54 protein-coding genes and 1 riboswitch (1 of these 55 running past the window's edge) are annotated in these 55,034 nt (G+C 68.2%); of the genes, 32 read left to right on the forward strand and 22 right to left on the reverse strand.

Annotated elements, in window-relative coordinates; genetic code table 11:
* The first annotated feature begins 139 nt into the window (after positions 1-139).
* From AC1DVA_RS04800 to AC1DVA_RS04810, 3 genes are read left to right on the forward strand one after another with little or no spacing between them, the layout of a single operon-like run.
* A complete protein-coding gene (locus tag AC1DVA_RS04800; RefSeq protein WP_265051609.1) occupies positions 140-1,099 on the forward strand; it encodes an ABC transporter permease in 960 nt (319 codons plus the stop codon).
* Positions 1,065-2,006: an ABC transporter permease gene (locus AC1DVA_RS04805; protein WP_265051608.1), complete on the forward strand. Its 942-nt coding sequence runs from the start codon at positions 1,065-1,067 to the stop codon at positions 2,004-2,006. Before AC1DVA_RS04800 ends, AC1DVA_RS04805 begins: the two co-directional genes overlap by 35 nt.
* 18 nt (positions 2,007-2,024) lie before the next feature.
* A complete protein-coding gene (locus AC1DVA_RS04810) occupies positions 2,025-3,875 on the forward strand; it encodes an ABC transporter ATP-binding protein (protein ID WP_265051607.1) in 1,851 nt (616 codons plus the stop codon).
* Positions 3,876-4,221: 346 nt separating this feature from the next.
* Here the strand turns inward: AC1DVA_RS04810 and AC1DVA_RS04815 are convergent, their stop codons facing one another.
* Positions 4,222-4,368 carry a hypothetical protein gene (locus tag AC1DVA_RS04815; RefSeq protein WP_265051605.1) on the reverse strand — a complete coding sequence of 49 codons (147 nt, stop codon included), beginning with the start codon at positions 4,366-4,368 and terminating at the stop codon, positions 4,222-4,224.
* A gap of 305 nt (positions 4,369-4,673) precedes the next feature.
* Here AC1DVA_RS04815 and motA point away from each other — a divergent pair, with 305 nt between their 5' ends.
* Positions 4,674-5,531 (forward strand): flagellar motor stator protein MotA, encoded by an 858-nt coding sequence (gene motA, locus AC1DVA_RS04820; RefSeq protein ID WP_265051604.1) that lies wholly within the window; start codon positions 4,674-4,676, stop codon positions 5,529-5,531.
* Positions 5,532-5,559: 28 nt separating this feature from the next.
* Positions 5,560-6,432 carry a flagellar motor protein MotB gene (locus tag AC1DVA_RS04825; RefSeq protein ID WP_476805161.1) on the forward strand — a complete coding sequence of 291 codons (873 nt, stop codon included), beginning with the start codon at positions 5,560-5,562 and terminating at the stop codon, positions 6,430-6,432.
* Positions 6,433-6,572: 140 nt separating this feature from the next.
* Here AC1DVA_RS04825 and AC1DVA_RS04830 read toward each other — a convergent pair whose 3' ends face one another.
* Complete coding sequence (locus AC1DVA_RS04830) at positions 6,573-8,612, reverse strand: NAD(+) synthase (RefSeq protein ID WP_476805162.1); 2,040 nt, start codon at positions 8,610-8,612, stop codon at positions 6,573-6,575.
* 261 nt (positions 8,613-8,873) lie between these two features.
* Here AC1DVA_RS04830 and AC1DVA_RS04835 point away from each other — a divergent pair, with 261 nt between their 5' ends.
* Together AC1DVA_RS04835 and AC1DVA_RS04840 are read left to right on the forward strand one after the other, a co-directional pair.
* Positions 8,874-10,538 carry a GMC family oxidoreductase gene (locus tag AC1DVA_RS04835; protein ID WP_476805163.1) on the forward strand — a complete coding sequence of 555 codons (1,665 nt, stop codon included), beginning with the start codon at positions 8,874-8,876 and terminating at the stop codon, positions 10,536-10,538.
* Between the two features lie 257 nt (positions 10,539-10,795).
* On the forward strand, positions 10,796-11,308 hold the full coding sequence (locus AC1DVA_RS04840) for a hypothetical protein (RefSeq protein WP_476805164.1): 513 nt from the start codon (positions 10,796-10,798) through the stop codon (positions 11,306-11,308).
* Positions 11,309-11,312: 4 nt separating this feature from the next.
* Here AC1DVA_RS04840 and AC1DVA_RS04845 read toward each other — a convergent pair whose 3' ends face one another.
* From AC1DVA_RS04845 to cobD, 3 genes are all read right to left on the reverse strand, one after another.
* Positions 11,313-12,530: an MFS transporter gene (locus AC1DVA_RS04845; protein ID WP_265051599.1), complete on the reverse strand. Its 1,218-nt coding sequence runs from the start codon at positions 12,528-12,530 to the stop codon at positions 11,313-11,315.
* A gap of 18 nt (positions 12,531-12,548) precedes the next feature.
* Entirely contained in the window at positions 12,549-13,520 is a 972-nt protein-coding gene (locus tag AC1DVA_RS04850) for a D-2-hydroxyacid dehydrogenase (RefSeq protein ID WP_476805165.1), read from the reverse strand.
* A 79-nt stretch (positions 13,521-13,599) separates the two neighbouring features.
* Positions 13,600-14,628: a threonine-phosphate decarboxylase CobD gene (gene cobD, locus AC1DVA_RS04855; RefSeq protein WP_265051597.1), complete on the reverse strand. Its 1,029-nt coding sequence runs from the start codon at positions 14,626-14,628 to the stop codon at positions 13,600-13,602.
* Between cobD and cbiB the strand changes: the two genes are divergently transcribed.
* Entirely contained in the window at positions 14,627-15,604 is a 978-nt protein-coding gene (cbiB, locus tag AC1DVA_RS04860) for an adenosylcobinamide-phosphate synthase CbiB (RefSeq protein ID WP_476805166.1), read from the forward strand. The two genes, cobD and cbiB, sit on opposite strands and share 2 nt — an antisense overlap.
* A gap of 231 nt (positions 15,605-15,835) precedes the next feature.
* Here cbiB and AC1DVA_RS04865 read toward each other — a convergent pair whose 3' ends face one another.
* From AC1DVA_RS04865 to cobU, 4 genes are all read right to left on the reverse strand, one after another.
* Complete coding sequence (locus tag AC1DVA_RS04865; RefSeq protein ID WP_476805167.1) at positions 15,836-17,491, reverse strand: acyl-CoA dehydrogenase family protein; 1,656 nt, start codon at positions 17,489-17,491, stop codon at positions 15,836-15,838.
* On the reverse strand, positions 17,488-18,108 hold the full coding sequence (locus tag AC1DVA_RS04870) for a TetR/AcrR family transcriptional regulator (RefSeq protein WP_265051594.1): 621 nt from the start codon (positions 18,106-18,108) through the stop codon (positions 17,488-17,490). The genes AC1DVA_RS04865 and AC1DVA_RS04870 overlap by 4 nt, the downstream gene beginning before the upstream one ends.
* A 344-nt stretch (positions 18,109-18,452) precedes the next feature.
* Entirely contained in the window at positions 18,453-19,070 is a 618-nt protein-coding gene (gene cobO, locus AC1DVA_RS04875; protein ID WP_265051593.1) for a cob(I)yrinic acid a,c-diamide adenosyltransferase, read from the reverse strand.
* Between the two features lie 9 nt (positions 19,071-19,079).
* Positions 19,080-19,592 carry a bifunctional adenosylcobinamide kinase/adenosylcobinamide-phosphate guanylyltransferase gene (gene cobU / locus AC1DVA_RS04880; protein ID WP_476805168.1) on the reverse strand — a complete coding sequence of 171 codons (513 nt, stop codon included), beginning with the start codon at positions 19,590-19,592 and terminating at the stop codon, positions 19,080-19,082.
* 165 nt (positions 19,593-19,757) lie between these two features.
* Positions 19,758-19,957: riboswitch (cobalamin riboswitch) on the forward strand.
* Positions 19,958-19,993: 36 nt separating this feature from the next.
* Here cobU and AC1DVA_RS04885 point away from each other — a divergent pair.
* From AC1DVA_RS04885 to cobJ, 9 genes are all read left to right on the forward strand, one after another.
* Positions 19,994-20,170 (forward strand): CbtB domain-containing protein, encoded by a 177-nt coding sequence (locus AC1DVA_RS04885; RefSeq protein ID WP_061968845.1) that lies wholly within the window; start codon positions 19,994-19,996, stop codon positions 20,168-20,170.
* Positions 20,171-20,182: 12 nt separating this feature from the next.
* Entirely contained in the window at positions 20,183-20,923 is a 741-nt protein-coding gene (locus AC1DVA_RS04890) for a CbtA family protein (RefSeq protein ID WP_476805169.1), read from the forward strand.
* Between the two features lie 41 nt (positions 20,924-20,964).
* Entirely contained in the window at positions 20,965-21,354 is a 390-nt protein-coding gene (locus AC1DVA_RS04895) for a DUF1636 family protein (RefSeq protein ID WP_476805170.1), read from the forward strand.
* Between the two features lie 4 nt (positions 21,355-21,358).
* Positions 21,359-22,414 carry a cobalamin biosynthesis protein CobW gene (gene cobW, locus AC1DVA_RS04900; protein ID WP_476805171.1) on the forward strand — a complete coding sequence of 352 codons (1,056 nt, stop codon included), beginning with the start codon at positions 21,359-21,361 and terminating at the stop codon, positions 22,412-22,414.
* A 9-nt stretch (positions 22,415-22,423) separates the two neighbouring features.
* Entirely contained in the window at positions 22,424-25,939 is a 3,516-nt protein-coding gene (locus tag AC1DVA_RS04905) for a cobaltochelatase subunit CobN (RefSeq protein WP_476805172.1), read from the forward strand.
* Positions 25,936-27,372 (forward strand): hypothetical protein, encoded by a 1,437-nt coding sequence (locus AC1DVA_RS04910; protein ID WP_476805173.1) that lies wholly within the window; start codon positions 25,936-25,938, stop codon positions 27,370-27,372. The genes AC1DVA_RS04905 and AC1DVA_RS04910 overlap by 4 nt, the downstream gene beginning before the upstream one ends.
* Positions 27,369-28,001, forward strand: coding sequence for a precorrin-8X methylmutase (locus AC1DVA_RS04915; RefSeq protein ID WP_476805174.1), 633 nt, complete (start codon positions 27,369-27,371; stop codon positions 27,999-28,001). The genes AC1DVA_RS04910 and AC1DVA_RS04915 overlap by 4 nt, the downstream gene beginning before the upstream one ends.
* The gene (locus tag AC1DVA_RS04920; RefSeq protein ID WP_265051584.1) at positions 27,976-28,746 is read left to right on the forward strand and encodes a precorrin-2 C(20)-methyltransferase; all 771 of its coding nucleotides are present in this window, start codon (positions 27,976-27,978) and stop codon (positions 28,744-28,746) included. Before AC1DVA_RS04915 ends, AC1DVA_RS04920 begins: the two co-directional genes overlap by 26 nt.
* 134 nt (positions 28,747-28,880) lie before the next feature.
* Positions 28,881-29,654 carry a precorrin-3B C(17)-methyltransferase gene (cobJ, locus tag AC1DVA_RS04925; RefSeq protein ID WP_442865051.1) on the forward strand — a complete coding sequence of 258 codons (774 nt, stop codon included), beginning with the start codon at positions 28,881-28,883 and terminating at the stop codon, positions 29,652-29,654.
* Here cobJ and AC1DVA_RS04930 read toward each other — a convergent pair.
* The gene (locus AC1DVA_RS04930; protein WP_265051583.1) at positions 29,597-30,361 is read right to left on the reverse strand and encodes a cobalt-precorrin-6A reductase; all 765 of its coding nucleotides are present in this window, start codon (positions 30,359-30,361) and stop codon (positions 29,597-29,599) included. The genes cobJ and AC1DVA_RS04930 overlap by 58 nt on opposite strands.
* On the opposite strand from AC1DVA_RS04930, the gene cbiE reads away from it, so the two are divergent.
* From cbiE to bluB, 5 genes are read left to right on the forward strand one after another with little or no spacing between them, the layout of a single operon-like run.
* On the forward strand, positions 30,360-31,610 hold the full coding sequence (cbiE, locus tag AC1DVA_RS04935) for a precorrin-6y C5,15-methyltransferase (decarboxylating) subunit CbiE (protein ID WP_476805175.1): 1,251 nt from the start codon (positions 30,360-30,362) through the stop codon (positions 31,608-31,610). The genes AC1DVA_RS04930 and cbiE overlap by 2 nt on opposite strands.
* Positions 31,607-31,999, forward strand: a complete 393-nt coding sequence (locus tag AC1DVA_RS04940) for a cobalamin biosynthesis protein (RefSeq protein WP_476805176.1) — start codon at positions 31,607-31,609, stop codon at positions 31,997-31,999. The genes cbiE and AC1DVA_RS04940 overlap by 4 nt, the downstream gene beginning before the upstream one ends.
* Complete coding sequence (cobM, locus tag AC1DVA_RS04945) at positions 31,996-32,760, forward strand: precorrin-4 C(11)-methyltransferase (protein WP_476805177.1); 765 nt, start codon at positions 31,996-31,998, stop codon at positions 32,758-32,760. The genes AC1DVA_RS04940 and cobM overlap by 4 nt, the downstream gene beginning before the upstream one ends.
* Positions 32,757-34,079: a cobyrinate a,c-diamide synthase gene (locus AC1DVA_RS04950; protein WP_476805178.1), complete on the forward strand. Its 1,323-nt coding sequence runs from the start codon at positions 32,757-32,759 to the stop codon at positions 34,077-34,079. The genes cobM and AC1DVA_RS04950 overlap by 4 nt, the downstream gene beginning before the upstream one ends.
* Positions 34,076-34,687 (forward strand): 5,6-dimethylbenzimidazole synthase, encoded by a 612-nt coding sequence (gene bluB / locus AC1DVA_RS04955; protein ID WP_476805179.1) that lies wholly within the window; start codon positions 34,076-34,078, stop codon positions 34,685-34,687. Before AC1DVA_RS04950 ends, bluB begins: the two co-directional genes overlap by 4 nt.
* A gap of 3 nt (positions 34,688-34,690) precedes the next feature.
* Here bluB and AC1DVA_RS04960 read toward each other — a convergent pair whose 3' ends face one another.
* On the reverse strand, positions 34,691-35,932 hold the full coding sequence (locus tag AC1DVA_RS04960; protein ID WP_476805180.1) for an MFS transporter: 1,242 nt from the start codon (positions 35,930-35,932) through the stop codon (positions 34,691-34,693).
* A gap of 98 nt (positions 35,933-36,030) precedes the next feature.
* On the opposite strand from AC1DVA_RS04960, the gene AC1DVA_RS04965 reads away from it, so the two are divergent.
* Positions 36,031-36,936, forward strand: a complete 906-nt coding sequence (locus tag AC1DVA_RS04965; RefSeq protein WP_476805181.1) for a LysR family transcriptional regulator — start codon at positions 36,031-36,033, stop codon at positions 36,934-36,936.
* Between the two features lie 85 nt (positions 36,937-37,021).
* On the opposite strand, the gene AC1DVA_RS04970 is transcribed toward AC1DVA_RS04965, so the two are convergent.
* On the reverse strand, positions 37,022-38,665 hold the full coding sequence (locus tag AC1DVA_RS04970) for a caspase family protein (RefSeq protein ID WP_476805182.1): 1,644 nt from the start codon (positions 38,663-38,665) through the stop codon (positions 37,022-37,024).
* Positions 38,666-39,073: 408 nt separating this feature from the next.
* Between AC1DVA_RS04970 and AC1DVA_RS04975 the strand changes: the two genes are divergently transcribed.
* The 5 genes from AC1DVA_RS04975 to AC1DVA_RS04995 all read left to right on the forward strand — a co-directional run bounded on the left by AC1DVA_RS04975 (position 39,074) and on the right by AC1DVA_RS04995 (position 43,925).
* Entirely contained in the window at positions 39,074-39,841 is a 768-nt protein-coding gene (locus tag AC1DVA_RS04975; RefSeq protein ID WP_476805183.1) for an ABC transporter ATP-binding protein, read from the forward strand.
* Positions 39,828-40,574, forward strand: a complete 747-nt coding sequence (locus AC1DVA_RS04980; protein WP_476805184.1) for an ABC transporter ATP-binding protein — start codon at positions 39,828-39,830, stop codon at positions 40,572-40,574. The genes AC1DVA_RS04975 and AC1DVA_RS04980 overlap by 14 nt, the downstream gene beginning before the upstream one ends.
* 79 nt (positions 40,575-40,653) lie before the next feature.
* Positions 40,654-41,859, forward strand: coding sequence for an ABC transporter substrate-binding protein (locus AC1DVA_RS04985; RefSeq protein WP_476805185.1), 1,206 nt, complete (start codon positions 40,654-40,656; stop codon positions 41,857-41,859).
* A gap of 167 nt (positions 41,860-42,026) precedes the next feature.
* On the forward strand, positions 42,027-42,914 hold the full coding sequence (locus AC1DVA_RS04990) for a branched-chain amino acid ABC transporter permease (RefSeq protein ID WP_265051571.1): 888 nt from the start codon (positions 42,027-42,029) through the stop codon (positions 42,912-42,914).
* Positions 42,915-42,935: 21 nt separating this feature from the next.
* A complete protein-coding gene (locus tag AC1DVA_RS04995; protein ID WP_476805186.1) occupies positions 42,936-43,925 on the forward strand; it encodes a branched-chain amino acid ABC transporter permease in 990 nt (329 codons plus the stop codon).
* Between the two features lie 14 nt (positions 43,926-43,939).
* Here the strand turns inward: AC1DVA_RS04995 and AC1DVA_RS05000 are convergent, their stop codons facing one another.
* A complete protein-coding gene (locus tag AC1DVA_RS05000; RefSeq protein ID WP_476805187.1) occupies positions 43,940-44,470 on the reverse strand; it encodes a hydrolase in 531 nt (176 codons plus the stop codon).
* A gap of 194 nt (positions 44,471-44,664) precedes the next feature.
* Here AC1DVA_RS05000 and AC1DVA_RS05005 point away from each other — a divergent pair, with 194 nt between their 5' ends.
* Together AC1DVA_RS05005 and AC1DVA_RS05010 are read left to right on the forward strand one after the other, a co-directional pair.
* Positions 44,665-46,158, forward strand: coding sequence for an MDR family MFS transporter (locus AC1DVA_RS05005; RefSeq protein WP_265051568.1), 1,494 nt, complete (start codon positions 44,665-44,667; stop codon positions 46,156-46,158).
* A 96-nt stretch (positions 46,159-46,254) separates the two neighbouring features.
* Positions 46,255-46,818, forward strand: coding sequence for a DUF1269 domain-containing protein (locus AC1DVA_RS05010; RefSeq protein ID WP_265051567.1), 564 nt, complete (start codon positions 46,255-46,257; stop codon positions 46,816-46,818).
* Between the two features lie 94 nt (positions 46,819-46,912).
* On the opposite strand, the gene dapD is transcribed toward AC1DVA_RS05010, so the two are convergent.
* The 7 genes from dapD to AC1DVA_RS05045 all read right to left on the reverse strand — a co-directional run bounded on the left by dapD (position 46,913) and on the right by AC1DVA_RS05045 (position 51,818).
* Positions 46,913-47,755 carry a 2,3,4,5-tetrahydropyridine-2,6-dicarboxylate N-succinyltransferase gene (gene dapD / locus AC1DVA_RS05015; protein ID WP_476805188.1) on the reverse strand — a complete coding sequence of 281 codons (843 nt, stop codon included), beginning with the start codon at positions 47,753-47,755 and terminating at the stop codon, positions 46,913-46,915.
* Between the two features lie 61 nt (positions 47,756-47,816).
* Entirely contained in the window at positions 47,817-48,575 is a 759-nt protein-coding gene (cobF, locus tag AC1DVA_RS05020; protein ID WP_476805189.1) for a precorrin-6A synthase (deacetylating), read from the reverse strand.
* Between the two features lie 53 nt (positions 48,576-48,628).
* The gene (locus AC1DVA_RS05025) at positions 48,629-48,880 is read right to left on the reverse strand and encodes a hypothetical protein (protein ID WP_476805297.1); all 252 of its coding nucleotides are present in this window, start codon (positions 48,878-48,880) and stop codon (positions 48,629-48,631) included.
* Positions 48,881-48,935: 55 nt separating this feature from the next.
* A complete protein-coding gene (locus AC1DVA_RS05030) occupies positions 48,936-49,202 on the reverse strand; it encodes a hypothetical protein (protein ID WP_265051563.1) in 267 nt (88 codons plus the stop codon).
* A 155-nt stretch (positions 49,203-49,357) separates the two neighbouring features.
* Positions 49,358-50,137, reverse strand: coding sequence for a VOC family protein (locus AC1DVA_RS05035; RefSeq protein ID WP_476805190.1), 780 nt, complete (start codon positions 50,135-50,137; stop codon positions 49,358-49,360).
* A 27-nt stretch (positions 50,138-50,164) separates the two neighbouring features.
* Positions 50,165-51,148 carry a TRAP transporter substrate-binding protein gene (locus AC1DVA_RS05040; protein ID WP_476805191.1) on the reverse strand — a complete coding sequence of 328 codons (984 nt, stop codon included), beginning with the start codon at positions 51,146-51,148 and terminating at the stop codon, positions 50,165-50,167.
* Positions 51,149-51,218: 70 nt separating this feature from the next.
* Positions 51,219-51,818 (reverse strand): nitroreductase family protein, encoded by a 600-nt coding sequence (locus tag AC1DVA_RS05045; RefSeq protein ID WP_265051561.1) that lies wholly within the window; start codon positions 51,816-51,818, stop codon positions 51,219-51,221.
* A gap of 44 nt (positions 51,819-51,862) precedes the next feature.
* Here AC1DVA_RS05045 and AC1DVA_RS05050 point away from each other — a divergent pair, with 44 nt between their 5' ends.
* Together AC1DVA_RS05050 and AC1DVA_RS05055 are read left to right on the forward strand one after the other, a co-directional pair.
* Positions 51,863-52,036 carry a hypothetical protein gene (locus AC1DVA_RS05050; protein ID WP_476805192.1) on the forward strand — a complete coding sequence of 58 codons (174 nt, stop codon included), beginning with the start codon at positions 51,863-51,865 and terminating at the stop codon, positions 52,034-52,036.
* Positions 52,037-52,138: 102 nt separating this feature from the next.
* Positions 52,139-53,014 (forward strand): aldose 1-epimerase family protein, encoded by an 876-nt coding sequence (locus tag AC1DVA_RS05055; RefSeq protein ID WP_476805193.1) that lies wholly within the window; start codon positions 52,139-52,141, stop codon positions 53,012-53,014.
* A gap of 3 nt (positions 53,015-53,017) precedes the next feature.
* On the opposite strand, the gene AC1DVA_RS05060 is transcribed toward AC1DVA_RS05055, so the two are convergent.
* Both AC1DVA_RS05060 and AC1DVA_RS05065 read right to left on the reverse strand, forming a co-directional pair.
* On the reverse strand, positions 53,018-54,607 hold the full coding sequence (locus AC1DVA_RS05060) for an ABC transporter substrate-binding protein (RefSeq protein ID WP_476805194.1): 1,590 nt from the start codon (positions 54,605-54,607) through the stop codon (positions 53,018-53,020).
* Between the two features lie 51 nt (positions 54,608-54,658).
* On the reverse strand, positions 54,659-55,034 hold the 3' portion of the coding sequence (locus tag AC1DVA_RS05065) for a serine hydrolase domain-containing protein (protein WP_476805195.1). Its footprint extends 1,133 nt past the window's final position; only the last 376 of its 1,509 coding nucleotides appear in the window; its start codon lies beyond the right edge, outside the window; it ends in the stop codon at positions 54,659-54,661.

A 55,034-nucleotide genomic window follows, 5' to 3' on the forward strand; every position in this document is an offset into this window, starting at 1 on the left:
GAGATTCGAGATTCGTCTCCGCGAGGGGCCGCTTTTGTACCCGGCCCATCCTTTCGGCTGCGGCAAGCCGCAAGGATGGGCCGGTTGCAATCGGCGTTCAGTCCGCGGCGGTGCCGCGCACGCAAAGAGAAGAAACTATATGGCGACCTATCTCATACGGCGGCTGTTGATCGCCATTCCAAGTCTTCTCGGAATCAGCGTGATCCTGTTCACGGTGCTTGCATTGGCGCCGGGCGATCCGTTCTCCGAAATGGCGACCAATCCCAACGTGCCGCCCGAGGTGCGCGAAGCCATCCGCGCCAGCTTCGGCCTGAACGACCCGATCATGGTGCGCTATCTGCGCTGGCTCGGCGCCATGGCCCAGGGCGACTGGGGCTTCTCCTTCGCCAGCCGCATCAATGTCGACAAGCTCATCCTGCAGCGCGTGCCGACGACGCTGTTCGTGGTCGGCTCCTCGCAGATCCTGGCGCTATGCATCGCCCTGCCGGTCGGCATCTACGCGGCGACGCGGCCCTATTCGATCTTCGACCAGATCGCCAACACGCTGGCATTCGTCGGCTTCTCTCTGCCGACCTTCTTCACCGGCCTGCTCTTCATCCTGATCTTCTCGGTCTCGCTAGACTGGTTCCCCTTCGTCTATCGTTCCGACGTCGCCGCGACCGGCTGGCGCTGGTACTGGGAGATGTTCCGCCAGGCGATCATGCCGATCATGGTGCTCGGCCTGTTCCAGGCGGCCTCCTATACGCGCTATGTCCGCTCGGCCGTGCTCGACGTCATCCGGCTCGACTATGTCACCACCGCGCGCGCCAAGGGCCTCAGCGAGCGCAAGGTCACGCTGCGGCACATCACGCGCAACGCGCTGATCCCGGTGGTGACGCTGGTCGCGCTGCAGATGCCCGCCGTGTTCGGCGGCGCCATCGTGACCGAGCAGATCTTCCGAATCCCCGGCATCGGCTCGCTTCTGATCGACGCGATCCTCGCCAACGACACACCTGTGATCATGGCGGTGACCTTCGTCTTCGCTTGCCTGGTGGTCATGTTCAATCTCATTGCGGATGTCCTTTATGGCTGGCTCGACCCTCGCATCTCCTTCAGCTGATCCGATCGTGACGGCCGCAGCCGCCACCGTCGCGGTCTCGCCGGGGCGCGAGACGTGGCGCCGGTTCCGCCGGCACAAGCTCGCCATGGCCAGCGCCGTCGTGCTCGCCTTCCTGATCCTCAGCGTCGTCGTCGGCCCGTGGTTCTGGCCGGTCGCGATCAACGACATCGACTTCTCGGCACAGTTGCAGGGGCCGTCCTGGGCGCACCCGCTCGGCACCGACGACCTCGGCCAGGATATTCTGGCGCGCATGATGTATGGCGGGCGCATCTCGCTCGCCGTCGGCCTTGCCGCGATGATCGTCGCGACGACCGTCGGCGTCATCATCGGCGCCTTCGCCGGCATGTCGCGCAAGGTCGCCGACCCCGTGCTGATGTGGGTGACGGACCTGTTCCTGTCGCTGCCGCAGCTGCCGCTGCTGCTGCTGATCATCTACCTGTTCCGCGAGCAGCTGAAGGCCTTGTTCGGGGTGGAGGGCGGCGTCTTCGTGCTGATCGTCGTCGTCATCGGCGGGTTGCGCTGGATGCCGGTGGCCCGGCTGGTGCGCGCGCAGTTCCTCTCGCTGCGCGAGAAGGAGTTCGTCGAGGCCGCCCGCGCACAGGGCGCGACCAAGCTGCGCCAGATGACCCGCCACATCCTGCCGAACGCGCTCGGCCCGGTGATCGTCGCCTCCACCATCGAGGTGTCCTCGGCCATCATCGCGGAATCGACGCTCTCCTTCCTCGGCCTCGGCTTCCCGCCGGATATCCCGACCTGGGGTCGCCTGCTGTTCGACGCCAAGGACCATCTCGACTCCGCGCCGCACTGGGCACTGTTCCCCGGCGCTGCAATCTTCCTCACCGTGTTGTCGATCAACTTCATCGGCGACGGCCTGCGCGATGCGCTCGACCCGCGCCGCGTGATCTGATCCAGAGAAGGACCTGAGATGACCTCCCCGATCCTGTCCGTTTCGAACCTCACGACCTCCTTCCGAGTGGAAGGCCATTGGAAATCGGTCGTCCGCAACATCTCCTTCGACATCAAGCCGAAGGAAACGCTGGCGGTCGTCGGTGAATCCGGCTCCGGCAAGAGCGTGACCGCGCTCTCGATCATGCGGCTGACCCCGCCCGGCTCGAGCAAGATCGAAGGCTCGATCAAGCTCAACGGCAAGGAGCTGCTGACGCTGCCGGATTCCGACATGCGGCACATCCGCGGCAACGAGATCGCGATGATCTTCCAGGAGCCGATGACCTCGCTGAACCCGGTGCTGACCATCGGCTTCCAGATCGCCGAAGCGCTGATCCTGCATCGCGGCCTGTCGCGCTCCGAGGCCGAGGCCGAGACCATCCGCCTGCTGGAGAAGGTCCGCATTCCCGCCGCGAAGTCGCGCTTCCACGAGTACCCGCACCGCTTCTCGGGCGGCATGCGCCAGCGCGTGATGATCGCGATGGCGCTGGCCTGCAAGCCGAAGCTGCTGATCGCCGACGAGCCGACAACCGCCCTCGACGTGACGATCCAGGCGCAGATCCTCGAACTGATCAAGACGCTGCAGGACGAGGAGGGCATGTCCGTCCTCTTCATCACCCACGACATGGGCGTCGTCGCCGAGATCGCCGACCGCACGGTCGTCATGTACAATGGCGACGAGATCGAGACCGGCAACACCGAGGACATCTTCGCCAGGCCGCAGAAGCCCTACACCAAGTCGCTGCTCTCGGCCGTGCCGAAGCTCGGCTCGATGGAAGGCCGCCGCCGGCCGATGCGCTTCCCGGTCGTCGACCGCGCCACCGGCGATTCCGACGTGCCGACCGAAGTGCCCGATACCGTCCAGGCGGCCGAGCGCCCGGTGCTCGAGGTCTCCGGCCTGACCACGCGCTTCGAGATCCGCGGCGGCCTGCTCAGCTCCGTCAGGGGCCGGGTGCATGCGGTCGAGAACGTCTCCTTCAGCCTCAAAGCCGGCGAGACGCTGGCGCTGGTCGGCGAATCCGGCTGCGGCAAGTCCACCACCGGCCGCTCGGTGATGCGCCTGATCGAGCCGCTGGCGGGCTCCGTGCTGCTCGACGGCGTCGACGTGCTCAAGCTCAACCAGCATGACCTGCGCGAACAGCGCAAGCGCATGCAGATGATCTTCCAGGACCCGTTCGCGTCGCTCAACCCGCGCATGAACATCGGCACCGCCGTCGCCGAGCCGCTCCTGATCAACAATCTCGCCACCCGTTCGGAAGCCCGTGACAAGGTCGCCGACCTGCTCAAGCGCGTCGGCCTGCTGCCGGAAATGGCGAACCGCTTCCCGCACGAGTTCTCGGGCGGCCAGCGCCAGCGCATCTGCATCGCGCGGGCGCTCGCGGTCGAGCCGCGGCTGATCGTGGCGGACGAGGCCGTCTCGGCGCTCGACGTCTCGGTCAAGGCGCAGGTGGTGAACCTGATGCTCGACCTGCAGGCCCGCATGGGGCTGGGCTATCTCTTCATCTCGCACGACATGGCGGTGGTGGAGCGCGTCAGCCATCGCGTCGCCGTGATGTATCTCGGCGAGATCGTCGAGATCGGCCCGCGCGAGGCGATCTTCGGCAATCCGCAGCACCCCTACACCAAGCGGCTGCTGGCGGCGGTACCGATCGCCGATCCGACCCGGCGCTCCGAGAAGCGCCCCGTCACCAACGACGAGATCAAGAGCCCAGTGCGGGCGCCCGATTACGTCGTGCCGGTGCGCCAGTATCGCGAGGTCTCCCCCGGCCATGCCGTGATGATCTGGGGCGAGGAATGGGAGAAGAAGGAGCCGGCCGCCGTCGCGGCCTGAGGCCTTCGAAGCGTAAAACGATCAGCCCGCGGCTCGCGCCGCGGGCTTTTTGTTGGGCTGCAGGGAATGCTCTATTTGGGTGGATAGCCGAACTTCGCGACCGGCGCCGCAAACGACCTGATCGCGCCACAACCGGACATTGGGAGATCGCCCAAATCCGGACACTCCTCGTTCCGCCTCGTTACGCCAGTGCTGGCTGCGCCCCCAAGCGGAGTGACAGTTCTGTTCTGCGGCACTCAGCAAGCATCGGCTAAAAGTCCGATATGCGGTCAACCTTCTTGGTCAGCTTTCCAGCGACTCGATACGTTGTCCGGAGGGTTGGATTGGCGCCGGCGAGAGAACGCAATCAGAGCATGCCAGATGGTCCACGGAACCGAGGGGGAGCCGTCGCCTTGGCGTGCGTGACGTAGCGTTCGGCAAGCCTGGCGTTCGGCTCCTTGTAGCTTGCGAAGCGCTGCGTCGGCGCGAGGAAGCGCTTGCACACGTTGCCCACCTGGCTCTCACCCGCGTCATCCTCAGCCTCGCCGCGCCACAGCAAAGCGGCGCAGCGTAGACCGCGGGAAACGGTCCCCTATTGGACGCCGATCACCGGGATTGGCGGAGGCTCATCGCACCCCGATTTCCTCCCGTGGGCCGGCCCTGCCGCCCCAAGCCTCAAAGCCGTGGCCGGAGGACGACGACGCTTACAAGCCCGCGTGCCAATGGCTGTAAACTCGCCATTAACCTTGATCGGTCATTTCGTCGGACCAGTAGTGGCTTCGCGTGGCTGTACCTGCTGCGGTGCGAGGGTAGCAAACCATGCGGCTGATCGTCGGCACAATCATCGTCTTCGTCTGCGTCTTCGGCAGCTACGCGGCGATGGGTGGCCACCTTGAGGTCCTTTGGCAGCCGTTCGAGTTCGTCATCATCCTCGGTGCAGCGATCGGTGCCTTCGTCATCGGCAACCCCGCGCCGGTGCTCAAGGCCGTGCCCGCCATGCTCGGCACGCTCATGAAGGGCCCCAAGTACAAGCAGGAATGCTATGTCGAACTGCTGGGGATGCAGTATTCATTGTACAAATTCGTGAAGCAGAAGGGCATGCTCGCGGTCGAGGAGCACATCGATAATCCGAGCGAGTCCACGCTGTTCAACGCCTTCCCGACTTTTGCAGCGAACCATCATGCGGTCGAGTTCGTCTGCGACTACATGCGGATGTTGACGATGGGCGCCAACAACGTCCACGAGATGGACGCTCTCATGGACGAGGAACTGGAGACGCACCACCAGGAGCAGGAGCGTGTCGTTGCGGCCATGCAGTCGCTCGCCGACGGAACACCGGCGCTCGGCATCGTCGCCGCCGTGCTCGGCGTGATCAAGACGATGGGGGCGATCACCGAGCCGCCGGAGGTGCTGGGACATCTGATCGGCGGCGCGCTCGTCGGCACCTTCTTCGGCGTCTTCGTCGCCTACGGCTTCTTCGGGCCCATGGCGCAGTCGCTCAAGGGCATCTACGAGGCGGAATCCAAATACTACCTTTCACTCAAGGCGGGTCTCCTCGCCCATATCAGCGGCCAGCCGCCGGTGATGGCGGTAGAATTTGCCCGCAAGGCTCTGATGAGCGACGTCCGCCCGACCTTCAGCGAAGTGGAAGCGGCAACCGCCGATCTGCCCGCCTAGATCTGACCCAATCTCCAATAGGGACTCGATGGCCAAGCCCCCCCAGCCGATTATCATCAAGAAGGTCAAGAAGGCCGCTCATGCGCACCATGGCGGGGCCTGGAAGATCGCCTATGCGGACTTCGTGACCGCCATGATGGCGTTCTTTCTGCTGATGTGGCTGATTAGCATGACGACGCAGGAGCAGAAGATCGGCTTGGCGGAATACTTCGCGCCGGCGGCTCCGAGTCCTACAACCAGTGGCGCTGGCGGCGTCCTGATGGGCACCGTCCTAGACAAGGCAGGCAACAAGCCGTCGGCGCCCCGCGACGCGGCGAGGGGCACTACCGGGCAGGACGACAAAGCGCGCCCAACAAATTCGGGCCGCGCCAGCGACCGCGAGGTCAGCCGCCCGGCCGCCGGCGTGCAGGCCAACTACAGCGCCATAGCCAGCCTCCGGCAGGCGCTCCAGAAGATGCCCGAAATTGCCGAGCTGTCGCGCAACATCGTGATCGAGCCGACCAAGGAGGGGTTGAACGTTTCCCTCGTGGACGAGTACGGCCGCACCATGTTCCCCGAGGGCTCGGTCCAGCCCTACGAGCGCACTCGTCTCGTGCTGGAGGCGCTCGCGCCCACCCTGCGCCGGCTGCCCAACCAACTGTCTGTCGCCGGCCATACGACCGCCGCGCGCCCGGGCTCGGTGCAGGCCGTCGATTCCTGGAGCCTCACCGCCGGGCGAGCGCTCGCCGTGCGCGAGATACTGTCGGGCGCCGGGCTCTCCAGCAACCGCTTCGTTTCCGTGGTGGGACGCGCGGACACCGAGCCGCTCTTCGTCGACAATCCCTACACCCCGCCGAACCGACGGGTGACGATCACGCTGCTCAATGCGGAGCCGCCGCTACCCCCGGGCGTCATTCCCTGACGACAGGGCGCCTCGGCGGCCTCAGAGTCGTTTGAGAATGAGCTCAATGGCTGACACGACGTAAGAGGGTGACCATTGCGACGACGTACCGAAATCCGTCGTTTGCGCCGGGATCGAACCCAATAACCTAAGCCCTCCCTTCAATCCGGAATCCTCTCCCAATCCTTCAACCACGGCGCAGCCGAAGCGTCGCTCGGGGCGCGCCAGTCGCCGCGGGGCGAGAGCGAGCCGCCGGAGGAGACCTTGGGACCGTTCGGCATGGCCGAGCGCTTGAACTGGCTGGTCTCGAAGAAGCGCCGGATGAAGACGCCGAGCCAGCGCTTGATCACCGGTAAATCATAGGCGACGCGCTTGGCCGCCTCCATGTTCGGCGGCCAGTCGCCGGCGGTCGCGTCGCGCCAGGCATGCTCGGCCAGGAAGGCGATCTTGCTGGGCTTGAAGCCGTAGCGCGTGGTGTAAAACAGGTTGAAGTCCTGCAGCGCATAGGGGCCGACGAAATCCTCGGTCTTCTGGGCCGGCTTGTCGCCATCGCCCGGCACCAGCTCGGGGGAAATCTCGGTGGCGAGGATGTCGAGCATCACAGCCGAGGCTTCCGCACCGAAGCGGCCGGATTGCGCCACCCAGCGGATGAGATGCTGGATCAGCGTCTTCGGCACTGAGCCGTTGACGTTGTAATGCGACATGTGATCGCCGACGCCATAGGTGCACCAGCCGAGCGCCAGCTCCGAAAGGTCGCCGGTGCCCATCACCAGCGCGTTGTGCCGGTTGGCGAGGCGGAACAGCACGGAGGTGCGGGCGCCCGCCTGCACGTTCTCGAAGGTGATGTCGTAGACCGGCTCGCCCTTGGCGAAGGGATGGCCGATATCGATCAGCATCTGCCGGCAGGCCGGCGTCATGTCGATCTCCTCGGCGCTGACACCGAGCGATCTCATCAGCCGCCAGGCGTTGTCCTTGGTGTCCTTGCTCGTGGCGAAGGCCGGCAGGGTGTAGGCGAGGATGTTCTGCCGGGGGAGGCCGAGCGCATCGAAGGTATGGGCCGCGACGATCAGCGCCTGCGTCGAATCGAGGCCGCCGGAGACGCCGATCACCACCTTGTCGAGCCGCGTGCTCTCCAGCCGCTTGCGCAGCCCGTGCGACTGGATGTTGTAGGCCTCGAAGCAAAGCTCGTTCAGCCGGGCATCGTCATTCGGCACGAAGGGGAAGCGCTCGATCGTGCGGGCGAGGCCCAGATCCGAGCCGCGATCCGGATCGAGCGTGAAGTCGATACGGCGGAAGCCGAGCCTGTCGCGATGCATGTCGGCGCTGTCGCCGAAGGTGTTCTGGCGGATGCGGTCCATCGCCAGCCGCTCGAGGTCGATATCGGCGAGGATGAGCTGCGGCTCGGCGGCGAAGCGCTCGGCCTCGGCCAGCAGCTCGCCGTTCTCGTAGATCATCGCCTGCCCGTCCCAGGCGAGATCGGTGGTCGATTCGCCGGTGCCGGCGGCGGAGTAGGCATAGGCGGCGATGCAGCGCCCTGAATGCGCCTTGCAAAGAGAGTGGCGCCAGTCCGACTTGCCGATGGTGACGTTTGAAGCCGAGAGGTTGAGCAGCACGGTCGCGCCGGCGAGCGCGGCGAAGGAGCTCGGCGGGATCGGCGTCCAGACGTCCTCGCAGATCTCCATATGGACGACGAGATCGGGGATGTCGGAAGCGGCGAGCAGGATGTCCGTGCCGAAAGGCACCTCCTGGCCGCAGAGATCGATATAGAGCGCACCGGCGCGCTCGCCCGAGGCGAACTGCCGGCGCTCGTAGAATTCGCGGTAGTTCGGCAGATAGGTCTTCGGCACGGCGGCGAGGATGCGGCCGCGATGGATCGTGACGGCGCAGTTGAACAGCCGCCCCTCGACGCGCAGGGGCGCACCGACGACCGCGACGCAGCGCAGGCTCCGGCTTTCCTCGACGAGCCGCGACAGGGCCTCACGCACCGCGTCGAGCAGCGCGTTCTGCTGCAGCAGGTCGTCGATCGCATAGGCGCTGATGCCGAGTTCCGGAAACAAGCAGAGCGAGGCGGCGCCTTCATCGGCTCGGCGCAGCAGCGCGATGGTCTCCGCCACATTGAAGGCGGGATCGGCAACCTTCAGCCGCGGCGCGGCGCATGCGATCCGGACGAGGCCGTGGGCGTGAATGTTGCGGAAGCTCATCGTCACTCCGTCGGGCCGACAGGCAGCGAGCCGGCCTGCACCGCTTATCGCGCAGGCGCGAGGCGGTAAGCAAGCCGGGCGCCGGCAGGGCTGCGCCGATGCGGCGACATGGACGGCCGAACGCGCCGAACCGGGCGCTCCGTCCCATCCGCAGATGGGCCGAACGTCGCAAGCCCGTGCGATTGCCGGCCGGCATGGCGCACAGTATCCCTCAGGGATCGAAGAGCGGACATCGCAGCCGCCGCACCCCCGGGAAACGCCATGTCCGACGCCGTGCCTTCCGACCGCCGCCTGATCGGCAGCTTCGACTACGTCGTCATCGGCGCAGGATCGGCCGGCTGCGTCGTCGCCAACCGCCTCGCGGCCGATCCGGACACCAAGGTCCTCGTGCTGGAAGCGGGCGGGCTGGACGACTGGATTTGGCTCCACATTCCGGTCGGCTATCTCTTCGCAATCGGCAATCCCCGCGCCGACTGGCTGTTCCAGACCGAGCCCCAGCCCGGCCTCGGCGGGCGGGCGCTGGCCTATCCGCGCGGCAAGGTCGTAGGCGGCTCCTCGGCGATCAACGCCATGGTCTATATGCGCGGCCAGGCGGCCGATTATGACGGCTGGCGCCAGCTCGGGCTGACCGGCTGGGGCTGGGACGAGGTGCTGCCCTATTTCCTCAGGCATGAGGACCATATCGCGCCGCCGCCCGGCGGGCTGCACAAGGCCGGCGGGGAATGGCGCGTCGAGCATCCGCGCGTGCGCTGGGCGATCCTCGACGCCATCCGCGACGCGGCCGAGGCTGCCGGCATCGCCAAGATCCCGGATTTCAACACCGGCGACAACGAGGGATCATCCTATTTCCAGGTGAACCAGCGGCGCGGGCGCCGCTTGAGCGCCTATCGCGCCTTCTTGAAGCCGCTGCTGGAACAGCGCGACCGCACCAACCTGCGGCTGGAGACGCGCGTCCATGTCGAGCGCATCGTCTTCGAGAACGGCCGGGCCAAGGCGGTCGAATTCACCCATGGCCTGGGAACACCCAGCGAGGAGAAGCTGAGGGTCGAGGTCAGCGGCGAGGTCGTGCTCTCGGCCGGCGCTATCGCCTCCCCGCTGCTGCTCGAACGCTCCGGTATCGGCAATGGCACGCGCCTGCAGAGCCTCGGGCTGGAGACCTTGGTGGATGCGCCCGGCGTCGGCGAGAACCTGCAGGACCATCTCCAGATCCGGCCGGTCTACAAGGTCCAGGGGGTCAAGACGCTGAACAGCGACTACGCCAAGGTCTGGCGGCGCCCGCTGATGGCGTTGCAATGGGCGGCGCTGCGCTCCGGCCCGCTGACGATGGCGCCCTCGCAGGTCGGCGCCTTCGCCAAATCCGCGCCGCATTATGCGACGGCAAACCTGCAATACCATTTCCAGCCGCTCTCGCTCGACAGCTGGGGCTCGGGCTTGCACCCCTTCGACGCGTTCACGGCGAGTGTCTGCAATCTCAGGCCGACCAGCCGCGGCAGCGTCCATCTCCGTTCCGCCGACGTGCACGACACGCCGGTGATCTCCCCTAACTATTTCGACACCGAGGAGGACCGGCAGGTCGCGATCGACGCGCTGAAGCTGACCCGGCGGATCGTGGCGCAGGCGCCGCTGGCACGCTTCCAGCCGGAGGAATACCTGCCGGGCGCGGAGGCCGACTCGGACGAAGCGCTGCTGGACGCTGCCGCCAAGCTCGGCACCACGATCTTCCACCCGGTCGGCACGGCGAGGATGGGGCGCGACGACGATCCCGGCGCCGTGCTGGACGAGCGCTTGAGAGTGCGAGGCGTCACGGGCCTGCGCGTCATCGACGCCTCGGTGATGCCGGCCATCACCTCGGGAAACACGGCCAACCCGACCATGATGATCGCCGAGAAGGGCGTGGCGATGCTCAAGGAGGACGCGCGCAGCTGAGTTGCACCGCAAAGATTTGCTGATTTCTACAGACCCGCGACGTCATCCCGGGCTTGACCCGGGATCCATGCCAGAGCGTGTCCAACAATCGTCAGGCATGGATCCCGGATCTGCGCTTCGCTCCGTCCGGGATGACTCGCGTTTCCACGAAAACGCAGCACGCTTCAAAGCGTGAGAGGCTCTCGCGATCTTCGTTTCGGGCTTCGAAACGCCATAAAGACCGGCCTATTAAGGACGGCTTCACGCCGGATCACGCCATGCCCCCAGTTTCGAACGACAGGAGCCTGCCCAAGCGGCTCGCGCTCGGGATCGTCCGCGCGGTCCTGACGGTATTCATCATCATCGACGAGGTCGCGCGGCCGCTCTACCGGCCGCTCATCCGCTGGTTTTCATCGCTGCGGCTGGTTCATCGCCTCGAGGAAGCCGTGGCCGGGCTGCCGCGCCCGCTCGTGCTGCTGGCGCTCGCCGTGCCCTTCGCCATCGCCGAGCCGCTGAAGCTGCTCGGCCTCGTCATGATGGCACGCGGCGCCTTCTGGCCGGGGCTGATCGTGCTCGGCCTCGCCCATCTCGCCAGCTTCCTGATCGTCGAGCGCATCTATCATGCCGGGCGCGAGAAGCTGATGAGCTATGGCTGGTTCGCAGGGATCATGGGGATCGTGATCCGCATACGCGACCAGGTTCTGAGCTGGGTGCGGGCATCGGCCGCCTATGCCTTCGCCATCCGCACGCGCGATGCCGCCCGGCGCTGGTGGCAGGGGCTGCTGGCCTGAAAGCTCAGCGCCGGCTGCGTGCCAGCAGGAAGAGCGCGACGGCAGCCAGGGCCGAGAAGGCGATCAGCAGCAGCGTCGAGACCGTCACGCCGCCGCGCTCCAGCGCCACGGCGAAGGCCAGCGGCGCCGCCGCCTTGATGACGAGGCCGGGCGCCGAGAGCTTGCCCATCGTCGCGCCGAAGCCGACCGGCCCGAACAGTTGCAACGGCACCGTGCCGCGCACGATCGAACTCAGCCCCATGCTGATGCCGAAGGCAACGGCAAAGAGGCCGGCGACCACCGGCAGCGATCCGCCGACCAGCAGCAGCGCAAGACCAAGCGGCATCAGGCAGGCGGAAACCCAGGCGGTGGTGACCGGCGAGACGGCGCGGCCGAACAGCATCTCGACCAATCGCCCCGCCACCTGAGAGGGCCCGAGCATCGCGCCGATGCCGACCGCGACCGCAGCGCCGAGGCCGAAGCCGCGCAGCAGCGTCAGCAGGTGGATCGCCATGGCCGAGACGACGAAGCCCTGCAGCGAAAAGGCCAGCGCCAGCCACAGGAAGGCGCGGCGGCGGGCATCGCCCGTGAGATAGGCCGTTTCGGGTTCCGCCGGGGCCGATGCGGCTGCGCCAGAGGCATGCGCCGCCACCGGACGCTTCACCCGCCCCGGCAGGAAGAGGAGGTGCAACGGCATGCAGACCAGGATCTGCGACAGGCCGTAGAGCCTGTAGACGCCGCGCCAGTCGAGGACCGCCAGCAGGCTGCTGGTCAATGGCCAGAACAGGGTCGAGGCGAAGCCGCCGATCAGGGTGAGCTGGCTGATGGCGCGCCGTGCCTGGCCGCCGCGCGCCTGCGTCAGCGCAGCGAAGGCCGCATCGTAGAAGACCGCGGTGGTCACCGCCTGCAGCGCGACCATGGCCGCGACGTAGCTGACGATGCCCCGCGCCTCCGCCAGCGCCAGCAGGGACAGCCCGGCCAAGGCCGATCCCACCGTCATCACCAGCCGCGTGCCGTAGCGGTCTATCAGGCTGCCGGTCACCGGGGCGACGGCGCCGCCGAGGAAGAGCCCGGCCGCCAGACCGCCATAGGTCCATTCCGGCGGCCAGCCGAAGCTTTCGGTGATGCGCGGCGCCAGCACGGTGAAGGCGTAGTAGAGCGCGCCATAGCCGAAGACCTGCGTGACGCCGAGCGCGACGATGAGCGACGGCCCGCCGGGCCGAAGAAATCTGGGCGAAGCCATGGCCGTCATCTGCCCCGGTCAGACGATCTGGTTGCGCAGGCCTGCGTCGCCGCGTGCGAGACGATCCAGATTGTCGATGAGGATATCGATGACATTGCTCTCATAGGCGCGGGTCTCGCCGGCGCTGTGCGGGGTGACGATGACCTGCGGCAGGCGCCAGAACGGCGACGCCGCCGGCAGCGGCTCGTCATGGAAGCAATCGAGCCCGGCACCGGCGATCCCGCCATTGCCGAGGGCATCCAACAACGCGGCTTCGTCGACCACGCGGCCACGCGCGACATTGATCAGGTAGGCGGAGGGCTTCATCGCCGCGAGGATGCGGGCGTCGACCAGCCCTTCCGTCTCGGGGGTCAGCGGGCAGGTCAGCGCGACGAAATCGGCCTGCGCCACTGTTTCCGCAAGCTTGTCGGGATGGACGATCGCTTCGACATGCGGCTGCGGCTCGGGGCTGCGGCGCACGCCGATGACGCGCATGTCGAAGGCCGCCGCGAGCTTCGCCAGCCTCAGGCCGATGCGGCCGAGCCCGACGACGACCAGCGTCTTGCCGCCGAGCTCATCCTCGCGGCGCGCGCGATCGCCGATCATCGGCCGCCAGGACTGCTTTGCCTGATTGTCCCGGGCGAAATGGATTTGCCGGGTCAGCGCCAGGATCAGCGACATCGCATGCTCGGCCACGGCGCGCTCGTTGCCGCCCTGTGCACTGGCGAGACGGACACCGGCTGCGCCGAGCGCCGCCTTGTCGAACTGCTCGGTGCCGGCGCTGACCGACTGGATGAAGCGCAGCTTCGGCAGCCTCGGCAACAGATCGTTACGCCACATGCCGGAGACGACGATGATATCCGCCTCCGGCCCGCGCTCGCGCAATTCGTCGAGGCTGCGGACCTCGAAGCTGCGGGCGGCGCGATTGCGGCGGGCGAATTCGTCCCTGAGCTGATAGGCGGCGTGCGCGAAGCCTATCGTCAATTCGCCTTCCGGCGGCAGCAATGCCATGCGTCGTCTCTCCCCGAATCCGTCAGTGGACGTTAGCCGCCGCGCCGGCTTCTGTCCCCGCGCTCGCCGCATGCAAGCTTCACGCTGGTGGCGATGTTTCGGGCGCATCAATGAGCGCCGCCTGCAAGCGCGACCACGCGGCCTCGTCGCCGGGCAGGCCGAAGCGCAAACGGTCGGGTGCGCTCTGAAAGCGGCGGACATAGATGCCGTGGCGGCCGAGGCGGACGAAGAGTGCCGATGCAGTCGGCGTCTCCAACAGGCGGAACAGGCTGGTGCCGCCCACGATGCGGCCATACGGCGCGAGCAGCGCGTCCAGGCGTGCGGCATCACGGCTGCGATCTGCGCCGGCCCTGGCGAGCCAATCGCGATCCGCGAGGGCCTGCGCGCCGACGTGCAAGGCAGGTCCCGCCACCGACCAGGGCCCGAGCGATGCTCGGAGCCGCGCCATCAGATCGGCAGCGCCGATGGCGAAGCCGAGACGCAGGCCTGCGAGCCCATAGGTCTTGCCGAAGGAGCGCAGGACGAGCGCGCCAGCGGGCAAATCCCGCACGAGGCTCGTCTCCGGCGTGAAATCGGCGAAGGCCTCGTCGACGACGAGCAGGCCGCCGCGCGCGGCACAGCGGACGGCGAGGCCGGCGAGTTCCGTTCGCGAGAGCATGCGGCCATCGGGGTTGTTGGGATTGACCACGACGACGGTCGCAGCCGCCTCGGTGGGCGATGCCGCCTCCATCACCGTGAAGCCCGCCTTGCGCCAGGCATGGGCGTGTTCCGCATAGGTCGGACCGAGGATGGCGACGGGCCCGGCCGGCGCGAGATGCGGCAGCAGCTCGATCAGGATTTGCGTGCCGGGCGCCGCGACGATGCCTGCGCCGTCCGGCACCCGGTAGGCCGCGCGGGCGGCGGCGATGAGCGCGGCCTCGTCATCGGCGCCGGGCAGGCGCGTCCAGAGGCTTAACGGCAGCGCCGGAAGCGGATAGGGGATCGGATTGATCCCGGTGGAGAGATCGATCCACGGTTGCGGCGCATCCGGAAAGAGCGCGCGGGCCGTGGCGAGATCGCCGCCATGCCAGATGTCGTCCTCAGCCACGATCGCGCCCGCGCCCCGCATGAACCTCTCCGCCAGCCTGCCGCTGCTCGTGCTCGCGCTTACGATCGAGGCGGCGTTCGGCTATCCCGAGCGCTTCTATGCCGCAATCGGCCATCCCGTCACCTGGATCGGGCGATTGATTGGAGCGCTGGACCGGGCGCTGAACCGCGAGGCCTCGTCCTTCGTCACCCGCAAGGCCATGGGCGTGCTGGCGCTGGCGCTGCTGCTCGCGGCCACGATCGCTCCCGCGTTGCTGCTCCAGCGCTTCTGCCTGGCCTTCTGGCCGCTCGGCCTCATCCCGCTCGCGCTCGTCGCCTCGACGCTGATCGCCCAGCGCAGCCTTTACGAACACGTCGCCCGCGTGGCCGAGGGGCTGGAGCGCGAGGGCCTGGAAGGCGGCCGGAAGGCCGTCTCGATGATCGTCGGGCGCAATCCGAACACGCTGGACGAGGCCGGGGTGGCGCGCGCCGCCATCGAGAGTCTCGCGGAGAACTTCTCCGACGGCATCACCGCGCCGGCCTTCTGGCTCGGCATCGGAGGCCTGCCGGGTATCGCCGCCTACAAGGCGATCAACACGGCCGATTCGATGATCGGCCATCGCACGCCGCGTCACCTCGCCTTCGGCTGGGCCGCGGCGCGGCTCGACGACCTCGTCAACCTGCCGGCCTCGCGATTGACGGCGCTGCTGCTGATCGTTGCGGCGGCACTTGACCGGACGGTGGATGCCGGCGGTGCCTGGCGAGCCCTGCGGCGCGACGCCGGCAAGCACCGCTCGCCCAATGCCGGCTGGCCGGAGGCGGCCATGGCCGGTGCGCTCGGGCTGCGGCTGGCGGGCCCGCGCGTCTATGGCGATACCCGCATCGACGATCACTGGATGGGCGATGGTCGGGCGGAAGCAAACGCCGCTGACATCCGGCGCGCGCTTGCGCTGTACCGACGCGCCTGCGGCCTGCTGTGGGCGCTCGCGGCGCTGCTGGCGGCTATCGCGCTGCTTTGACTCCGACGATCAACTTGCTCCGGAAACACACCGTCATTCCGGGGCATCGCGCAGCGATAAGCCTGGAACCCATGGACACAGGGTTTTCGGGAGAAGGCGCCGACACTCCGGCATGACGTCCATCGGACGGTGTTCATGGGTTCCGGGCTCGGGCCTTCGGCCCGCCCCGGAATGACGGGCGCGGTTCTCGTAAAACCCGTTAGCGGCGAGTGCCGTTCGTCGCCCCGGACTTCACTCCGGCAACGGCACGGCGCGGCGCGCTATCGCCTGAAGATCGGCTCCCACGGGCAGCGAGCCGAAATGGCCCGACCAGCCGCCTGCCAGCCGCGAGGCGACGAAAGCGTCCGCCACCGCATGCGGCGCGTGGCGGATCAGCAGCGAGGCCGACAAGCCAAGCGCCATGCGCTCGACGAAGCGCCGCGCCAGATGCTCGTGGCGGAGCACGTCGACGAGATCGGTCTCCAATTCGGCCAGGAAGGCATCGTAGCGCGGATCGTTGCCGCGCGCGGCGCGCAATTCGTCGAGCAGGGCCGGCACGCAATCCGGATAGCGGCGGATCGAGCGGAGAACGTCGAGGCAGACGACGTTGCCCGTGCCCTCCCAGATGCCGTTGAGCGGCGCCTCGCGATAGAGCCGCGCCATCAGATGGTCCTCGATGAAGCCGTTGCCGCCATGGCATTCCAGCGCCTCGACCACCACCGGCGTGGCGCGCTTGCAGTTCCAGTATTTGGCGATCGGCGCGCCGATGCGGCCGATCAGCTTTTCCGCCTCGCTCCCGCCCTCGCGATCGAGCGCATGGACGAAGCGGAAGGCGATCCAGGCGGCGGCTTCGGCCTCCAGAGCGAGGTCGGCGATCACATTGGTCATGATCGGCTGGTCGATCAGCGCCTTCTGGAAGGCGCGGCGATGGGCGGTGTGATGCGCCGCCTGCGCGACCGCATGGCGCATCAGCCCGGCCGAGCCGACGGCGAAATCGAGCCTCGTGTAGTGGTTCATCTCCAGCCCGGCGCGGATGCCATGGCCGGGCTCGCCGATGAGATGAGCGATGACGCCGCGGAATTCGACCTCGGAGGAGGCGTTCGACTTGTTGCCGCACTTGTCCTTGAGCCGCTGAATCTGCAGCCGGTTGCGCGAACCGTCCGGCAGCCAGCCCGGCACGACGAAGCAGGAGACGCCCTCCTCGGTCCGCGCCAGCGTCAGGAACACATCCGAATGCGGGACGGAGAAGAACCATTTATGCCCGGTGAGAGAATAGGTGCCGTCGGCGTTGCGCGTGGCGACGGTCTGGGTCTGGCGCAGGTCGGAGCCGCCCTGCTTCTCGGTCATCGCCATGCCGACCGTGCCGCCGCGCTTCTGCGCTGCCGGCAGCGGACGCTGATCGTAGTCGGAGGAGGTGATCAGCTTGCCGAACTCGGCCCAGCGCGCGGGGTCGCGCTGCAGGACGGGGATCGCCGAATAGGTCATGCCGAGCGGGCAGCAGATGCCGTTCTCGCCCTGGTTCCAGAGATAGGAGACCGCGGCGCGCGCCACCTGCGCGCCGGAGCGCGGCTTGGTCCAGCAGAGCGAATGGAACTCGTCGCGCATGGCGAGCCCCATCAGCTCATGCCAGGCGGGGTGGAATTCGATCTGGTCGACGCGCCGGCCCCAGCGATCATGCGTCCGCAGTTCCGGCAGGCTGCGATTGGCCTGCCGCGCCAGATCCTGCACGCGTTGCGAGCCGACATGGCCGCCGACCACGCTCGCCTGCTCGCGGAACCAGCCGGCGCCGAACATGTCGAGGATGCGTCCGAGCGCGGGGTCCGCCGCGTAGGCGTCGTAATCCGCCAGCGCCGGGGCCTGGTTCAGCACCTCGTGGGTGTCGTAGCCGTATGCATCGAGAGCGGTCATGCGGCCTGTCCTTCACGGGAGATCAGCGCGGCGAGGGAGAGATCGGCGAGCGCGGCAGCGATCTCGCGGCCGCGTTCGGCGGTGATCGGCCGCTCGGGCGAAAGCGGGCCGATCAGCGCTTCCATGAAGCCGCCGACGATCATCGCCGCGGCGGCGTCGGGATCGACGGGACGGAAAGCGCCCTGCCCTTCGCCTTCCACGACAAGTGCGCGGAAGATGCCGGCGATCTCACGGCGATAGTCGAGCCGCGTCGCATCGACGGCCGGATCGGCGGGTTCGGCGATCATCGACCAGGCGAGACGGCGATTGGCGAAGGCGCGCCGGGCGAAAGCTTCGACTGCCGACGTCAGGCGCTCGGTGACCGGCGCATCGCTCGCGGCGATCTCGCGCAGCACGGCGAGTTCTCGCGAGGACACCGCCGCGACGATCTGGGCCATCAGCTCGGCCTTGGAGGAGAAATACGAATAGACGCTGCCGGTGGAGACGCCGCTGGCGGAGGCCACTGCGGCAATCGATGTTTCCTGGAAGCCGACCTCCGAGACGATCCGGCGCGCGGCGGAGAGGATCGCCTCACGCTTGCCCGCCTTGCGCGGTTGTTTCGGGGTTCCATCGACCATGCACGATCTCGAAATTGAATCTGAATTCAAATTCAATATGAAGAGGAACCCCATTCCGTCAAGTGTCCGCCAGCAAGGGTAATCGATCGGGCAATGGAGGCGCGGGAACCCTCTCCTGGAAGGAGCGGGCAGGATGAGGTGGAGGCCGCTGGACCAGGGACGCGAGTGCTCACGGCGCGGTTGGGCTCGGGCTAGCGATGCCCCTCCAAACAGCTCACCCCTCCGCTCTCCTTACAGGAGAGGGGTTCCCGCGCTCTCCTACCCGTCTTCGTCTGCTGGAATGGGTTGGGTCGATTTACCCCGAGAAAGACGGCAAGCTTCTTTCTGCGCCCCCCGAAAGAGGCTCAGAACTCGATACCTTGCTGCGCCTTCACGCCGGCGGCGAAGTGATGCTTCACCAGCGTCATCTCGGTGACGAGGTCGGCGGCCTCGATCAGTTCCGGCTTGGCGTTGCGACCGGTGACGACGACGTGGAGGTCGGGCCGGCGAGCCTTGAGCGTCGCCACGACATCGGCGAGCGGCAGGTAATCGTAGCGCAAGGCGATATTGAGCTCGTCCAGCACCAGCAGCCTGATCTCCGGATCGGCCATCAATTCCCTCGCCTTGGCGAAGGCCCGCTCGGCGGCGGCGATGTCGCGGGCCTTGTCCTGCGTTTCCCAGGTGAAGCCCTCGCCCATGCTGTGCCAGCTGACCTGATCGCCGAAGGCTTCGAGCGCCTTGCGCTCGCCGGTCGACCAGGCGCCCTTGATGAACTGCACCACGCCGATGCGCCAGCCATGGCCGAGCGCCCTCAGGATCAGGCCGAAGGCCGCCGTCGACTTGCCCTTGCCGGGACCGGTATTGACGATGAGCAGGCCCTTCTCGACCGTCTTGGAGGCGATTTCGGCGTCCTGAACCGCCTTGCGCTTCTCCATCTTCGCCTTGTGGCGGGCGGCTTCGTCAGCGTCGATATCCCGCGTCATGTCTTCGGCTCACTTCACTCGCATCGGCAATCCGGCGACCATGAAGACCACGCGGCCGGCGCGTGCCGCAAGCGCCTGATGCAGCCGCCCGGCCTCGTCGCGGAAGCGCCGGGCGAGCGCGTTCTCGGGCACGATGCCGAGGCCGACTTCGTTGGAGACCAGCACGATGGGGCCGGAAGCCTGCTCGCATGCACTGATAAGCGCGGCCCCGGCAACAGCGGTATCGCGTTCGGCGAGGATCAGGTTGGTCAGCCAAAGCGTCAGGCAATCCACGAGGATCGGCTGCCCGGCCGGCTGTTCGGCGATCGCTTCCGCCAGATCGAGCGGCGCATCGACCGTCAGCCAGCCCGGGGGCCGGCGCATCCGATGCTCGGCGATGCGCTCGCGCATCTCGTCGTCATAGCCCTGGGCGGTCGCGATGTAGGTCCAGGGCGCCGGCAAAGCCTCGATCAGCGACTCGGCATGGCGGCTCTTGCCGGAGCGGGCGCCACCGAGGATGAGGGAGAGATGGGGCAAGTCCATGGGCAGGTCCTTCGGCGCCGCCCCCTGTCGTCATGCCCGGGCTTGACCCGGGCATCCCACCCCGAAGGAGGCGCGCGAGCCTCTTCCTGCATGAGATTCTCGGGTCAAGGCCGAGAATGACGCGCTTGCGGCGCACCCTGCATTGCACAGCAGCATCCCGAAGGCTAATGATCGTCGCTGACGGTGCCTCCGCGAGGAGGTGAAAAGGGAACGCGGTGCGGGCTTGCTCTGCCCAATGCCGCGGCTGCCCCCGCAACTGTAAGCGGGTGTCCTTCGCCATCGGCCACTGGAGCCAACGCTCCGGGAAGGCGGCGCAGGACGTCTAACCCGCGAGCCAGGAGACCTGCCGTCGACCCGCAAAGATCCAACCAGCTGCCGGCGGGGCGGCTACGGAGAGCATGATGAACACGGTTTCGGTTTCCACTCCCACACTCAGCGTTTCCGAACGCGTCAAGGCGGTTGCCGCCGCGCTCGTGATCGGCGTCGCGCTGATCTATACGACCGGCTTCGCGGCCTCGACCAATGTCCATAACGCCGCGCACGATACCCGTCACGGCCTCGCCTTTCCCTGCCACTGAGGGAAAGCCATCATGGTCACGCGTGTTCTCACGGTCAGCATCCTGGCCGGGCTTCTGGCTGGCTTGATCGTCGCCGCCCTGCAGCATGTCACCACCACCCCGCTTATCCTCAAGGCCGAGACCTATGAGGCGGCGCTCGCGCTGAAAGCGCCGACGCTCGCCGCTTTCGACGGCGAGGCGAAAATCATCCTCGCGCATGGCCCGGCGGGCGATGCGCCCGGCCATGAGCATGCCGAATGGAAGCCGGCGGACGGCCTCCAGCGCACGCTCTTCACCAGCTCGGTCACGATCGCGACCGCGATCGGCTTCGCCGCGCTGCTGCTCGCCGGCATGATCGCGGCCGGGGAGACCATCGATCAGCGCCGTGCCCTGATCTGGGGCGCCTGCGGCTTCCTCGCCTTCGGCCTCGTGCCGGCGATGGGGCTGGCGCCGGAGCTGCCGGGTGCGGCATCCGCCGCGCTGGAACAGCGCCAGCTCTGGTGGCTCGCAACCGCGATCGCCACGGCCATCGGGTTGTTCGTGTTCCTGCGCTTCGACGCGCCCTGGCTCAAGCTGCTCGCCGTTGTCGTGATCCTGCTGCCGCACATCGTCGGTGCGCCGCATCCGGCCGCGCCGGAGAGCAAGGTCCCGGCCGAGGTCGCGGCGCATTTCGCGGCGCTCTCGCTCGGCATCCAGGCCGCGCTCTGGCTCGCGACCGGCTTCATGGTCGGCGTGCTCTGGCCCTGGGTGAGCCGCCGCGCCGCCGCGGCCTGAGGATAGCGGCGCCTTCGGGCGCCGCGCGAAAGGCAAGCCACATGTCCGAGGGCGACCTCACCATCCATGTCTGCACGGTTTGCAGACGGGCGCGCGCCGACCTCCCGGAGGGTTACGACCAGCCGGGGCTGGCGCTCGCCGAAGCGCTGGCCGCGCAGCTCGCAGCCAAGGGCAGTGCCATTCCGGTGGTGCCCGTCGAATGCCTCGCCGTCTGCAAGCGGCCCTGCACCGTCGCCTTCGCGGCCGACGGCAAATGGACCTATCTGATCGGCGACCTGGATACAGAAACCCATCTCGACGAGATCGTCGGCGCGGCGGAGGCCTATGCCGCCAGCACCAACGGCATCGTTCCCTGGAAAGAGCGGCCCCAGTCCTTCCGCAAGGGCGTGGTCGCACGCGTGCCGCCCATGCCGGCGCGCCAGCAAGGATAAACCCATGAACGCTCCGCAGACCGCCACCCTCGGCAAGACGCCCTGCACGATCATCACCGGCTTCCTCGGCGCCGGAAAGACCACGCTGGTGCGCCATCTCCTCGAGAACGCGCAGGGCAAGAAGCTCGCCGTGCTCGTCAACGAATTCGGCGATCTCGGCTTCGACGGCGAATTCCTGAAAGGCTGCGGCATCGCCGGCTGCAGCGACGAGGACGTGGTCGAGCTGCCGAACGGCTGCATCTGCTGCACCGTCGCCGATGATTTCGTGCCGGCGCTGGAAAAGCTGCTGAACCGGCCGAACCCGCCCGAGCACATCCTGATCGAGACCTCCGGCCTCGCCTTGCCGAAGCCGCTGGTGCAGGCCTTCAACTGGCCGGCGATCCGCGCCCGCGTCACGGTCGACGGCGTCATCGCCGTGGTCGACGGCCCGGCGGTGGCCGAGGGCCAGTTCGCTGATGATCCGGAGGCGCTGGCGGCGCAGAAGGCGGCCGATGCGTCCGTCGAGCACGACAATCCGCTGGAAGAGGTGTTCGAGGACCAGATCCTCTGTGCCGACCTGATCCTGCTCAACAAGAGCGACCTCGTCGACGAAGCCGGCCGCGCCCGCGTCAAGGCCGAAATCGCCGAGCATCTGCCGAAGGCGATCAAAATCGTCGAGACCATCAATGGCAAGGTCGAGCCGGCGCTGATCGTGGGCTTGAGCGCCGCCGCCGAGAGCGATCTCGCCGCCCGCCCCTCGCATCACGGCGAGGGCGAGCACGATCACGACCATGACGATTTCGACTCGGTCGCCGTGCCGCTGCCGGCGGGGCTCACGCCGGAAGAGCTGACGGCGCGCGTCGCGAGGGCGGCAGAGGCCGAGGGCGTGCTGCGCCTCAAGGGCTTCACCGCCGTGCCGGGCAAGCCCATGCGCCTCGTCGTGCAGGGCGTCGGCCGGCGCGTCGGCCATCATTTCGACCGGCCCTGGGGCGCTGGCGAGGCCCGCGACGGGCGGCTGACCGTGATCGGGCTCAAGGGCTTCGATCTCAAGGCCGTGGAAGCGGCCCTCGCGGGGGCGTAACATCGGGCGATGCACCTCCTCCCGACCAGCGAGATCAGGCTCGACGACGGCGGGGACGCCGTCGATCTCGCCCTGCCGCCGGGAGATTTGCTCGTGCTCTCCTTCACCGACAGCGACCTTTCGGCGCTGGCGGTGGCGGCAGGTGACAGCAACCTGTCGCTGCGGCTCGCGCCGCTGCGGCGGCTGAAGCACCCGCTCTCCGTCGATTTCCTGATCGAGAAGACCGCGGCGCAGTGCCGCTTCGTGCTGGTGCGCTGCCTCGGCGGGCTCGATTACTGGCGTTACGGTATCGAGCGGCTGGGCGCGGCCTGCCGCGAGCAAGACATTCCGCTCGCGATCCTGCCGGGCGACGAGCGTGCCGATCCGCGGCTGACCGAGTATGCGACGGTGCCGGCGGAGCTTGCGGCAGGGCTTCTGGCCTATTTCCAGGCCGGCGGCGGCGCCGAGAACATGCGCCGGCTGCTGAGGCGGATCGAAGGATATCTGACGGCGCTTCGACCCTCATCCGACCCGGCTTCGCCGGGCCACCTTCTCCCCCGGGGGGAGAAGGATGAAGCGGCGGCAATCGCGCCCTTCTCCCCTCGGGGGAGAAGGTGCCGGCAGGCGGATGAGGGCCGGCGGGACGCCGCCGACCTTGCACCCATCGCCCTGCCATCCTTCTTCGCATTGAGCGAAGGCGGTGCGCCCCTGCCTTGGCGGGACGCGCTCGCCGCAATCCCGGCCGACCGGCCGCTGGTCCCGATCCTGCTCTACCGCTCCGGCGTCGCGGCGGGCGACACCGCCATGGGCGAGGCCATCGCCGCTGAACTGGCCGGCCGCGGCCTGGCGGCACTGCCGCTCGCGCTGACGAGCCTGAAGGACCCGGCCGTTACAGCCGAGCTCGCGGCACTGATCGCACTGCGCAAGCCGGCGCTGATCGTCACCACCACAGCCTTCTCGGCGCGCGAGGGCGACGACTTCGTGCTCGATGCCGCCGCCTGTCCGATCCTGCAGGCCGTGCCGGTCGGCAGCCCACGCGAGGCCTGGGACGCATCGCCGCGTGGCCTCTCGGCTGCCGATCTCGCCATGCAGGTGGCGCTAACGGAATTCGACGGCCGCATCGGCGCTATCCCCGTCGCCTTTAAGGCGGAGGCGACCGATCCGGCGACCGGCCTCGCCACGCGCCGGCTCGAGCCCCACGCGGAGGGCATCGCCGCGCTCGCCGATCTCGCTGCCGGCTGGGTTGCGCTGGCACGGAAGCCACCGGCAGAGCGCAGGCTGGCGTTGGTGATGTCCGATTATCCTGCTCGCGGCGGGCGGGCCGGCTTCGCCGTCGGCCTGGACACGCCCGCCAGCGTGACGGCGATCCGGAAGCTGCTGGCCGGAGCGGGGTATTCCGTCGATATCCCCTCCTCGGTCATCCCGGGCGACCAGAGGGAGACCCGGAATCCCGGATCGGCGCCGCTATCGCGGCTTGTCCGGGATGACAGCGCAGATTTGGATGAGGGGGCCAGCTTGATGGCAGCCCTTACCGCAGGCCCGGCCGAGCTGAGCCTCTCGCTTGCCGGCTATCGCGACTGGCTCGCCACCATCCCCGCCACAGCGCGCGAGGCTCTTCTGGCGAGCCATGGCGCGCCCGAGGCCGATCCGACCTGCCGCGACGGCGCTTTCCGCTTCCGCGCCGTGCGCTACGGCAAGCTCACTGTCGCATTGCAGCCGCCGCGCGACGCCACGCCAGACCGCAAGGCGCGCTATCACGACCCCGACGCACCGCCCGGCCATGGCTATCTCGCCTTCTACCTCGCACTCCGCCAAGCCGAGGCCGTCGACGCGCTGATCCATCTCGGCACCCACGGCACCACGGAATGGCTGCCGGGCAAGGCGGTCGCGCTCTCCGCCGGCTGCTGGCCGCGCCTTGCCGTCGGCGGGCTGCCGGTGATCTACCCCTATGTCGTCGACGATCCCGGCGAAGCCGCGCCGGCCAGGCGGCGGCTCTCGGCCATCACCCTCGGCCATCTGCCACCACCGCTGGCGGATTCCAAGCCCGAAGGGGAAGTCGCCCTGCTGCGCGATCTCGTCGAGGAATTCTCGCAGGCGCAGGTGCTCGACCCGCGTCGCGCCGACATCGTCGCTGCCGAGATTCGCGCCCGTGCCGAGGCGAGCGGACTGGCAGCCTCCTGCGGCGTCATGCCCGACATGGAGATGAACGAGGCGCTGACGCGGCTCGACGCGCATCTCTGCGACATCGCCGAATTGCCCTTCCGCGACGGCTTGCATGTCTTCGGGCAATCCGAGATCGACCCAGCTTCGGCCCGCAACGAGCGCGAGAACCTGCTCGCCGCCCTCGACGGCCGCTTCGTGCCGCCCGGCCCGGCCGGCGCGCCGCATCGCGGCCGGCCCGACGTGCTGCCGACCGGGCGCAATCTCTCGACGCTCGATCCGCGCGCCATTCCGACGCGCGCCGCAGCAAGGCTCGGCAAGGTGGCCGCGCAGGCGGTGGTGTCGCGCCACCTGCAGGATCACGGCGACTATCCGCGCCGGATCGTGATGGATCTCTGGGCCTCGCCGACATTGCGCTCGGGCGGAGAGGATATCGCCCATGCGCTGGCGCTGATGGGCGTGGAGCCGCTCTGGGACAATGCCTCCACCCGCGTCACCGGCTTCAGCATCGTGCCGCAGCCGAAGCTCGCATTCCCGCGTCTGGATGTGACCGTGCGGATATCCGGCACCTTCCGCGACACCTTTCCAGGCCAGATCGCCTTGATCGATCAGGCGACGCGAGCGGTGGCCGCGCTGGACGAGCCCGACGACTGGAACGAGCCCGCCGCCGCCCGCCGGCGCGGTGAGCACGGCGCGCGCATCTACGGCGCCGCGCCCAGCCGCTACGGCGCGGCGATGGCCGACCGCGCGTTGGATGGCGACTGGACGCATCGCGAAGAGCTGGGCGCCGCCTATCTCGCGGCTTCCGACCATGCCTATGGCGGGCCTGAGGGCCTCGCGACGGCCGATTCCGGCTTTGCCAACCGCATCCGCAGCTCCGATGCCTTCATCCATGTCAGCGACACCGCGGGGCGCGATATCCTGGAAGCGAGCAGCGCGGCCGATGTCATCGGCGGTCTCGCAGCCGCAGCCAAGGCGCTCGGCGCCGACCCGGTGCTCTACAGCCTCGACAGCGCGAACCCAAAAGCACCGAAGGTGCGCACGCTGGCCGAGGATATCGCCCGCATCGTCCATGGCCGGCTGACGCATCCGCGCTGGATCGCTTCGCAGCTCGCCCATGGCTGGCGCGGCGCGGCCGAGCTGGCCGAGGCGGTCGATACGCTCTTCGTCTTCGCGGCGAGTACGGATGCGGTCGCGGACGGGCTGTTCGATGCGGTGTTCCAGGCCTATTGCGCCGATCCGCAAATCTGGACGGCGCTGGAAGCCGCCAATGCCCCGGCGGCCGCCTCGATCCGCGCGCGCCTCGCCGAGGCGGCGCGGCGCGGCCTGTGGACCAGCCGGCGCAATTCGGTCGGGGCCTTCCTGGCGCGGGAGGCGGCGGAATGACCGCGCTCCCGAAAGAGGCGCTGCGGCGCGGCTGGTGCCCGAGCACGCTGAGGCCGATGGAGACCGGCGATGGCTGGCTGGTGCGCCTGCATCCGCCCGGCGCGCAACTGACGCCCCCGCAATTGCGGCGGATCGCGGCGCTGGCGGCGGAGCACGGCAACGGGCTCGTCGAAATCTCGGCTCGGGCCAATCTGCAGATCAGGGGCGTGACGCCGGCAAGCCATCCGATGCTGGTCGAGCGGCTGCTGGCGGAACGCCTCGTCGACGAGCATGAGGGCGACGGCCCGCAGCGGCTGACGCTGGTTTCGCCGCTGGCAGGCGCCTGCCGTCATTCCGGGGCTTCGCGCAGCGAAGAGCCCGGAATCCATGAACACAGCCGGGATCGACGAAGCGCGGGCGATTCCAGCGCCCCGACGATTGGCGACGAAGTTCAAGGTTTGCAGGCTCTCGGCGTTGCCGCGCCCCGGAATGACGGACAGGGCTTGATCGACGCCGCGGCTTTATCGGCGGCGATCGAGGAACGGGTGCGAAGCATTGCCGGCCTGCCAGCAAAGCTCTGCGTCATCGTCGATGATGGCGGTCGACAGGCGCTGGACGGCTTTGCCTGCGACATACGGCTCGTCGCCGTCGAATCCGGCCGGGTGGTCGTCGGGCTCGCCGACACGATCTGGCGCGGCCCGGTTTCGGAGCTCGATGCGCCCGCCATCGTGGAAACCGTCCTGCGCGGGTTCGCACGGGCACGCAGCGCCGCTCCGGAGCGCATCCGCCGCCTGCGCGACCTCTCCGCCGCGGCATTGTCCGGCCTCGGCGGACTGGCTGAAACGGCTGCCCCAGCGCCCCGCCCGGCCCCTCGACGCGCCGGGCTTTTCGCCTTGGCGGGTGATCGCTTCGCGGCGCTCGTCAACCTGCCATTTGGCCGCTGCGATGCGGCGACGCTCGATAGGCTCGGTGCCGGCGTTGGAACGCAGCAGGCCGACATCCGGTTCTCGCCCTGGCGGGGTTTGGCCTTCCGCAATCTCAGCCATGTCGATGCCGAGGCCATGCTTGCCCTCGCAAACAACCTCGGATTGATCACGCGCGATGACGATCCGCGCCTGTCGGTGCAGGCCTGTGCCGGGAGCCCGGCCTGCTCGCGGGCGGAAGCTCCGGCCATGGCGGACGCCGCGAAACTGGCCGAAGCCGCCAGCGACTTGCTCGCTCAGGGTGCCACATTGCATGTCTCGGGCTGCATAAAATCCTGCGCGCATCCGGCCGCGGCCGACCTCACCCTGGTCGGTCGAGACGGACGTTACGACGTCGTGCTCGGCGGCACGGCGCGGGACAAGCCGCTCGCGACGCTTGACCTTTCGACGCTCATGGCGCGATTGCAGCCCGGAGAAGAGATTCACGCGCGGCTCACCAATGCGGCGCGTATAACGGGACCGCGCGGTTGAGCAGGGCTTACGATTACATCCAGGACGGCGCGGCGATCTACGAGCGCTCCTTCGCGATCATCCGTGCGGAAGCTGATCTTGCCCGCTTCAGCGGCGCGGCCGAGCGCGTCGTCGTGCGCATGATCCATGCCTGCGGCATGACCGACCTGCCCGGTGACGTCGAGATGTCCGTCGACTTCGCCGAAGCCGCCCGCACCGCGCTCAAGAGCGGCGCGCCGATCCTGTGCGACGCCAAGATGGTCGCCAACGGCGTGACGCGCGCCCGGCTGCCAGCCGGCAACGAGGTGATCTGCACGCTGGACGACGCGCAGGTCCCGGCGCTCGCGGCCAGTATGGGCACGACCCGCTCCGCCGCCGCGATGGAATTGTGGAAGCCACGGCTCGCTGGCTCCATCGTCGTGATCGGCAATGCGCCGACCTCGCTGTTCCGGCTGCTGGAAACGCTCGATGCCGGGGCGCCGAAGCCCGCTGCGGTGATCGGCATCCCCGTCGGCTTCGTCGGCGCGGCGGAATCCAAGGCGGCTCTGGCGAAGGACGGACGCGTGCCCTTCCTCGTCGTCCATGGCCGGCGCGGCGGCTCGGCCATGGCGGCTGCCGCCGTCAATGCGCTGGCGCAGGACAAGGAATAGCGGCGTGAGCGGGACAGAAAAGACCCTGCTCTACGGCGTCGGCCTCGGCCCCGGCGCGCCGGATTTGATGACCGTCCGGGCGCGGGACATCATCCTCTCGGCCGACCGTCTCGTGCATTTCTGCAAGCGTGGCCGGCGCGGCAACGCCCGCTCCACGGCCGACGCCATCATCGCGCCCGACTCGGCCCGCGAGATCGAACTCGCCTTCCCCGTCACGACCGAGGCCAGCGTCGGCGAACCCGATTATGACGGGCCGATCGCGGCCTTCTACGAGGAAGCCGCCGAGCGCCTCGCAGCGGAGATGCAGGCCGGGCGCAGCCTCGCCGTACTCTGCGACGGAGATCCATTCTTCTATGGCTCCTTCATGCATCTGTGGCGGCGCCTGAGCCAGCGCTTCCCGACCGAAATCGTGCCCGGCGTCACCGGCATGACCGGCGCCTGGGCCGAGGCCGGCGCGCCGATCACCTGGGGCGACGACGTGATGACCGTTCTGCCCGGCACGCTGCCGGAGGCGGAGCTGGCGCGGCGTTTGGCCGACACGGATGCCGCCGTCATCATGAAGCTCGGCCGCAACCTGCCGAAGGTGCGCCGCGCGCTCGTGGCGGCCGGGCTGGAAGGGCGCGCGATCTATGTCGAGCGCGCGACCATGGAGCGGCAGGTGGTGGCCCGCCTCGTCGACAAGGCCGATGACGAGGCGCCCTATTTCGCCATGGTGCTGGTGCCCGGCGAGGGGCGCCGGCTGTGAGCGACGGTCCTTCGCATTCTGTTTCACCGCCGCCGTCATCCCGGACAAGCGGCGCAGCCGCGCCGATCCGGGATGACGGCGCGGAGCGGGACAAGGCAGAGAAAAAGGCCACGACCGCGACAGGCTCGCTCACCATCGTCGGCCTCGGCCCCGGCACGCCCGAATGGATCACTCCGGCCGCGCAGGCGGCGCTCGATGCCGCCAGCGATCTCATCGGCTACGGCCCCTATCTCGACCGCGTGCCGGAACGGAGCGGCCGGACCAAGCATGCCTCCGATAATCGCGTCGAAGTCGAGCGCGCCGCCCACGCGCTGAAGCTGGCTGCTGAGGGCCGCAAGGTCGTGGTCGTCTCCGGTGGCGATCCCGGCGTCTTCGCCATGGCGGCGGCGGTGTTCGAGGCGTTGGAAGCCGGGCCGGCGGAGTGGCTGGTCATCCCGATCACGGTGGAGCCCGGCATCACCGCGATGCTGGCGGCGGCGGCGCGGGCTGGAGCACCGCTCGGCGGCGACTTCTGCGCGCTCTCGCTCTCGGACAACCTGAAGCCTTGGGAAGTTGTGACGGCGCGCCTGACGGCGGCCCTCGCCGCCGATTTCGTGATCTGCCTGTACAACCCGATCTCGAAGGCGCGGCCCTGGCAGCTCGGCGCGGCGCTGGACCTGGCGGCGGAGCATCGCGCGGCTGAAACGCCGGTGCTCTTCGCCCGTGCCGTCGGGCGGCCGGACGAGATCCTGCGCGTTCTCACGCTCGCTGAGGCGATCGCGACAGCCGGCACGGCCGACATGGCGACGCTGGTGATGATCGGGGCATCGAGCACGCGGCTGATCGCCCGCGAGGGCGCCGCGCCTTACGTCTACACGCCGCGCTCGGTGACGAAGAGCCCCTGCGCCACCAGCCAGGGCAGGACCTGATCGATATGATCGACGGTCTCGACATCGGGCTTGGGCGGCCGCTCCACCATCACCACCGGCAGGGAGAGCCGGCGCGCCGCCGCGAGCTTGCCGACCGTCGCAGGGCCACCGGAATTCTTGCTGACCAGGATCTCCACACCCTCGCGGCGCATCAGATCCTCCTCGTCGTCAGTGTCGAACGGCCCGCGCTGCTGGATGACGTCGACATGCGGCACCGGCAGCCGGTCGCCGATCGGCTCGATGACGCGCACGAGGTAGCGGTGCTGGGGAGCATCGGCGAAGGCCGGCAGTTCGAGGCGGCCCACGGTGAGGAAGACCCGGCGCGACGCCTCGCCGAGGGCCTGCACGGCGGCATCGATATCCGGCACCGATTTCCAGCGGTCGCCGGCGCGCGGCGCCCAGGATTCGCGCCGGATCGCCAACAGCGGCACGCCCTCCGCCTTGCAGGCATGCTCGGCGTTGAAGGGCATGATCGCGGCGAAGGGATGGGTCGCATCGACGACGGCGACGATGCCCTGCTCGACGAGATATTGTCTCAAGCCGTCGATGCCGCCGAAGCCGCCGACGCGCACCGGCAGATTCGTCGGCCGGGGATCGACGGTGTGCCCCGCCAGCGAGATAATGGCACGGATTTCCGGAGCTTGATCAGCCAGAAGCTGATCAAGCGCAGCAGCTTCGCTCGTTCCGCCAAGGATGAGGACGGTCATGTCGGCAGTCTTACGTGAATCGGATGCCCTGTCGAGCCGCGAGGCGCCAACGCCCTGGCTCTCGCTGGTCGGGCTGGGGGAAGACGGCCCCGCAGGCCTGAGCCGCGAGGCACTCGCCGCGCTGAACGAGGCCGAGATCGTCTTTGGTGGCGAGCGGCACATCGCGCTCGTCGGCTCCGTGCGGGGCGAGCTCAGGCCCTGGCCGCAGCCCTTCCGCAACGCGCTGCCGCAGATCCTGGCCGAGCGCGGCCGCAAGGTCTGCGTGCTCGCGACCAGCGACCCCTTTCATTACGGCATCGGCAACAGCCTGAGCCGCGCCATCCCGGCCGCGGAAATGCGGATCATTCCGCAGCTCTCCTCCTTTTCGATGGCCTGCACGCGGATGCGCTGGCCGCAGGAGGAATGCGCGCTGGTCTCGCTGCATGGGCGCACGCTCTATCGGATCGTGCCGCATCTGCAGCCCGGCGCGCGCATCCTCGCCCTGTCGTGGGACGAGACGACGCCGCGCGCCGTCGCCGAACTGATGCGGGCGCGCGGCCTCGGCGCCAGCCGTCTCGTCGTGATGGAGCAGCTTGGCGGCCCGCAGGAGCGCGTGCGCGAGACGCGGGCCGATGCCTTCGCCTTCGACGACATCGTGCCGCTGAACATGATCGCGGTCGATGTCGTGGCCGGGCGCGATGCCCATATTCTGCCGCTCACGCCCGGTCTCGACGAGGATTGGTTCGCCCATGACGGGCAGATCACCAAATCGGAAATCCGCGCCATCACCCTCTCTGCCCTGGCGCCGCGCGCCGGGGAACTGCTCTGGGATGTCGGAGCGGGCTCCGGTTCCATCGCCGTCGAATGGTGCCAGCGCCATGTCCGCAACCGGGCGGTCGCCTTCGAGGCGAAGCCGGAACGCGCCGAGCGGATCGCGCGCAACAAGCTCGAACTCGGCGGGCTCTCCGTCGATGTCTTCGGCGAAGCGCCGGCAGGCTTCGTCGGGCGCGAGGCGCCGGATGCGATCTTCATCGGCGGCGGGCTGACGGAGGACGGGCTGTTCGACGCCGCCTGGGCGGCGCTGAAGCCCGGCGGCCGGCTCGTCGCCAATGTCGTGACGATCGAGGGCGAGGCGAAACTCGCCGCGCTGCATGCCGAGCATGGCGGCTCGCTCAGGCGCATTTCGATAGACCGGCTGGCACCCGTCGGCGGCAAGCATGGCTGGCGGCCGGCGATGCCGGTGACGCAATGGCGGGTCGAGAAGCCTTGAGCGGCGGCCGCCTCGTCGCCGGCATCGGCATCCGGCCCGGAACGGGGGCTGCCGACATCCTCGCCTGCCTCGACGAGGCGCTGGCGATCGCCGGCCTTGCGGGCAGCGAGACCGCGCGTTTCGCCACGCTGGCGAGCCGCGTCGCGGAAGCCGGCATGATCGCCGCCGCCGCCGACCGGTCTGCCGAGCTCGTCGCCATTCCCGACGAGGCGCTGAAGGGTTTCGAGGCCGCCTGCGCCACGCGCTCGACCCGCATCGCCTCGCTCTATGGCGTCGGTTCGGTCGCCGAGGCTGCGGCGCTCGCGGCGGCGGGTCTGGGAGGCTCGCTGGTGCAGCCGCGTATTGCGACCGCGCGCGTCACCTGCGCGCTGGCGCGGAGCGCGCCGTGACCATCCATTTCATCGGCGCCGGACCGGGCGCGCCGGACCTCATCACGCTGCGCGGCCGCGATCTCATCGCCGCCTGCCCAATCTGCCTCTATGCCGGCTCGCTGATCCCGAAGGCGATGCTCGACTGGTGCCCGCCGGGCGCGCGCATCGTCGACACCGCCCCGCTTGATCTCGACGCGATCATCGCCGAGATGGAGGCAGCACATCGCGCCGGGCAGGATGTGGCGCGGCTGCATTCCGGCGATCTCTCGATCTGGAGTGCCTGTGGCGAACAGATGCGCCGGCTCGACCGGCTCGGCATTCCCTATACGGTGACGCCGGGCGTGCCGGCCTTCGCCGCCGCCGCCGCCGTGCTGAAGCGCGAGCTCACCCTGCCGGGCGTCGCGCAATCGCTGGTGCTGACGCGCACCTCGGGGCGCGCCTCGGCCATGCCGCCGAAGGAGACGCTCGCGACCTTCGCCGCATCCGGCGCGACGCTCGCCATCCATCTCTCGATCCATGTGATCGGGCAGGTCGTGGCGGAGCTGACCCCGTTCTACGGCGTGGCATGCCCGGTCGCGGTGGTGTTCCGCGCGACATGGCCGGACGAGACGGTGCTGCGCGGCACGCTCGCCGACATTGCCGGACAGGTTCGCGAGAGCGCCCTTGAGCGCACCGCGCTGATCCTCGTCGGCCCGGCGCTGGCGGCAGATGATTTCGGCGAGAGCGCGCTCTATTCGATCGACTACGACCGCCGCTTCCGGCCTCGGGGCGGCGCATGAGCGCGCGCGGCCTGCTCATCGCCGCGCCGCGCTCAGGCTCGGGCAAGACGACGATCACCCTGGGATTACAGCGTGCGCTCGTCCGGCGCGGCCTCACAGTGCGTGGCCTGAAATGCGGGCCTGATTACATCGACCCGGCCTTCCACGCCGCAGCGACCGGCGTGCCGAGCGCCAATCTCGATTCCTATGCCATGCCGGACGGCCTGCTCGGGCGCATCGCCGCAGATGCAATCGAAGCGGCCGATCTCGTCATCGCCGAGGGCTCCATGGGGCTGTTCGATGCCGTGCCGGGGCCGGAGGGCCATACCGGCGCCAGCGCCGACATCGCCGCCCTGACCGGCTGGCCGGTCCTGCTCGTCATCGACGTCTCCGGCCAGGCTCAATCGGCAGCCGCCGTCGCGCTCGGCTGCCAGGTTTACGATCCGCGCATCCGCGTGGCCGGCGTGATCCTCAACAAGGTCGCCAGCGCGCGCCATGAGCGCCTCGCCCGGCAGGGCATGGAGCGCATCGGGATGCCCGTCCTCGGCGCACTGCCGCGCGAAGCGAGCCTGATCCTGCCCGAGCGGCATCTCGGGCTGGTGCAGGCCGGCGAGACGGCCGATCTGCATGCGCGGCTCGATGCGCTGGCGGCGGCCGTGACGGCCGCGGTCGATCTCGACGCGGTGATCGCAGCCGCGGGCGAGACGAGGTTGCCACCCGCCCACGACACCCCGCCCCTGCCCGCTCCGGGCCGGCGGATCGCCATCGCGCGCGATGCGGCCTTCTCCTTCGTCTATCCGCATGTCGAGGCGGGATGGCGGGCGGCAGGCGCCGAACTCGTGCCGTTCTCGCCGCTGCAGGACGAGGCGCCGCCGGAGCACTGCGACGCCTGCTGGCTGCCGGGCGGCTATCCCGAACTCCATGCCGCGACGATCGCGGCGGCGGCACGTTTCCTCGGCGGCCTGCGCGGCTTCGCCGAGACTCGGCCGGTACATGGCGAGTGCGGCGGCTACATGGTGCTCGGCCGCAGCCTGACGGATGCGGACGGCGTTTCGCATGGCATGGCAGGGCTGCTCTCGGTCGAGACCTCCTTCGCCAAACGCAAGATGAATCTCGGCTATCGCCGCGCCGTGCTGCAGGCCGACGGCCCGCTCGGGTCGGCCGGCGCGACCTTGACGGGCCATGAATTCCACTATGCCAGCATCGTCGCGCAAGGCGAGGATCCGCCCTTCGCCGTGGTCGGCGACCCGCATGGCTCCGCTCCGGCCCCGGCCGGCAGCCGACGCGGGCTGGTGACCGGCTCGTTCTTCCATGCCATCGCGACGGCGCCGTCCGCGTGAACGGCGCCCCCGTCTTCGATGAGGCGTTCGCCCGGCAATTCGGAGAACTGCTGCGCTGGCGTCGCGATGTCCGGCGCTTCAGGCGCGACCCGGTGCCGGCCACGCTGATCGAAGAGCTGCTCGCCCAGACTCAGCTCTCACCCTCGGTCGGGCATTCGCAACCCTGGCGCTGGCTCACAGTCGATGAGCCGCAGCAGCGCGAGGCCGTGCAGGCCAGCTTCAGCCGCTGCAACGCGGATGCGCTGGCGTCCTACGAGGGCGAGCAGGCCGCGCTCTATGCCCGCCTCAAGCTGGAGGGCTTGCGGGAAGCGCCGGTGCAGCTCGCCGTCTTCTGCGATCACGGAACAGGACGTGGCCATGGCCTCGGCCGGCGGACCATGCCGGAGATGCTGGACTATTCGGTCGTCGCGGCGATCACGCAGTTCTGGCTGGCGGCACGCGTGCATGGGCTCGGCGTCGGGTGGGTCTCGATCCTCGAACCGGATGTGATCGCGGCGGCAGTGGGTGCGCAGCCCGGCTGGAAGCTGATCGCCTATCTCTGCGTCGGCTGGCCGGAGGACGAATCCGACCTACCCGAACTCGTCAGGGCCGGCTGGGAACAGGGCTGACGGTCAGCCCCCCGCCCGCGTGAGGCGCGCGACATCACGGCGCAAGGCTAGCGACGTCGCCATCGCCAGAAGGGCGAGGATTGCGACGAGCCCCGCCGCACCCGACCAGCCAATCCCGGAAATCACCAGGCCCACCACGGCAGGCCCCAGCACCTGGCCGAGATTGCTGCCCTGCATCAGCAGGCCGATCGCGGTCGGGACCAGGTTGGGGCGTGGCGCAATCGCGGCGGCCGTCGAGAGCAGGGTCGCGGGGATGAAGCCACCCGCCATCGCGAACAGGACACCGCAGAGGAAGGCGCCTACCGCCGGCAGCAGCGGCAGGAAGACGAAGAGCGCGGCGAGGCCCATGGCGCCGCTGGCTGCGGCGAGGAGCAATGCGCGGTTCACCCGGCGCCGCAACAGGACGCCGGCCAGAAGGTTGCCGAGGATGTTGCCGGCCGTGGCCAGGCCGCTGAGCAGGCCTGCCAGCGCAAGCGAGCTGCCCATGCGCTCGATCAGCAGGACGGGCAGGAAGCTGAGCACCGCGAAGAACATCATCGCATAGAGCGCAAAGCAGAGCGCCAGCAGGACCGGCCCGCGAGCGAGAAACATGTTGCCGGCATCGGCCGCGAGGCCGCGCCACGATATCTTTGCGCCGCCGACACCAGCCGGCACCCGCAGCAGCACCGCCAGGGCGGCGAGGAGCGCGAAGGCGGCGCCCGCCAGCCAGATCGCGCGCCAATTGCCGAAGAGCGGGCCGAGCAACATTGCCAATGCCATTCCCGCCGGCATGAAGCAGCTCCACAGGGCCATCGCGATCTCCCGATCGCGCTCCGCCACGCAGCGGCGCAGCAGCGCCGGACCGGAGACGCTGACCATCAGGAAGCCGGTGCCCTCGATGAGCCGGCAAGCCAGAAGCGGCGCGAAGCCGGACGTGCCGGCGCCGAGCGCGCTGCCGAAGGCGAGCAGCGCCAGACCGAGCAGCAAGATGCGCCGGTCGCCGAAGCGTGTGGCGAGCGCGCCAACCGGAACGCCGCCGAACAGGCCGAGGACGGCGAAGATCGAGCTGACCCAGCCGAGCACGGCCAGATCGTAGCCCGTCTCCGCCTGCAGCAGCGGGATCGCGATAGCCGCCTTGCCGATCTGGAGCGAGGCGGCGATGCCGGCGGTAACGACGAAGGCGACGAGCCACCAATCGGTCGTGGGCGACGCACCGATACGGTTCGTGCCCGCCGCGCCGCCCGCTGTTTCCTCAATTCCGCGCAAGACGGCCCACCTCGTTGAGAACCCTGTGCTGTGATGGACCTTCTGCTTCATCGACGGAAGTGAGATAATCCGCATCAACTCGATCTATGGAATCGATCATGCTCGACAGCCTGTCGCTCGACCAGATGCGGATGTTCCTGACGGTGGCGGAAGCCGGCAGCTTTCGCGCCGCGGCCGCCCGGCTCGGCCGGGTGCAGTCTGCCGTCAGCCACGCCGTCGCAAAGCTCGAGGACGAACTCGGCATCACCCTGTTCGATCGTTCGGGGCACAGGCCCGCCCTGACATCGGAAGGGCAGGCGCTGCTCAGCAATGTCCGCGACGTGCTGCTGCGGGTCGACGCGATGCGGGCACGGGCACGAGGATTGCGCGACGGCGTCGAGCTGGAATTGTCGCTGACCGTCGACGTGCTGTTCCCGCCCCTGCTTGTCGGCGCCGCCCTGGCGGAGATGAGCCAGACCTATCCGTCGGTCGCGATACGGCTCTCGGCCGAGGCGCTCGGCGGGCCGATCACGGCGCTGCTGGACAAGCGCAGCCAGCTCTCGATCATCGTCGGCGAGAGCTTTCGCGACCCCCGCATTGCGGTGGACGCACTGACCGCGATCGAGATGATCGCCGTGGTCGCGGCCGCGCATCCACTCGCGCGGCAGGCCGGGCCGCTCGATGCCGCCGCGCTCGCCGATCATCTCCAGATCGTGCAGTTCGACCGGTCGCCGTTGACGGATCAGCGCGATATCGGCGTGATCTCACCCCGCACCTGCCGCGTCGGCGGGCAGGACATCAAGCACGCCATGATCCTGGCCGGTCTGGGCTGGGGCCGATTGCCGGGCTGGCTTGCGGCCGAGGATCTTGCGAATGGCCGGCTCGTGCGCGTCGAGACCGGCGTTCTCGGCCGGCGCGCGCAACTCCCAGGGGAGGCCTATGTCGGGCATCGTCTCGACGCGCCGCTCGGGCCCGCGGCCCGCAGCTTCGCCGCCGCGCTCGCGCGTCTTTGCGCCGAGCCGTAGGCAAGGCGCTAGTGGATCGCAGCCCCTGCAAAAACAAAGAGCCGGCCCATGCGGCCGGCTCTTCTGTTTCGTCTTCCGCTTCGGCTCAGCGTCCGCGCAGGATGCCGCCCATGATGGCACCGCCGAGGATCGAGCCGATTGCTGCGGCACCGCCGGTATCCGGGGCGGGCTCGCGCGTCCGCACCTGTCCGCGATAGGCACCGGCCGTGCCGCGCTGCGAAGTCGTGCCCGAGCCTTCCTGAGCGACGCCGCGCTCGCGGGCCATGTCGCGCCTGTACATCTCGTCGCCCTCATAGGTGACGTTGCGGGTGGCGCGTCCGCCCTGCGGACGATCTGCGACAGCCTTCCTGGTCTTCTTCTCGGCCGCGGCCTTCTCTTCCTGGGCGAGCATCTGCTGATAGGCCGGCTCGCTCTGAGCCCGCAATGCCGTCGCCTGCATCGCGGTCAAGAAGCCGGTCTCGGGGATGCCGCGGCTCTTCTGCCACTCCTGGATCGCCTTGCGCTGGCTCGGGCCGAAATTGGCGGCGATCTTGCCAGGCTGGAGGCCGCTGAGACGCAACCGGTTCTGCAATTCGCGCCGCTCCGGAGCCGAGAGCTTCATGGCCGTTTCGCTCTGCGCGGTGCCGATCTCCTTCTTCAGCGCCTCGTCGGTGACGCCGGGCGGTGTCGCCAGGAAGCCGGCGGCGGGCTTGGCCGCCTCGAGACTGGCGAGACGGTTGCGGGCGAAGGTTGCGAACTGGCCGGACGGGAACGCGTCGAGATAGGCGCGGTAGTCCGGCGCGGAATTGCCGCGCTCGGCCACTTCCCAGGTCTTCACATCGAGCTGGGCGCGATCGAGCGAGGAGGCGACCGGCATGGCCGGAACCGGCACAGCGGCGTCGATGGCCTTGGTCGCTGCGGCGCTCGGATCGACCGAAGCGAGCTTCAGCGTCGGGTTGAGCCTGAACTCGCCGATGATCGAGGAATTCGTCCAGGGCTTCTGCTTCTTGCCGGTGGTTTCCCAGACATCGGCCCGCACGCGGTCCATCACGGTGGTGATCGAGACCTCGGGAGTCTCGATGTGCTTGAGCAGCGCGGAGGTGAACGGGCTGTTGCCGTCACGCTCGCCATCCAGCGCGGTGGCGCGCGGATCGGTCGCGAAGGCGATCAGGATGCCGGAGGCCGACTGGGTCTCGATCGCCGTCAGGCCGCGCGTGACGGCACGCGATTTCGCCGCGAGCTGCGTGGCGAAGGGATTGTCGCGGCAGGCGTCGAGGATGACGATGTTGACGCGCTCGTCGCGCTGCATCTGGCGCAGCACCAGCTGGACGTTGACCGCGCGGAAATCGAGGTCCGCCTCGGAACGGAGCGAGGCGTCGACCGGGATCAGGTAGTTCTCGTCGCCGACCGCGATGCCGTGCCCGGCATAGTAGACGAGGCCGGCCTTGGCGCCGTCGAGCTTCTGCGCGAACTCGCGCACGACGCCCGTCATCTCGTCCATCTTGAGGTCATAGCCTTCGACGACGTCGAAGCCGAGGCGCTTGAGCGCAGCCGCCATGCCCCTGGCGTCGCGCTGCGGGTTGGCGAGCGGCGGCACCGCCGTATAGGCGCTATTGCCGATCACCAGCGCGACGCGCCGCTCCGGCACGGCCGCGGAGCCGGGCGAGGCGAACGCCACGGCCCAGAGCACCAGCGCAAAGGCCGCAGCCATCCGGGCTTGGAACACCGAAACCAGAGACGTCAAGCTCACGACAACCTCCCCTGCTGCTGCGGCACATATCTTCTGGCCGCGAAAGGCCCGACAAAGGGCACTGCACGATGATAAACGGACGACGATAGACGAAGGCCAACAGACATTTTTACCGCAACACTTCCCGACGGTAAACCAGAATACCCGTTGGTCGCGCCTCCCTCGTTCCAGGTTCAAACGGAATTTCGGAGCCTTGCTCCGAACGCGCACCATCGCGCGACGCGGCCGATCGCGACATCCTCCATTTGCAGGAGAGAGGCGGGATAAGACCAAGGGATGAGAAGCCCGCTCCGCGAGCCGCTTCCAGCCCTGGGATCGTTGACTTATGTTCCCGGCGCGGTGCAGCATGACATGCAAGGGGAACCGCTCAAACAAGAAAGACAAAGCTGATGAGGGCTGGCAATCGGCATGCCTGAGGACAATATTCTTTCGACGTCAGGTCTAACCAAAGAATTTGCCGGCTTTACAGCTGTGAACGGCGTCGACCTCAATGTCCGGCGCGGTTCGATTCATGCGTTGATCGGGCCGAATGGCGCGGGCAAGACGACCTGCTTCAACCTGCTGACGAAATTCTTGCCGCCGACGCGCGGGACCATTCTCTATAATGGCCGTGACATCACGCGGGAGAAGCCGGCCGAGATCGCGCGGCTCGGGCTCGTCCGCTCTTTCCAGATCTCGGCAGTGTTTCCGCAGCTCTCCGTGCTGACCAACGTCCGGATCGCGCTGCAGCGCAAGCGCGGCGATTCGTTCGACTTCTGGCGCTCGGAGCGCACGCTGAAGAGCCTGGACGACGAGGCGAGGAACCTCGTCGACGCTGTCGGCCTCACGCCCTTCCTGTCGCTCACGGCAGGCGAGCTCAGCTACGGCCGCAAGCGGGCGCTGGAGATCGCGACGACACTGGCGCTCGATCCCGAGATGCTGCTGCTCGACGAGCCGATGGCCGGCATGGGCCGCGAGGATGTCGAGCGCATCGAGGCGCTGATCCGCAAGGTCTCGAAGAACCGCACCATCCTGATGGTCGAGCACAACCTCTCGGTCGTCGCCTCGCTGTCGGACCGCATCACCGTGCTGGCGCGCGGCCAGGTCCTGGCCGAGGGCGACTATGCCACGGTCTCGAAGGACCCGCGCGTGATCGAGGCCTATATCGGTTCGGGAGGCGGCCATGGCCACCATTGAGGCCCTGAAGGCGCCGGCAGCAGCCACGGGCACCGCGCCTTTGCTGAAAGTGCGCGGGCTCGAGGCCTGGTACGGGGAATCCCATGTGCTGCATGGCGTCGACCTCGATGTCGCGCCGGGCGAGGTGGTGACGCTGCTCGGCCGCAACGGCGCCGGCAAGACCACGACTCTGAAGTCGATCATGGGCGTGATCGGCAAGCGCAAGGGCTCGGTGGTGCTGGAAGGCACCGAGACGATCGGGCTGCCCTCGCGGGCGATCGCCCGGCTCGGCATCGGCTTCGTGCCGGAGGAGCGCGGCATCTATTCCTCGCTCAGCGTCGAGGAGAACCTGATGCTGCCGCCACAGGTGCGTCCCGGCGGGCTCTCGCTCGAGGCGATCTTCACGCTCTTCCCCAACATCAAGGAGCGGCTGAAGAGCCAGGGCACCAAGCTCTCCGGCGGCGAGCAGCAGATGCTGGCGATCGGGCGCATCCTGCGCACCGGCGCGCATCTGCTCCTGCTCGACGAGCCGACCGAGGGGCTGGCGCCGGTCATCATCGAGCAGATCGGCCGCACCATCGCCAGGCTCAAGCAGGACGGCTTCACCATCATCCTGGTCGAGCAGAACTTCCGCTTCGCCCAGACCGTGGCGGACCGGCACTATGTCGTCGAGCAGGGCAAGGTCATCGACATGATCCCGAACGCCGAACTCGACGCCAATATCGACAAGCTGCACAGATATCTCGGAGTCTGACGGGCCTTTTGCCCGGGCGCCGGCATCGCGCGGCCAAGAACACGGCGAAACGCCGACAACCACAGCAGGGAGAAATACGATGAAGCTCAAGACCATTTTCGCAACGACCGCGCTTGCCGCCCTGATGGCGAGCCCCGCACTGGCCCAGCAGATCTCGGTCAAGGCCGGCGTGCTCAACGACCGCTCAGGCCTCTATGCCGACCTTTCTGGCGAGGGCTCGGTGATCGCCGCGCGCATGGCGGTCGAGGACTTCAAGGCCGCCGACAAGGGCATCAAGGTCGAGATCGTCTCGGCCGACCACCAGAACAAGCCGGATGTCGGCTCGACCATCGCCCGGCAATGGTACGATCAGGACGGCGTCGACCTGATCCTCGACGTACCGACCTCCTCGGTCGCGCTGGCGGTGAGCCAGATCACCAAGGAGAAGAACAAGATCCACATCAACTCCGGCGCCGGCAGCTCGGACCTGACCGGCAAGGCCTGCAGCCCCAACACCGTCCACTGGACCTACGACACCTATGCGCTGGCCCAGGGCACGGGCGGCGCCATGGTGAAGGCCGGCGGCGACAGCTGGTTCTTCCTGACCGCCGACTACGCCTTCGGCCATGCGCTGGAGCGTGACGCCAGCGCCACCGTCACCAAGAATGGCGGCAAGGTTGTCGGCGCGGTTCGCACCCCATTCCCCGGCACCGACTTCTCCTCCTTCCTGCTGCAAGCGCAGGCTTCCAAGGCGAAGGTCATCGGCCTCGCCAATGCCGGCAGCGACACCACCAACGCGATCAAGCAGGCGGGCGAGTTCGGCATCGTCGCCGGCGGGCAGAAGCTCGCAGGGCTCCTCGTCTTCATCAGTGACGTCCATGCGCTCGGCCTGCAGGCGGCGCAGGGGCTGGTCCTGACGGAGTCGTTCTACTGGGACAAGGACGACCAGACCCGCGCCTGGTCGGAGCGCTTCGCCAAGCTCAACGGCGGCAAGAAGCCGACCATGGTCCATGCCGGCGTCTATTCCGGGCTGCTGCACTATCTCAAGGCGGTCGAGGCCGCGAAGAGCAAGGACAGCGCCGCCGTCATGGCCAAGATGAAAGAGACGCCAACCGACGACCCGCTCTTCGGCAAGGGCACGATCCGCGTCAACGGCCGCAAGGTGCATGACATGTATCTCTACGAGGTCAAGAAGCCGTCCGAGTCGAAGGCCCCGTGGGACTACTACAAGCAGATCGCCGTGCTGCCGGGCGAGCAGGCCTTCCAGCCGCTCGCCGAGAGCGAGTGCCCGCTCGTCAAGAAGTGACGGTCGCGGTTTAGCGCTCGTCATCCCGGACAAGCGGCCGCAAGGCCGCGCCGATCCGGGATCCATCCAAGGGCTCGGCGCTCTGTGATGGATCCCGGATCTTCGCTTCGCTCCGTCCGGGATGACGCGAGCGAAGTCACGCAGAAGACAAAAGCGAAGAGCCCATCATGTTCGAGCTTCTCGGAATTCCGCCCCAGGCGTTGTTCGGCCAGGTCCTTCTCGGCCTGATCAACGGCTCGTTCTATGCGATCCTCAGCCTTGGGCTGGCGGTGATCTTCGGGCTCCTGAACATCATCAACTTCAGCCATGGCGCGCAGTACATGATGGGCGCCTTCGTCGCCTGGATGTGCCTGAACTATCTCGGCCTCAATTACTGGGTGGCGCTGCTGCTGGCGCCGATCATCGTCGGTGCGACCGGCATCGCGATCGAGCGGCTGCTGCTCAAGCGCATCGCCCATCTCGACCATCTCTACGGGCTGCTGCTGACCTTCGGCCTGGCGCTGATCATCCAGGGCCTGTTCCGCAACCAGTACGGCTCGTCCGGCCTGCCCTACGCCATCCCGCCGCAGCTCTCGGGCGGCCAGAATCTCGGCTTCATGTTCTTGCCGAACTATCGCGCCTGGGTGATCTTCGCCTCGCTCGTCGTCTGCCTCGGCACCTGGTTCCTGATCGAGAAGACCAAGCTCGGCTCCTATCTGCGCGCCGCGACCGAGAACCCGACCCTGACCCAGGCCTTCGGCATCAACGTGCCGCTGCTGGTGACGCTGACCTACGGCTTCGGCGTCGCGCTCGCGGCCTTCGCCGGCGTGCTCGCCGCGCCGATCTACTCGGTCAATCCGAACATGGGCGGCGACCTGATCATCGTCGTCTTCGCCGTCGTCGTCATCGGCGGCATGGGCTCGATCATGGGCGCCATCGTCACCGGCTTCTCGCTCGGCCTGATCGAGGGGCTGACCAAGGTGTTCTACCCGGAAGCGGCGGCGACCGTGATCTTCATCATCATGGTGCTGGTGCTGCTGGTGAAGCCCGCCGGCCTGTTCGGCCGCCAGGCCTGACGCAAGCAAGGATCCGACGACATGACCGACCTTGCCTCGACCGACACCCCGGCCGCCACCGTCCTCACCGAGACCGACGACAGCACGGCCCGCCTGCATCGCAACCTGTTCATCGCCATAGCCGCGCTGCTGGTGATCGCGCCCTTCGTCGCCTATCCGGTCTTCGTGATGAAGGTGCTGTGCTTCGCGCTGTTCGCGCTCGCCTTCAACCTCCTGCTTGGCTATGGCGGGCTCCTCTCCTTCGGCCATGCCGCCTATTTCGGGATGGCAAGCTATGTCAGCGCCTACACCGCCAAGAACTGGGGCCTGACGCCTGAATTGGCGATCCTGCTCGGAACGGCCGTGGCCGCCCTGCTCGGCACCGTCTTCGGCGCGCTCGCCATCCGCCGCCAGGGCATCTACTTCGCCATGATCACCCTGGCGCTCGCCCAGATGGTGTTCTTCTTCTCGCTGCAGACCCCGCGCTTCACCGGCGGCGAGGACGGCATCCAGGCCGTGCCGCGCGGCAAGCTGTTCGGCCTGATCAGCCTCGCCGACGACCGCGCGCTCTACTGGCTGGTGGCCGCGATCTTCATGGCCGGCCTCCTGCTGATCTACCGCATCATCCACTCGCCCTTCGGCCAGGTCTGCAAGGCGATCCGCGACAACGAGCCCCGCGCCATCTCGCTCGGCTATCGCGCCAACCAGTACAAGCTGATGGTGTTCGTGCTCTCCGCCACGCTCGCCGGCCTCGCCGGCGCGACCAAGGCCATCGTCTTCCAGCTCGCTTCGCTCACCGACGTCTACTGGTCGATGTCGGGCGAGGTCGTGCTGATGACGCTGGTCGGCGGGCTCGGCACCGTCTTCGGCCCGATCGTCGGCGCGCTCGTCATCGTCTCCATGCAGAACTACCTGGCGACGCTGGGCGCCTGGGTCACCGTCGTCCAGGGCGTGATCTTTGTGCTCTGCGTCCTGCTCTTCCGCGAAGGCATCGTCGGCGTCATCGCCAAGGCCATCAAGAAGCCGCTCTAGCGGCGGCCGGGGCTCTAGCGGATCAGCTTCGAGACCGGCCTGAACTGCGGGTGCTCGGCCGTCCGCAGCCATTCGAACAGCACCATCTCGGTGGTGACGATCTCGGCGCCGTGCCCCGCCATGCGGCGCAGCGCGATCTCGCGTGATTCCGGGGCCCGCGAACCGATCGCGTCGGCGACCACGATCACCCGCCGGCGATGCTCGAGCAGGGTCAGCACCGTCTGGCCGACGCAGACATGCGCCTCGCAGCCGCAGACCACCAGCTCGCGATCGCCCGCGACGGCATCGAGGAAAGCGGATTCGGCGCAGGCGTCGAAGCTCATCTTGGTGACGACCGGCCCGGCCCCGGCCAATTCCGGCACGGTCGAACCGAGGCCACGCGGATTCTGCTCGGTCAGGATCGTGGGTATGTCGAGCAGGCGCGCCGCCTCGACGAGACGCCCAGCATTGAGCAGCGCCTTGTCGCCGGCATGAATCGCGGGCATCAAACGCGCCTGGAAATCGATGATGACCAGCATCGCGTTCCCAGCGTACAGCAGCGGCATACCAGCTCCCTTCTCCCTTTCCTGCCAGCCTTAGCATGACAAGCGCCGGAGAGACCCATGGTGGCGAAGGCCGTCAACTCTCGACCTGCCCCGCCCTGATCGCAAGGCCGCTCCCACGACGCGCCTCTGGCGCATGGCGAGAGCTGACATTAAGGTCTGTTATTCCCAAAACGCAGATACGATCACGGTTTTTTATGGACAAGCGGCTCGACACACAGATTCCTGCCGCGCCGCTGACGCCTGCGGATATCCGCTCGATCCTGATCGGAATCATGCTGGCCATGTTCCTGGCCGCGCTCGACCAGACGATCGTCGCGACCGCGCTGCCGACGATCGGCCGCGAGCTCAACGACGTGACGCATCTGTCCTGGATCGTGACGATCTACCTGCTCGCCGCGACAGCCGTCACGCCGCTCTACGGCAAGCTCGCCGACATCCATGGGCGTCGCGTGGTGCTGCTTTCTGGCATCGTCGTCTTCGTGATCGGGTCGATCGCCTGCGCGCTGGCGCCCTCGCTCTGGCTGCTCGTGCTGGCGCGCTTCATTCAGGGCCTCGGCGGCGGCGGTTTGATCGCGCTCGCTCAGACCATCGTCGCCGATATGGTGCCCCCCAAGGAGCGTGGGCGCTATCAGGTCTATTTCGCCAGCGTCTTCATGTCGTCCTCGCTGCTTGGGCCCGTTCTCGGCGGCGTCCTGGCGGAGCAATTGCATTGGTCGGTGATCTTCTGGATCAACCTGCCGCTCGGCCTCGGCGCCTACTGGATGACGAGCGGGGCGTTGAAACGCCTGCCGCGCCACGAGCACCCCCACAAGCTCGACGTGATCGGCGCCGTGCTGATGATGCTGGCGACGGTGTCGCTTCTGCTCGCCCTGTCCTGGGGCGGCACCGCCTATCCCTGGCGCTCCCTGCCGATCGCAACGTTGATCGGCGTCTCGCTGCTGCTGTGGGCGCTGTTTGCCTGGCGATTGCGCACAGCCTCCGAACCGCTGATCCCGCTCGACCTGCTCGGCAACCGCGTCGTGCGCCGGGGCACGCTGGCGGCCGGCTTCGGCATGGGCACCTTCATCGGCCTCACCATCTATCTCCCGCTCTATTTCGAGACCGTGATGGGGCTGAGCGCCACCCATTCCGGCCTCGGCCTGCTGCCTCTGACCTGCGGCACCGTCGTCGGTGCGACCAGTTCCGGCCGGGCGATGTCTCATCTCACCCATTACAAGCGCGTTCCGATGGTCGGGCTCTTCGTGGCGCTTACCGGCACGGCCGTGCTCGCCGCGTTCTCGGGGCAGCTCGCGCTGCTGCCCTTCTCCGTGCTGCTCGCCATCGTCAGCATCGGCTTCGGCACGCTGCTGCCGGTCGCCACCGTCTCGATCCAGAACGCGGTGACCGTTCATCAGCTCGGCACGGCCACGGCCGTCGCCAATTTCTTCCGTCAGATCGGCGGGGCGCTGATCGTCGCGATCTTTGGTGCGATCGTGCTCGGCGGCGTCGGCGGCGCGGCCGCGCAGCTCTCGCCAGAAGCGCTCAAGCTCGGCACGGTCGATCGGGAAACGATGGTGACGCTGTTCCGCTACGTCTTCGGCGCGGCAAGCCTCGGCTTCGGCTGCGCCCTCGTCTCGCTCGCCCTGATGGAGCAATTGCCGCTGCGCGGCCGGGCGGTCGAAGCGGCCAAGGCGGTCGGCGGCGAATAGGAGTTCGGCCGGAACCGCTCGCTGCGACTGCGCGTTGCCTTGAGCCCGTCATCCATCCGGGCCAGCATGCCAGCATCCGCAGCAGGAGTTCCCGCCATGTCCGATCTCGTCGTCATCGTCTATTCGACCGAGGCCCGCGCCGAGGAGATGCGCCAGAAGCTGATCGGGTTGCAGAAGGAATATCTGATCGAGATCGGCGATGCCGCCATCGCGGTGATGCAGGACGGCGGCAAGGTTAAGCTCAACCAGCTCCTGAACACGACGGCGATGGGCGCGGTCTCCGGCTCGTTCTGGGGCCTGCTGATCGGCGCGATCTTCCTGATGCCGGTCTTCGGGGCGGCGCTCGGCGCGGCGTCCGGCGCGCTCGGGGGCGCGCTGACAGATTACGGCGTCGACGACAAGTTCATGAAAGACCTGTCCGGCAGCCTGCAACCCGGCAATGCGGCGCTGTTCGTGCTGATCAACAAGGTGACCGGCGACAAGGTTCTGGAAGCGATCCGCGGCACCGGCGGCACCGTGCTCAAGACCTCGCTCGACCGCGCGCAGGAGCAGAAGCTGCGCGATGCGCTGGCCGACGCGCATGGCACGACGCCGGCAGCGGCCCAGACACCGCCCGAGCCTTATCCGCAGGGAACGGGCGCGCCCTCGCCGGTGGGTTGAAAATCAAGGCACGTCATGCTCGGGCTCGACCCGAGCATCTCCTGCAAGAGATTCTCGGGTCAGCGCTGCGCGCGCCCGAGAATGACGGCTGATTTCAGTCGCGCAACAGCTCGTTGATGCCGGTCTTGGAGCGCGTCTGGGCGTCGACCGTCTTGACGATGACGGCGCAGGAGAGCGCCGGGCCCGGCGTGCCATCCGGGAAAGGCTTGCCCGGCAGCGAGCCCGGCACCACCACCGAATAGGGCGGCACCTTGCCGACATGGACCTGGCCGGTGGCGCGGTCGACGATCTTGGTCGAGGCCGAGATGAAGACGCCCATCGAGAGCACCGAGCCCTCGCCGACGATCACGCCCTCGACCACCTCGGAGCGGGCGCCGATGAAGCAGTTGTCCTCGATGATGGTCGGGTTGGCCTGCAGCGGCTCGAGCACGCCGCCGATGCCGACGCCGCCGGAGAGATGCACGTTCTTGCCGATCTGGGCGCAGGAGCCGACCGTCGCCCAGGTATCGACCATGGTGCCCGTGTCGACGAAGGCGCCGATATTGACGAAGGACGGCATCAGCACGACGTTCGGCGCCAGGAACGAGCCCTTGCGCGCGGCGGCCGGCGGCACGACGCGGAAGCCGGCGGCGCGGAAGCGGTTCTCGCCCCAGCCCTCGAACTTCGACGGCACCTTGTCCCAGAACACGCCCTCGCCCGGGCCGTTGGCGATGATCACGTTGTCGGTCAGGCGGAAGGAGAGCAGCACCGCCTTCTTCAGCCACTGATGCACGACCCAGTCGGCGCCCTGCTTCTCGGCGACGCGAGCGGTACCGGCATCGAGCATCTCGATCGCCTGCTCGACGGCCTCGCGCACCGCGCCCTTGGTGGAGATGCCGATCTCGGCCCGGTTCTCCCAGGCGGCGTCGATGGTGGCGGCAAGATCGGCGAGGGACATCAGACGGCTCCGGCAGGGTTCGAAAGATCGCGGCGAGCGATGGCGGATGAGGGGCGCCGCGTCAAGCCGGGCGGCGACGCAGCAGGTAGGTATCCATGATCCAGCCGTGCCGGGCACGGGCCTGCGCCCGAACGCGGGTAATCTCGTTGGAGAGTTCCGCGAGTGGGCCGGCAAGCAGGATCTCGTCCGGCGTGCCGAGATAGGCGCCCCAGAAGATGTCGAGCCCCTCGGAATCCAGCTTCGCGAAGGCCTGCTCGCCGTCGAGCATCACGACGACGCTGTCCTGATCGGCCGGGAAGCCCGCCGCCAGCCTGCGCCCCGTCGTGACCAGGATCGGCGCGCCGATGCTGTTGAGCGGAATGCGATGGCGCGCCGCCAGCACCTGGACGCTGCTGATGCCGGCATAGACCTGCCAGTCGATGGCGAGGCCGGATGCGACGACCTGCTCCATGATCCGCAAGGTGCTGTCGTAGAGCGCAGGATCGCCCCAGACGAGCAGCGCGCCGGTCTGCCCTTCAGCGAGTTCGGCCTCGAACAGGGCGCGATAGCTGGCGGCGATGCGCTCATGCCAGTCGTCGACCACGCCGCGATAATCGCTGCCGGCTTCCGCTCGCTGCGGAATCGCGACGGGGATCGTGCGATAGCCGGGCTTGCGGATGAAGCGCGCGCAGATAGCTTCGCGCAGGACACGCAGCGCCGCCTTCTCCTCGCCCTTGTCGGGGATGAACAGCACGTCGGCGCGGTTCAGCGCCTCGATGGCCTCGACCGTCATATGGTCGGGATTGCCGGCCCCGATGCCGATGATGAGGATGTTGCGCATGCCGCTCCGAAGGTTCGCAGCGGCTTACCATGGCCCGCACCGGGAATGCGAGATCAGGCCCGGCCGAGCACCACCATGCGCGCGAGGTCGGGTTGGGGAACAGGCGCCGCGCTCAACGCCAGCGCCGCCTGAAGCGCCTCCAGATCCGCCGCGAGGCGCGGGTGCCAGCCGCAAGGGCATGGCTGATCGCCGCGATGAGCATCCGCCACCTCTCTGTAGACCGACCCGACCGCTTCCGCCGCCAGCTCGATCAGCGCCAGCGGCGGCAGGTGAGTATCCCGGAGCGCCGCGCAAAAAGCTGTCATGACCGCCTCGCGGAGATGGCCGCGGGCAGCTTCGAGCGATTCGGCGCTTCCCTGTTCAGGCGGCACGATCGATACCCTTCATGGCGGCATGGCGGCGGTTTGGCGGCCCCTGTTCGGGCAGGGTGACGGCCAGTAGATCGACGAGCCGCTGCATGCGCGGCGGCAGAGCCGAATCGGCGGCGAGATCGCCGGGCCCCTTGGCCAGGGCGAGCGCGCGACGCAGCTCCGGCCGGGTTGCGCCGGTGCGGACGATCTCGCGAATGATGATCTCGTCGATCCGGCCGATCGCGGCCGCGACATCCACCTCGGTGATCCCACCCATCCCGGTACCTCCGTCGGTTGATTCACTGATCGCCGGGAGAGATAGGCAGGACTGAGATTCGATGCAAGACTTTGTTATTACTACATAAATAGAACTATTCGAAGGTAACGGGCCACTCTCGGCCGCAAGCGTGACCGGAAAATGACGCCGCCGGCTCAGAGGTCGCGGACGATCTCCAGGCGCGCGCCATGGGTCAGCGCGGTGTCGAGCACGCCATCGTCCGGACCATAGAAGGAGATCGCATAGGCACCCTGGCCACGGCGGACGAGATGCTCCGCCGGTCCCGCTGCGGCAGAGCCACGCGGCTCGACCAGCGACAGGGTCTGCCGTTCGATGCGGAACTGCACCGAGCCGAAACCGAGGCCGGGAACGGCGCCCGTGGCGACAGGCTCGCGTCCGAGCAAGGCATGGTAGCGCGTCGTCGAGGTGGCGAGATCCTGAACCGCGACGGTGATGCCGGCCACACCGGTCACACCATTGGCATGGCGACGCGCCGCACCCGTGGGGACGCGCAGATCGCGCGGCGTGACATCGGTGACCAGGAACGGGATGTCGGGCTCGGGCGGGCGGGCCGAGCGCCAGGCGATGCGTGTGCCGTCGGGCTGGAGGCGGCCGCCCTCGATCGGCCCGTCCATGACGATGCCGGCGGCGCGGGCACGGGCGAGATCGGCGTCGAAATCATCCGGCAGCACGGCATAATCGACGAGCCCAGGGCCGGCGCGGTCCAGCACCTGCCACCAGCGGAAATCCGGTACCGGGCGCGGGAAGGCGATGATCTCGAGATAGGCGCCGTCCTCGAACACGACCAGCGCATTGCGCGAGCCGCGCGGATGCTCGCCGCCGGGCAGCACGGTGAAGCCGAGCGCCGTGTAGTCCCGCACCGCGGCGTCGAGATCGGTGACGGCGATGACGATATGGTCGATCGAAAGCGGCATGGTCGCGGCTCCCTGTCTATGCTGGATTCAGGCGCTTTGCGCGATAGCCTCGATCTTGTCGATGCCGCCAAGCTGGGGGGCGAAGCTCGCCCAGACCTTGCGGGCGCCGTCCTGCCAGCCGGCGCGGTCCTCGGCCGGCACGACCTTGCCGCCTTCGGATGCGGCCTTGGCCATCGAGACCGCTTCGTCAGCCAGCATCAGCTCGTCGAAATAGGCCGTTCCCTCCGCGACGGCCGCGGCCAGCGCCTCGCGGTCCGGCAGCGCCAGCGCCTTCCAGAACGGCGCGGCGAACATCACGACCCCGGTCGCCCAGATGTGGCCGGTCTCGATCAGGACGGGCACGACCTCGTGGAGCCGGAAGCCGACATAGGCGGATTTGGTCAGGTCCATGCAGTCGACCACGCCGGTCTTCAGGGCGTTGTAGGTCTCGGGGATCGGGATCGGCGTGGGATAGGCGCCGAAGCCCGACCAGAGCGCGGTATGGAGCGGGCTTTGGATGACGCGGATGCGCTTGCCCCTGACGGAAGCCGGCGTCGTCAGCGGTTCCTTGGCCAGCAGATGGCGGGCGCCGTAATTGATGAAGCCGGGCACGACGAAACCCTGCGCCTCGTAGCGCGCCTTGAGCTCGCCGCCCAGCGGGCCGGCCAAGACGCGCCCGAGATGATCCCTGTCGCGGAACAGGAAAGGCAGGTCGAGTACCTGCCCCTCCGGCACCCAGGCGGAAAGGGAGGACACCGTCGACAGCGCCGCCTGGATCGAGCCGAGCCTCAGCCCTTCGGCGACTTCCTTCTCGCCGCCGAGCGCGGCGTTGGGCACGATGCGCAGATCGAAACGCCCCGGCGCGGTGCGCGCCAGGATCTCGGCGATCCGCCGCCAGATCCTGGTCTCAGGCTTGTCCTCGCCGAGCAGGGAGGCGACCGTGACCGGGCGCCCGGCGGCCAAGGCCTTTCCACTCAGGACGGCCGGCGCGGCGACGAGGCCGGCGGCGGCTTGACGGCGTGTGATCAGCAAGGGCCTGCCTCCTTCGGCGCTGATCGGGGGATCGCCCGAAACCGCTCCCCCGGCAAGAGGCAACAGCCGTTCAGCCGCCGAAGCTGCCTTCGAAGACGGTCGCGCTGATCGGGTTGCGCTGGCTCGGCGTCTCGCGCGCCTGCAAGGCTTCCGGAAGCTGCGCCTTGTCACCGGGCTTGCCGATGGCGACGGCAGCCTCGACGCGATAACCGGCCGGCACCTTTAGTTCCGACCGCGCGCGCTGGAGATCAAAGCCGACCATGCCATGCGCCTGCCAGCCGAGCCGCACGGCCTGGAGGGCGAGATTGGCCCAGGCGGCTCCGGCATCGAAGGAATGGCTGTGGGACGGCACTTCCTCCGATTTGCCGGGCACCGCCATCGCTTCCTTCGAGACGATGACGACGAGGGCTGCCGCATGCTTCGCCCAGGACTGGTTGAACTCGTTGAGCAGGCCCAGCAGCGTCGGCCAATGGGCCGAGTCGCGCCGGGCATAGATGAAGCGCCAGGGCTGCGAATTGTAGGAAGACGGTGCCCAGCGCGCCGCCTCGAACAGCGCCTTCAGCTCGGCTTCGGAGATGATCTCGTTGGTGAAGGCGCGCGGCGACCAGCGCTCGAGGAAGAGCGGGTCGATATCGTGATCGGCGGTGCGGCTGTTGGCGGTGTTGGTCATCGAACGTCCTGACGGCAGATTGGCGGCGGCGCGAACCACCTCCGATGGAATTCCCTGCGGAGGCGTTCGGCAGGATCGGCACACGCGATCAGGCGGTCAAGGAAAGGAAAATCTTTAAAAAGATCCATTCCGGCAACGCCTTGCCATCAAACGAACCCGACAGGGCACGGCGCCTCTATCGCATAAACTCTTTGCCGGAAGCCATCACTCTTGCGTGAAACGCATAACAAGCGCGTACGCGATACGCGCGGGAGGTCATCGCAATTCCGCTGGCCCGCCTGATCGGATATCGAGGAACGAAGCAGCCGCCGGAGATGATGATGCGCGATACCCATGAGATTTCCTCCAGCCGGTTGCATGCGACGATCAGGGCCCAGGGCGGCGAGTTGATAGCGCTGAGCAATGAGGACGGGCCGGCGCTCTGGCATGGCGGCCCGGAATGGCCGCGCCATTCACCGGTGCTGTTTCCGATCGTGGGGCGCCTCACCGACGATACCTTGATCCACGAAGGACAGCCCTACCGGCTGACGCAGCACGGCTTCGCCCGCGACAGCCTGTTCAGCTGGGTCGAGCGAAGCGCCGACCGCGCCGTGCTGGAGTTGCGGGACAGCGCGGAGACCTTGGCGCACTACCCGTTCCGCTTCGTGCTGCGGATGATCTACGCGGTCACCGACGATACGCTGTCGGTGACCACGCAGGTGAGCAACCCGGCGGAGACGAAGCTGATCTGCGGCGTCGGCGCCCATCCCGCCTTCCTCTGGCCGCTGGCCGAGGGGATCGCGAAGGAGGCTCATCGCCTGACCTTTCCGCAAGCCGAGCCGGGGCCGGGCCTGAGCGTCGACGGCGGTTTGCTCGGACCAGCGATCCCTCTGCCTTTCGCGGGCACCGAACTCCCGCTCGCCGAGGGGCTGTTCGCCAACGATGCAATCGTGATCGCGGACGTCGCCAACCGCTCGGTGCGCTTCGCCGCACGCGACGAGGCCGGGCGGGAGCGACGCTCCCTGACCGTAAGCTGGGAGGGCTACAAGGATCTCGGCATCTGGTCGAAACCGACCGGCGCGCCGTTCCTGTGCATCGAGCCCTGGTACAGCATGGCGAGCCCGGCCGGCTGGCAGGGCGAGTTCGCGGCCAAGCCGGGCATCCTGACGCTGGCGCCGGGCGAGAGCAGCGACTTCACGTGGCGCGTGACGCTCTAGGCCTCACTTCTTCTCGATGTTCCAGAACAGCATCACCGGCGCCGGCAGCACGCCGGCGACGTTGGTGCGTCGCGCATAGGGCTGGTCGAACTGGCCGAGCACGCGATAGGGCTGCATCTCGGCGAGGCGCTTATGCAGCGCTTCCAGCGCGATCTTGCGGCTGGCCTCGTCGGGCGCATCGACAAAGGCGCCACGCAGCTTCTCCGCCTCAGCATCGCAGGGCCAGCCGGCCCAGGCCCGCTCGCAGGCCATGTTGGTGCCGATATTGGTCAGCGGCGATTGCATCGTCGCGCCCGAGGCATAGGTGACGAAGAGGTTCCAGCCGCCCTGATCGGGCAGGCTCTTGTTCTGCTGGCGCGTGGTGACGGCGCCCCAATCCGCGAACTGAACATCGACGTTGAAACCGACAGCCTTGAGCTGCGACGCCGCGACCTCGGCCATGCGGCCGATCGGGGCGATATCGTTGCTGGTCGAGAGCACGAGCTTCTCGCCCTTGTAGCCGCTCTCCTTGAGGAGCTGGCGCGCCCTCTCCAGGTCGGGCTTGGCGTAGCCTTCCGCACCGGCCTCGATGCCGTTCGGGCCGCCGCAGATGAAATAGGCGTTGCAGCGCTTCCACCATTCCTCGTCGCCGAAGCCGGCGGCGAGGAAGTCCGCCTGATCGGTGGCATAAGCCAAGGCGAGCCGGGCCTTCGGGTTGTCGAAGGGCGGGTGGAGATGGTTCGGCCGCAGCATCACCTGATTGGCGAGGTTGGAATAGCGCTCGACCTTGACTTGGCTGTTGGCGGAAACGATCGGGATCAGGTCCTGGCTCGGCTGCTCCCAGATGTCTATCTCGCCGGTCTGGAGCGCGGCGGCCGCGGTCGCCGCATCGGGCATGATCAGCCATTCGACCCGGTCGACCTTGACGACGCGGCCGCCGGCGAGCCCGTCGGCCGGCTCGGAACGCGGGACATAATCGGGGTTGCGGTCGTAGACGATCTTCGAGCCGCTGCGCCATTCCTCGCGGTTGAACCTGAACGGGCCGGAGCCGATCGTCTCGGTGATCGGCTTCATCGGATCGCTCTTGGCGTCGGCCTCTCGCATGATCACCGGGATCTGTCCGACGGCCGAGCCGAGCGCGAAGGGCACGAGAGCCAGCGGGCGCTTCAGCTTGAGCCTGAAGGTGGCATCATCGACCACCTCCATGCCCTCGGTGTATTCGCCGAGCTTGCCGCCGATGGTGTCGCGCTTCATCCAGCGGGCGAGCGAGGCGACGACGTCCTTCGTGGTGACCGGCTGGCCATCGTGGAATTTGAGGCCGGGACGCAGCTTGAAGGTCCAGCTCAGCTTGTCGGGCGCGGTCTCGAAGCTCTCGACCATCTGCGGCTTCGGCTGGAGATTCGCATCCCAGGCGAAGAGCGTCTCGTAGATCATCAACCCGTGCATGCGGGTGATGACGATGGAGGCGGCGACCGGATCGAGCGTCTTGAGGTCGGCATGTGGCGCGACGCGCAGGACGCGGTTCGCGGCCGGCTGTGCCTGCGCCAACACCGGTAATGGCAGCAGCGCGGATGCGGTCAGTAGCAGCGCTGCAGCGAAACGGGGCAGTTGCATCGGGACGTCCTCCTCCATCGTCGTCGACCGCAGCGCTCCGGACGAGCCGCCCTAGCCGACGCGGTTCATTTGCAGGATCCTTGCCCGGTGCCCGGCCACCCGCAAGCCGCGATCGGCATCGAGCCAGAGGCAGGGCCGCGAGCGCCAGGGGCCGTGAAGCAGATCGGCCAGCGCCCGGCCGTTCGGCAGCGGCATCAAACGCGAGACCGTTCCACCAGAAGGCCAGGGCATCAGGGCGGTGCCGCCCGCCCGGATCTCGATCTCGGTGCCGAAGCCCGGATCACGCCAGCGCCCGACCAGCCGCTCATCAAGCGCCGTATCCGCCGGCACCCGCCGGAGCGAGCGCCGTACGCCGCCGATCAGGCCTGTCAGCCTGTCGTCCCCGTCCTGCTTCAGACGGATGTCGAGATAGGCGGGCAGGCTGCGC

It is taken from the genome of Allobosea sp. P4_C6, assembly GCF_056402015.1.

What these genes read in the sequence shown, in the direction of transcription:
- AC1DVA_RS04800 (WP_265051609.1), top strand. Translation starts at nt 140, where the DNA reads ATGGCGACCTATCTCATACGGCGGCTGTTGATCGCCATTCCAAGTCTT.
- AC1DVA_RS04805 (WP_265051608.1), top strand. Translation starts at nt 1,065, where the DNA reads ATGGCTGGCTCGACCCTCGCATCTCCTTCAGCTGATCCGATCGTGACG.
- AC1DVA_RS04810 (WP_265051607.1), top strand. Translation starts at nt 2,025, where the DNA reads ATGACCTCCCCGATCCTGTCCGTTTCGAACCTCACGACCTCCTTCCGA.
- motA (WP_265051604.1), top strand. Translation starts at nt 4,674, where the DNA reads ATGCGGCTGATCGTCGGCACAATCATCGTCTTCGTCTGCGTCTTCGGC.
- AC1DVA_RS04825 (WP_476805161.1), top strand. Translation starts at nt 5,560, where the DNA reads ATGGCCAAGCCCCCCCAGCCGATTATCATCAAGAAGGTCAAGAAGGCC.
- AC1DVA_RS04830 (WP_476805162.1), bottom strand. Translation starts at nt 8,612, where the DNA reads ATGAGCTTCCGCAACATTCACGCCCACGGCCTCGTCCGGATCGCATGC.
- AC1DVA_RS04835 (WP_476805163.1), top strand. Translation starts at nt 8,874, where the DNA reads ATGTCCGACGCCGTGCCTTCCGACCGCCGCCTGATCGGCAGCTTCGAC.
- AC1DVA_RS04840 (WP_476805164.1), top strand. Translation starts at nt 10,796, where the DNA reads ATGCCCCCAGTTTCGAACGACAGGAGCCTGCCCAAGCGGCTCGCGCTC.
- AC1DVA_RS04845 (WP_265051599.1), bottom strand. Translation starts at nt 12,530, where the DNA reads ATGGCTTCGCCCAGATTTCTTCGGCCCGGCGGGCCGTCGCTCATCGTC.
- AC1DVA_RS04850 (WP_476805165.1), bottom strand. Translation starts at nt 13,520, where the DNA reads ATGGCATTGCTGCCGCCGGAAGGCGAATTGACGATAGGCTTCGCGCAC.
- cbiB (WP_476805166.1), top strand. Translation starts at nt 14,627, where the DNA reads ATGAACCTCTCCGCCAGCCTGCCGCTGCTCGTGCTCGCGCTTACGATC.
- cobD (WP_265051597.1), bottom strand. Translation starts at nt 14,628, where the DNA reads ATGCGGGGCGCGGGCGCGATCGTGGCTGAGGACGACATCTGGCATGGC.
- AC1DVA_RS04865 (WP_476805167.1), bottom strand. Translation starts at nt 17,491, where the DNA reads ATGACCGCTCTCGATGCATACGGCTACGACACCCACGAGGTGCTGAAC.
- AC1DVA_RS04870 (WP_265051594.1), bottom strand. Translation starts at nt 18,108, where the DNA reads ATGGTCGATGGAACCCCGAAACAACCGCGCAAGGCGGGCAAGCGTGAG.
- cobO (WP_265051593.1), bottom strand. Translation starts at nt 19,070, where the DNA reads ATGACGCGGGATATCGACGCTGACGAAGCCGCCCGCCACAAGGCGAAG.
- cobU (WP_476805168.1), bottom strand. Translation starts at nt 19,592, where the DNA reads ATGGACTTGCCCCATCTCTCCCTCATCCTCGGTGGCGCCCGCTCCGGC.
- AC1DVA_RS04885 (WP_061968845.1), top strand. Translation starts at nt 19,994, where the DNA reads ATGAACACGGTTTCGGTTTCCACTCCCACACTCAGCGTTTCCGAACGC.
- AC1DVA_RS04890 (WP_476805169.1), top strand. Translation starts at nt 20,183, where the DNA reads ATGGTCACGCGTGTTCTCACGGTCAGCATCCTGGCCGGGCTTCTGGCT.
- AC1DVA_RS04895 (WP_476805170.1), top strand. Translation starts at nt 20,965, where the DNA reads ATGTCCGAGGGCGACCTCACCATCCATGTCTGCACGGTTTGCAGACGG.
- cobW (WP_476805171.1), top strand. Translation starts at nt 21,359, where the DNA reads ATGAACGCTCCGCAGACCGCCACCCTCGGCAAGACGCCCTGCACGATC.
- AC1DVA_RS04905 (WP_476805172.1), top strand. Translation starts at nt 22,424, where the DNA reads ATGCACCTCCTCCCGACCAGCGAGATCAGGCTCGACGACGGCGGGGAC.
- AC1DVA_RS04910 (WP_476805173.1), top strand. Translation starts at nt 25,936, where the DNA reads ATGACCGCGCTCCCGAAAGAGGCGCTGCGGCGCGGCTGGTGCCCGAGC.
- AC1DVA_RS04920 (WP_265051584.1), top strand. Translation starts at nt 27,976, where the DNA reads ATGCGCTGGCGCAGGACAAGGAATAGCGGCGTGAGCGGGACAGAAAAG.
- cbiE (WP_476805175.1), top strand. Translation starts at nt 30,360, where the DNA reads ATGTCGGCAGTCTTACGTGAATCGGATGCCCTGTCGAGCCGCGAGGCG.
- AC1DVA_RS04930 (WP_265051583.1), bottom strand. Translation starts at nt 30,361, where the DNA reads ATGACCGTCCTCATCCTTGGCGGAACGAGCGAAGCTGCTGCGCTTGAT.
- AC1DVA_RS04950 (WP_476805178.1), top strand. Translation starts at nt 32,757, where the DNA reads ATGAGCGCGCGCGGCCTGCTCATCGCCGCGCCGCGCTCAGGCTCGGGC.
- AC1DVA_RS04965 (WP_476805181.1), top strand. Translation starts at nt 36,031, where the DNA reads ATGCTCGACAGCCTGTCGCTCGACCAGATGCGGATGTTCCTGACGGTG.
- AC1DVA_RS04975 (WP_476805183.1), top strand. Translation starts at nt 39,074, where the DNA reads ATGCCTGAGGACAATATTCTTTCGACGTCAGGTCTAACCAAAGAATTT.
- AC1DVA_RS04980 (WP_476805184.1), top strand. Translation starts at nt 39,828, where the DNA reads ATGGCCACCATTGAGGCCCTGAAGGCGCCGGCAGCAGCCACGGGCACC.
- AC1DVA_RS04985 (WP_476805185.1), top strand. Translation starts at nt 40,654, where the DNA reads ATGAAGCTCAAGACCATTTTCGCAACGACCGCGCTTGCCGCCCTGATG.
- AC1DVA_RS04990 (WP_265051571.1), top strand. Translation starts at nt 42,027, where the DNA reads ATGTTCGAGCTTCTCGGAATTCCGCCCCAGGCGTTGTTCGGCCAGGTC.
- AC1DVA_RS04995 (WP_476805186.1), top strand. Translation starts at nt 42,936, where the DNA reads ATGACCGACCTTGCCTCGACCGACACCCCGGCCGCCACCGTCCTCACC.
- AC1DVA_RS05000 (WP_476805187.1), bottom strand. Translation starts at nt 44,470, where the DNA reads ATGCCGCTGCTGTACGCTGGGAACGCGATGCTGGTCATCATCGATTTC.
- AC1DVA_RS05005 (WP_265051568.1), top strand. Translation starts at nt 44,665, where the DNA reads ATGGACAAGCGGCTCGACACACAGATTCCTGCCGCGCCGCTGACGCCT.
- AC1DVA_RS05010 (WP_265051567.1), top strand. Translation starts at nt 46,255, where the DNA reads ATGTCCGATCTCGTCGTCATCGTCTATTCGACCGAGGCCCGCGCCGAG.
- dapD (WP_476805188.1), bottom strand. Translation starts at nt 47,755, where the DNA reads ATGTCCCTCGCCGATCTTGCCGCCACCATCGACGCCGCCTGGGAGAAC.
- cobF (WP_476805189.1), bottom strand. Translation starts at nt 48,575, where the DNA reads ATGCGCAACATCCTCATCATCGGCATCGGGGCCGGCAATCCCGACCAT.
- AC1DVA_RS05025 (WP_476805297.1), bottom strand. Translation starts at nt 48,880, where the DNA reads ATGACAGCTTTTTGCGCGGCGCTCCGGGATACTCACCTGCCGCCGCTG.
- AC1DVA_RS05030 (WP_265051563.1), bottom strand. Translation starts at nt 49,202, where the DNA reads ATGGGTGGGATCACCGAGGTGGATGTCGCGGCCGCGATCGGCCGGATC.
- AC1DVA_RS05035 (WP_476805190.1), bottom strand. Translation starts at nt 50,137, where the DNA reads ATGCCGCTTTCGATCGACCATATCGTCATCGCCGTCACCGATCTCGAC.
- AC1DVA_RS05045 (WP_265051561.1), bottom strand. Translation starts at nt 51,818, where the DNA reads ATGACCAACACCGCCAACAGCCGCACCGCCGATCACGATATCGACCCG.
- AC1DVA_RS05050 (WP_476805192.1), top strand. Translation starts at nt 51,863, where the DNA reads ATGGAATTCCCTGCGGAGGCGTTCGGCAGGATCGGCACACGCGATCAG.
- AC1DVA_RS05055 (WP_476805193.1), top strand. Translation starts at nt 52,139, where the DNA reads ATGCGCGATACCCATGAGATTTCCTCCAGCCGGTTGCATGCGACGATC.
- AC1DVA_RS05060 (WP_476805194.1), bottom strand. Translation starts at nt 54,607, where the DNA reads ATGCAACTGCCCCGTTTCGCTGCAGCGCTGCTACTGACCGCATCCGCG.